Origin of the sequence: Rhizobium sp. CB3090, from assembly GCF_029714285.1 — a bacterium.
Classification (GTDB): domain Bacteria; phylum Pseudomonadota; class Alphaproteobacteria; order Rhizobiales; family Rhizobiaceae; genus Rhizobium.
In genome coordinates this window covers 1431312-1488982 of record NZ_CP121663.1, presented here as the reverse complement: position 1 = coordinate 1488982, position 57671 = coordinate 1431312, and the positions used below count along the sequence as shown (strand labels likewise).

The window sequence follows — 57671 nt, the reverse complement described above, 5'->3', positions numbered from 1 at the left end:
CTGCAAAGTAGGAATTCCGGCAAGCCGCGGCTATAGCCATGTGGAATTCAAAATTTTTCTCGATCATTCCGATGGAATCGCCTGATTTCATCGCATTGCTCAACTCCTGCTCGTAGCCCTTTTGAGCCTCGCGAATTTTAATCAAGTCCGCCGGTGTACGATGAAGCGCGGCAAACCGCGTAACGACCCGTTGCATGAGATCCAAAGCGTCCAGGAACTCTGGCATTTTGTCGAATTCCATCGGCGTCACAATGATGCTGCGGTTCGGCAAGATTTGCACCAGCCCCTCGCCGGAAAGCCGCACGAGCGCTTCCCGGATCGGAGAGCGCGAAAGCTTGAACCGTTGGCTAAGGCTGACTTCGTCAAGCGAAGTCCCGGGAGCGATGAGGACGCGAAGAATGTCGTCACGCAGCTTCTTATAGACGCGAGCGCTGCCGGTTTCTTTGAGGCCACTCACATTGTCAACTTTTCGCGGTGATGCCAAGATCATCTTCCTGGAAATCGATCATAGATTGGTAAGACGGGAACGGCGTATAGCCCTGATCGATAGCTGGTTTGCCGATTCTTTAAGATGCCATCATAATGTATGTTGTATGAACAATTGTCGACAACGAATTGGCGCATCTCCGCACGTATCAACGCAGGCGACCGCCTGCGATCGGAAATCAGGACATTGCTGGATCTGGCTTTGGTCACCTGTCGCTATATGCCGGTGGTTGTGACGGGCTGGTCATATCGCCGATTGCGCAACGTGGGCTCCCCTTTTGAATGTCCAATACCATGACGGTAACAAAGGCCGGAGAGGACCAATCGGCGGATTGACGTTCACGTTAATAAAACCAGGGATCAAGGTCGGCGCACCATTCGAGTCGAACGCATCTCACGCGCGCTTACGTCGATACTTATGCGACGCGGAAGGCGATTGAATGCGCTACGATTGACGCCATGTGCTGTATCCACTACGTCATCAGATTGAGCCAAAGACAGCCCAACGGAAAACGATGTCATGACTGCACTACGGCTTGAGAACAAAAGAGCGCTGATCTCTGGCGGTGCAAATGGGGCCGGTGCTGCTTCAACCAGGCTGTTCTGCAAAGAAGGCGCAGCCGTTGTGTTCGTTGACAAAGACGGCGTTGCAGGTTCCTTGCTTGAGCAGGAGCTGATCGCGGACGGCCATCGAGTGAAGTTCATCGAAGGCGACGTGTCGAAACCGGATGTCGTCGATGCGGTGGTTGCGTCGGCTGTCAATTTTTTAGGTCACATCGATATCCTGTTCAATCATGCGGGCATCATCATCGTGAAACCGTTCCTCGATTTCAGCCTCGCGGAATGGGACGAGATGATGGACAACAACGCAAAGTCCGCTTTTCTGATGAGCCGCGCCGTCCTGCCGTCCATGCTTGAGAGGGGCAAAGGTGTGCTCGTCTTCACATCCACGACCGGGGTGCGGGCGGCGACGCATCTCGAGTCACTCTACAGCGCGTCGAAGTCGGCAATGCACATGCTCTCAAGATCAATCGCCGTCGAATATCGGGACAAGGGAATCCGGTCGAATGCCCTCTGCCCCAGTTTCGTCCGCACTCGGCATGGCGAGCATGAGATAAAGCAATTGAGGAAGTTCGGCATTCTCGCCTCGGAGCAAGATGTCGCCATTATGCAGGGACGGATCTGCGAGCCGGAAGAAATTGCGGAGGTGGCGTTGTTTCTCGCGAGCGATGCGTCAAGTTTCGTCAATGGTGTCGAGCTCTTCGTCGACAATACCTTCACGGCGGTCTGATCATGCTTTGGGGCTTACGGCCGGTTCAGACGCAGGCCGCCTACAACTTGGCGGTGGACAAGCTTCGCAGACAAATACATCTCGGATTGCTTCTTCCGAACGAGCGGCTTCCCTCGGAGAGAGCGCTTGCCGAAGAAATCAACATCGCTCGCGTGACGTTGCGCGAGGCTTTGCGCGTCCTCGAGGGCAACAAGTATATCGTCATCAAGCGGGGCCAACATGGCGGTGCGTTCGTGGAAAAGCTCGAGGTGTTGGACCAGGTCGCTATGTTCCGCATTTCGTCGGATCGGGCGGGCATGATGCGGATACTTGAGTTTCGCGAGGCAAATGAGCAGGCGGCGATCCGCCTTGCGACCACACGAGCAACCTTGCCGGAACTCAAGCGCATGCGCGCGGCACTCGGTCAGATGCGTGATGCCAGGGAACCCGCGTCGCTGAAGCAGGCGGAGACCATGTTCACGCTCGCCATGGCGGATGCGGCCCACAATCCTCTCATTTCGCATGCGGTTGAGGATGGTCTCGACCAGATGTTTCTTCCGTATTTCGTCGCGGAGTTCGACCATTGGCGGTCGGTCAGCACGAACCTCTATTCGAAGCTCTTAGGTGCAATCGAGGCACAAAACGCCGATCAAGCCGCAGCAGTAGTTGGCGAAATCCTGGCACGTGATTGGGTTCGCGTGAAAGCGATCACCGTCTAGTCCTGCACTCTCCGGCCTTCGCGCATTTTGCGATCAAACGCTCGGCACTCCTTCCCAGAGTTGTCGGCCAAGCTGCCGGTGAAACCAATATCATTAAAATTTGGCCAACGAACATGCGTCGCTCTTGACATCTTGCCGCCTTGGTCCAATGGTCTAAGAAATATACCATTAAACAGGGGCGCGATGTGAATCTGAATATCTCAAACGATCTCAAAACCCAGCGCTTGGAAGGCAAGATCGCGGTGATCACGGGCGGAGCCGGGGGAATGGGCAAGGCGGCCTCCATTTTGTTCGCCAATGCAGGAGCCAAAGTCGCGATCCTCGATATTCAGGACAACGCGGGGATCGAGACCGTCAGGGAGATCAAAGCAAACGGTGGCACGGCGATGTTCCTGAAAACCGACGTTTCGAAATCGGCCGACGTAGAGGCGTCGCTGCAAAAAGTCGAAGATACTTTCGGGCCGATCAATGTTCTCTTCAACCACGCCGGCACGCTGATCGTAAAGCCGTTCCACGAGACGACGGAAGCCGACTACGACAGGATGATGGACATCAACGTCAGGTCTGCGTTCCTCGTTTGCAGAGCCGTTGTCCGTCGCATGCTTAAGACCGGTGGCGGTTCAATCGTCATCACCTCGTCCATTGGCGGTGAGAAGGGCTTTGCGCTGGAGTCGGTCTATTGCATGTCAAAGGGTGCGGTGCTGCAACTCGCGCGCACGATTGCGGTCGAATACCGCGACGCGGGTATTCGCTGCAACGCGATCTGCCCAGGATTCGTGAAAACCGCGCACGGCCTTGTCGAAATCGAGCAGCTTGACGGTCTCGGTCAGAAGTGGAGCGAGACCGATCTCAACGCCGTGCAAGGCCGTATTTGCGAGCCGGAGGAGGTTGCTCAGGCGGCGCTCTTCCTCGCAACCGATGAAGCCAGCTTCATCAATGGTGCGGCGCTCTACGTCGATAACGGCTGGTACGCCAAAGGCTAACTGTCTTAACAAAGAAGAGGGTGAACAATGAAAACGACACTGAAAATGCTGGGTCTCCTGGCTGGCCTGAACATCGGACTTGCTCCGGCCATGGCCTTCTCGCCGGAGTCGGACGAACCGATCAAGATCATGGTCGCAGACTGGACCTCGATGGCGATCAACACCGACATCGTCGCCCAGATTCTCGGCTCCTACGGATACAACGTCCAAAAGGTGGTTGCAGATGACTCTGCGCGCTACCCCGGCTTCGAATCTGGCGACCTGACGATCGCCGTCGAGACTTGGCAGACCACGCAGCAGACCGCGTTCGAGAAGTCGGTGGCGACCGGTAAGGTCGTCGACCTCGGCGAAACCGGAATGCATGCGAAGGAGGAATGGTGGTACCCGGAATATATGAAGGAACGCTGCCCGGGTCTTCCTGATTGGACCGCATTGAAAAAGTGCGCCGAGGCGTTCTCCACGGCTGACACCGCGCCGAAGGGCCGATATCTCTCCGGTCCAGTCGCCTGGGGCGGGCATGATGAAGAGCGTGTAGCGGCTCTCGGTCTGCCGTTCGAAGTCGTCCACGCCGGAACCGAAGCAGCACTGTTCGCGGAGCTGAAGTCGGCCTATGAGCGCAAGGCTCCGATCATGCTTTGGGTCTACGTGCCGCATTGGGTTCCCGCCGTCTTCAAGGGCGAGTTCGTCAATTTCCCCAAATATGAAGCAGCGTGCACCACGGACGCGGCCTGGGGTGTGAACAAGTCGGCGACCTATGACTGCGGTAAGCCCGAAGGCTGGATCAAGAAGATGGGCTGGGCCGAAGGCGAGAAGAAGTGGCCCTGCGCTTATCAGATCGTCAGGAACTTCACCATGGACAACGACACGATCAGCAAGTTGGTGCAGGAAGTCGATGTGAACGGTCGCTCCATCGAGGACGTTTCAACGGAGTGGCTGAAAGCCAACGAGCCGACGTGGCGCAAGTGGGCAGCCTGCGCACAGTGAACTCCAAGAGCGGAGCGCCTCGATCGGGGTGCTCCGTTTTCGCATCCGAACGTCTTGGAGCTATCCGTGAGAGCTGACACAACATCCGATCCGACCTTCGTCGGGACGAAAACCCATATATTCCTGGCCATCTTGATCGGCACCGCGATCTTCGAATTCGTCCTGCCTGCCGAGTATGGGGGTGTCCCATCCGGCTTGCTGCTTCCGATCGCCGCCTGGTTCGATCAGTTGCTCAACTTCATTGCGAACGGCGTCCACATTTTCGGTGTCACGATTCAGCAGATAACACGCGCTTGCGCCGTGGTGCTCGACATCCCGATCAAAGCCCTGACCACTGTCTTCGTCGACGGCATTCAAAAAGGCTATGGTTTCAATAAGGTTCAGATCGCTCCGCCTATGTCATGGCTCGGGGTTTCTGTCGCCGTCATTTGGGTCGCGCGGCGCGTCGGCGGCATCCAACTGCTCCTGCTTGCGTTGGTCACCGTCCTCTACATCCTGTTCCTCGGCCTGTACCAGGCGACGATGACCACGCTCGCAAGTGTGATGGGCAGCATCGTGCTCGCCACCGTCGCAGGCCTGTTCATCGGCGTTGCGAGCGCTCGCCATGCTGGCGTCTACACGGTCGTCCGCGCGGTCATGAACCTGACGCAGACGGTTCCGATTTTCTCGTATCTGCTTCCGACCTTGATGTTCCTTGGTTACGGACCGAGCGCCGCTGTGTTCGCGACTTTCGTTTATGCGCTGCCGCCCATGGTCCATGCGACGGTTCTGGCGCTGCAGAGCGTCGAACCTGAGATCGTGGAATATGCTTCGATGGCAGGTTGCACCAAACAGCAGAACCTCTGGCGCGTTCAAATCCCGGCCGCCTTGCCTAAGCTCGGCATCGGCTTGAACCAGGTCGTCATGATGTCCTTCAACATGGCAATTCTGACGTCAATGATCGGCGTCGGAGGGCTGGGTTATCTCGTTCTGCAAGCGTTGCGGCGGTTGGACATAGGTGCGGGCCTTGAAGCCGGAATGGGGATCGTCCTGCTTGGCATTCTGCTCGATCGGATCACGCAGGCGACGTCGAACAGGCAATCCGGCAGTCAGCCGCCCTTCAACAGGAAGGATTGGTTGCTCATCGGCGCCGCGCTCATCGTCACCACGCTCGCCTCGTACTTGCTTCCGGCCCTCGCGACATGGCCGAAGCAGCTAGTCTTCACATCGGCCTCCATTTGGAACGACATGGTGAGCTGGATCAACGTCCATCTGTTCGATGCCCTCGACGGTATCAGGACGTTCCTGATCCTCGATGTGTTCTATCCATACCGCGACTTCCTGTTGGGCCGTTCGTTTCTGGGGATCGTCGTCTTCTCGGTCCTCGGATCGGCTTTGATCGGCGGGCCTCGATTGGGCCTGCTGGTCGCCGCCCTCCTCGTGTTGATCGGCAGCACGGGCTTTTGGACGCAAGCTGTTTTGTCGTTCTACCTGGTCTCGATGTCCGTTGCCATTGCGATCCTCGCCGGCGTGCCGATCGGCGTCTTCGTCGCCCGCAACGACTGGGCGAGGCACGGCACGCTGTTCGTTCTGGACACACTACAGACGCTTCCCACACTCATCTATCTGCTTCCGGCCGTCATGTTGTTCCGCAACGGCGATGTGTCCGCGATCTTCGCCATCGTGTCCTATTCGATCGCTCCAGCGATCCGCTACGTCATGGAAGGCCTGCATCAGGTCCCAAGTCAACGTATCGAGGCCGGAAAGATGTCGGGCTGCAATAGCTGGCAGCTCTTCCGTCACATCGAGGTTCCAAGTGCATTTCCGACGCTACTGCTCGGCCTGAACCAGACGGTGATGATGGCGCTTTCGATGCTGATTATCGCGGCGATGGTGGGCACGAAAGATCTCGGTCAGGAAGTGTTCATGAGCCTGACCCGATCGGAGGTTGGCAAGGGCATCGCGGTCGGCATTTGCGTCGCCGCTTTGGCGCTTATTTCCGATGCGCTGCTCAAAACGGCATCCAGCAAGCAGTCGGCCTAGCAAGAGATTCCTTGAAATGAACACGGGAACTATGATGACGAACCAATCGATGCTGTCGTGCAGCAACCTGACCAAGGTCTTCGGCGCGAGGTCGATGCAATCGATCGACACCCTCGATCTGAGCGATTCCGAGGGACTGAAGGCGAGGGGCCTCTTCGCGGCAGTCAAAAATGTCACCTTCGATGTCAAGCGTGGCGAGACCTTCGTGGTGATGGGGCTGTCCGGCTCGGGGAAATCCACTTTGGTGCGGTGCCTCACGCGACTGATCGAGCCCAGTCGTGGCACGATCGCCGTCGACGGTCTGGATTTCACCACTGCCAGCGAGCGGACACTGATCGAAATCCGCCGCAAGAAAATGGGAATGGTGTTCCAGCATTTCGCATTGCTTCCCAATCGTTCGGTGCTGGAAAACATCATGTTCCCGCTGGAAATTCAGAAGGTCAGCCAGGCCGACGCCAGGAAACGCGCTGAGGAACTGATCGCGACCGTCGGACTTCAGGGACTCGAGAAGCGTTTCCCTCGAGAGATGTCGGGCGGACAACAACAGCGCGTGGGGATTGCGCGCTCTCTGGCCACTGATCCTCCGGTCTGGTTCCTCGACGAACCATTCTCGGCATTGGATCCCCTGATCCGCACCGATCTGCAGGACGAACTGCTGAGGCTGCAACGTGGATTTCACAAGACGACCGTCTTCATCACCCACGATCTGGATGAGGCGGTCAAAATTGCAGATCGGATAGCGATCATGCAGAATGGCTCGATGGTCCAGATCGGAACGCCCGAGGAACTGATCCTCAATCCAGCCAATGATTATGTGCGTCGGTTTGTGAGCAAGGTTCCCTTGGCGAAAGTCGTCCGCGTATCAAGTCTTATCGAGCCAGGTCTTGAGCCAGAGGGCACGCCTCCATGCGTAGCAGGCAGCGACACGGTCGAGACGGTCGCTGCCTCACTTCTCGATGGTCCGGAGGTTGTTGCGGTGAACGGTTCGGACGGCAAGCGGATCGGCTATATGCGAAGAAGCAAGGCCATCGCGGTGCTCGCAGGCGTCAGGGCTCAGATCATGAGCGGCTCAACTCAGCCCGCCGCGCATCCGCTCCCCTGCTGATGCCTACCATCGAGACATCCAGCGACATTCAGCCAGGGGAGAAGACGCTGCCGGGCGAAATTAAGTTGCCGAGCGACACGCACGGCCGTACGTCTCGAGAACATCGGAGACATAGAGCTTTACAATGGTCGGAACGTCATCGCCTGGACGAATCTTATCGGCAATGCGTCCAAGAAACTGACTTGCCAGCGTCTCCGGGATGGAGCGACCTTGCAAGGTGGCTTCCAATTCTCGGACTGCGTTCATGGCAGCAGGTAGACCCCAGTAGTATCGGATGCGGTCACTGTAGCTATAAAGCAGTTGCAAAGCGATTTCGGTGTTGCTGCCATGGTAGTGACCCTGCCAATCGCTCTTGTTCGCCAGCATGAGCCGCTCCATCGTGGAGGCGAGACGTCTTGAGTATCCGCGGTTCAATTCCGTGGCGATCAGATCGAGGGCAAATAGGCCCTCACGCAGCGCGAACGTAAGGCCCGGTCCGACCTTCAGAATCGGAAAGCCGTCCCGAACCAAAGCGGCCAACGACGCTTCGGTTTGATAGTCCGTCGAGTGGGCCTCGAAATTTAGACTGTCTTCCTTGTCGAGAACCTTGGTGAGCTCGCGCGCAAGTTCGGGCTTGTAGGGCACGACGTTTTCATTGCCGAATTCGACTCCAGGCTGGACGACAAATGCGATGCAACGATCGAATGCCTCAGAAAGGCCATTTCGAGTGAAAATCTCGCGGTGGGTGTCTATCGTTGCTTGCGCATCCGAAGCCGTTGTCGGTTCCACTATGTCTAGGGCGTGGTTCGCACCGCCCGGCACGGGGACTTCAGTTCCGAGAACGTAGAGCGGCCGTGTTCCGACCACCTTCGCAGCACGCTCGGCTACGGCGGCAAGTTTTGCTGCTCTCTCCGCTACTATGGCGTCACCGAGGACCTTAGGATCGTCGCCACATGGCATAGAGGCGTCGAGGTGTATTTTTGTAAAGCCAGCCTTCAAGTAGGCTGCGACCATTTCCTCGGCCTTCGCCATCGCGGCTGCAGAAGTCTCGTTGCGCCACGGGTTCGGACCGAGATGGTCGCCACCGAGGATGACGTCCGATGTCGGAACGCCTCTGGCTCTTGCGAGTTCAAGCACTTCTTTTGCGAAGTCAGCGGGAGTTTTGCCGGTGTATCCCCCATATTGGTTGACTTGATTGCAGGTGGCCTCGATGAGCACCGGCCCCGGGTTCTTGCGGGCCAAAGACATGGTTGCATCGAGTACCCACGGGTGAGCCGAACACACAGAGGTTATTCCAGCCGGCTGCCCTGCGCGTCGAGCATCGGCGAGGTTTCGAAGAAAAGCGCTCATTTTGTTCTCCGCGGAGTAGACGCTATGAATGCGTCGAGTTCGATAATGTTCGGGAGACCTGTCATTGGTCCTTGGAGGGTTACATTGCGGGCTCCAGCCGCCGCTGCCCGCTCAAGCGAGGCCTCTGGCCCAAGTCCCTGGCGCCGCGATGTGAGATAGGTTGCTCCGAAGGCGTCACCCGCCCCGGTAGGGTCAACTTCCTCGACGACAAAACCATGAAAATCATATCGTGCGCCTGCGGCGCCGAAGTAGGTCGCGCCGTCTTTGCCACGCTTGAGGACAATCTCGTCGATGCCGAGACCATGCAGGTGCGTTACCGCGGCGGCTTCGCCCTCAATACCGGCAGCAACAAAAAGTTCCTCTCCGGATGGTAGAAGCAGATCGGCATTCCGAAGCATGTATTCGAACTGTTGCCGAAGGTTGCCGCTTCCGAGAAGTTCCTTCCTGACATTCGGATCGAATGAGACCGATCCGCCTCGTTCATGCACCGCTTCGATAGCGGTTCGGATAGCAACCTCCGCTCCGGGTATTGCAAAAGCCGATCCCATGACGTGAACATGACCGGCTCGCGCGATAAGCGCTTTTGCCTGAGGGCTCAGTTCGATCGAGCCGGCGGCCGAATGCATGATGTTGAAGATGAAGTCTCGCGATCCGTCGTCTCGATAGCGGACGAAGGCGCTGCCTGTCGGACGATCCGTTGATATGGAAATTGCGGAAGTATCTACCCCGTCGTTTTGAAGCCGCTCGACGTTCAAGGCTCCGAAATCGTCATTGCCTACGCTTGCGATGATTCCCGCCGCGCCGCCCAGGCGGGCGACTTGGTCGATGAAGATCGCAGGCGCTCCACTCGGAAAGGGGCCATACAGGCTTTGCGCTTCTTTAAAACCAAAGCCTGTCGTGGTCGCCATGACTTCCACGAGGATTTCCCCGACGGTGATCGTCGGCCCCAGAGTTTCAGGGGCTAGTCTTCCCGCAGGCTTAGCCATGTGTGTTCTCCATAATATCAGGTCTGGTTACTCGGCGTAGGCGGTCATGTCGCCAAGGCTATCCTCTGCACCAACGACCGTATTGCATTCGGTGCAATCGCGGCGCCCCCAAATTGGGGCTGAAGGTCGGCCACGGGGCAACGCGGACATCAGAATAGCCGGTCACGACGATCATCCATTGTCGCGATACGCTTGTCCGCCGATAACGGCGGTCGCACAAAATGTCAGTGAGATCGGCGGATGCGCCGTGAACATGCTTCTTGCCATGCTAGGCGAGGCCGATTCGGAGAAGGAAAGCTTTAGCCCCACGAGTCGCTTCTTATTGTCTGGCGAATTAGGCGTCCTCAGCTGCAAGCGCGCGTCATCGCAACTGGATTTTTCCAACCACCGAACGTCGAATCTTCGCACCATGGCGGCGGGAGTTCTTAAATCCCAGATCCGTCGAGTTGCTCGGCGTCGTCACCCTCCCAGGGTGAGGGCATCGAGGTGCGATTGAGATTGGCCGAGGGCATCGGCATCCAGCACTTCAATTCCGGTTCGGCGTATTCGATAATGCGGCCGGGCGAGGAATCTGAGGCCCGCCATCCTTCTGCACCGAAATGATCGCCGTTCGACCAATAGGCGAGGTCAACTTCTGCCTGCCCCTGTTCGGACTGGCGGATCGTGACGAGGATCCGGCTACCATCTTTCGGTGCGCTTGCCATGTGGCGCCAGCGGTCTGGCTCGTCCATCTTTTTCCTCCTGCCTTGCTGCGGGTTACAAGTGTCGCCTCGCCATCGAAAACGGTCAACTGAAACTTTGCATCGGCGGAACGATGCCAGAGACCACGTTCCGCAGTCCCACCGAGGGGAGCGGGACGCAAACTGCCGCTTGAACGTGAAATGTCTTGACTGATTTCCTCAGCTATCTTTAATAAACTGATCTGCTGGACCAACCAGTGGACCGGAGGCTTGATGGGCGTCAATCCACTCTTGACCGAGGTACCGAATATCGCGCGGAGCCTCGCCCGCCGAACGGCTCGTGGCGTCATCGCCGAAAAGCTGATGGTCTTGATCGCCACGAATATGCTGCGGCCAGGCGACGAGCTGCCAGGCGAACGCGAGCTGGCCAATGTTCTCCATGTCAGCCGCGAAACGGTGCGCGGTGCCATCCAGACCTTGGCCGCACAGGGTATCATCGAGGTTTCGCACGGCAGCCGCAGTCGTGTCGGCAAAGTCGATCTCAGCCACATCACAGTTACGATCGCTTCTCCCAATGCGATCGACAGCTACGATCTGGAATCGGTCCACGCGGCACGTCTCCACATTGAGCTCAAGGTTGTCGGCGACGCCGCCGAACGGATCGACGATCCGACGTTAGCGAAACTGCAAGCCCTATTGGAAGCGCAGCGTCTCAGCAGTGGCGACGCGATGCGTTTCCTGATTTGTGACCGTGAGTTCCACATTGCGATATATCGCGCCTGCGGGAACCTGCTCCTCGCCGATTTTGTCACCGATCTATACACCTACATGATGAATCACCGGCGCAACGCCATGTCCCAGCCGGGCGCCATCGAAGCCAGTTACAGTGATCATGTATCGATCATCGAAGCGCTCGCGCGGCATGATCGAGATGCCGTCGTTGCGGCGTTCCAGCATCATCTGACACGTATTTACGAAACGACCAAGGCTCTGCTGACCGTAGGCAATCCGGTTTGAGCTGAACAGCGTCAGGAGATCTGCCTGACATGCATGTGAGGGAGGAAAAATCTGAGATGGGGCAATCCGAAACTGCATCGGGAACCCGAATCGCGCTCGTCACCGGCGGCGGTACGGGCATCGGCCGCTGCGTCGCCAAGGCGCTGTGCGAGGAGGGTTATGCCGTTGTCATTACCGGCCGCCGCAGCGATGTGCTGGAAAAAGCCGCGAGCGAACTTGCCGCCGAGACCGGCGGTACGATGCGGGCAATCGCCTGCGATATCGGCGCTGCAGAGCAGGTGGCTGACCTCTTCGGCAAGATCAAGGCAGAATTCGGCCGGCTCGATCTCCTCGTCAACAATGCCGGCAGCGGCGCTCCAGCGATCCCGCTCGAAGACATCACTTTCGATCAGTGGAGCAGCGTGGTCGCGGCCAACCTCACCGGTGCTTTTCTTTGCACGCAGCAGGCGTTCAGGCTAATGAAGTCACAGGAGCCCCGCGGCGGCCGCATCATCAACAATGGATCGATTTCGGCGACGACGCCGAGACCGAATTCCGCCCCTTATACTGCGACCAAGCATGCGATCACGGGTCTTACCAAATCAACCGCACTCGACGGGCGGCCATTCGATATCGCGTGCGGCCAGATCGATATCGGCAATGCCGCAACGGAAATGACTGCAAGGATGGGTTCCGGTGTGCTGCAGGCAAATGGAGAAATCGCCAGCGAACCGACGATTTCCGCCGAGCATGTCGCTCGTGCCGTCGTCTACATGGCAAGCCTTCCGTTGGAGGCAAACGTCCTGACCATGACGGTGATGGCGACAAAGATGCCGCTCGTCGGCAGGGGATAGGATGCCGAAAGCGAATTGGTGACGTTCTGGCTGTGATATCCCTGGAGGATGGGGTCACCGGCAGATCGAGGTCAAAAATGAGGACAAAGTTCTGGGAGGAGCTTTTATGGCAGGTGTCGAGTTTGTCGATGTCAGGAAATCATTCGGAGCGTTTCCGGTCATCAAGGGCGTGAACATCGAGATTGCGGACGGGGAGTTTGTGATCTTGGTCGGGCCGTCCGGATGTGGAAAGTCCACACTTCTCAGAATGCTTGCCGGGCTCGAGAACATTTCCGCCGGCGAGATCCGTATCGGCAATCGCGTCGTCAATGGCGTGGCGCCCGGCGACCGCGACATAGCGATGGTGTTTCAGAATTATGCGCTTTATCCGCATATGTCGGTGGCACAGAACATGGCTTTCTCGCTGATGCTCAAACGCTCGCCGAAAGCGGACATGGATCAGCGTGTCAAAAAGGCCGCGGATATTCTCGGTCTCACCAAATTGCTCGACCGCTATCCCCGCCAGCTTTCCGGTGGTCAGCGACAGCGTGTCGCCATGGGCCGGGCGATCGTGCGCGATCCACAGGTCTTCCTCTTCGACGAACCGCTTTCCAATCTCGATGCAAAGCTCCGGGTTGCCATGCGTGCGGAGATCAAGGGACTTCATCAGCGTCTTGGCACCACGACCGTCTACGTCACGCATGATCAGATCGAGGCGATGACGATGGCCGACAAGATCGTCGTCATGCATGACGGCGTCGTGGAGCAAGTGGGAAGGCCGCTGGATCTTTACGACAAGCCGGCCAATCTTTTCGTCGCAGGCTTCATCGGTTCGCCGGCGATGAACATGATCAAGGGCCGCCTCGATGTGGAGAGTGATGGCCGTTTCATCGCGTCGGACGGAACCGTGCTGCCGATCGCAAATCCGCCGGCCGGCGCGACGGGTCGCGACCTCATCTATGGGCTGCGTCCGGAATATATCACGCCCGACGACAACGGCCTGCCGGCAGAAATCATCGTGATCGAGCCGACCGGCTATGAAACGCAAATGACGGTTCGGTTTGGCGGCAGCGATGTCAACTGCGTCTTCCGGGAACGGATCGATGCCCAACCCGGCGATACGCTGCGCATTTCCATCGATGTGCCGCATGTCCATCTCTTCGACGCCGAAAGCGGTCAGAGATTGACTGTCTGAAGCCGCTTCAGGAGAGCGGGAAGAAGAGGAGTCTTCCCGTTCAACCATTGCGGCAGAAGCATCCGGCAGGTCGGATGCGATGGTCGGCGTTCACCCGGACGGGAAGGTGGGCGCCGGGGATTCGCTCCCGTTTTAAAAAGGAGGAGTATCATGACATTCAAGAGACGTGACTTTCTTGCCGCATCCGCGGCAGCGGCCGGTATCGCCGGCCTCTCGCCACTCGGTATACGCCCATCTTTCGCCCAAACCGAACCCAGCTACACGCCCGAAAAGGGCGCAAGCCTCCGGCTTCTTCGTTGGACGCCCTTCGTCAAGGGAGACGAGGATGCCTGGCTTGCCAATACCAAAAAGTTCACGGAGGCGACGGGCGTCGAAGTTCGCATCGACAAGGAAAGCTGGGAAGATATCCGACCGAAGGCTGCCGTCGCCGCCAATGTCGGTTCCGGTCCGGACATGGTGATGTGCTGGTTCGACGATGCTCACCAGTATCCTGACAAACTCGTCGACCTGACGGAGCTCGCCACCTATCTCGGCAACAAATATGGCGGCTGGTATGACGGCCTGCGCGGTTATGCAACCCGGGGCGACAAATTCATCGCCATGCCGCTGACGGCGATCGGCAATGCCGTCGTTTATCGGGACAGCCATGTAAAGGCCGCCGGTTTCAACGAATTCCCCAAGGATACGGCGGGATTCCTTGAGCTTTGCAAGGCCATGAAAGCCAAGGGCACGCCCGCTGGCTTTCCGCATGGCAAGGCCGTCGGTGACGGCAACAATTATGCCCATTGGCTGCTTTGGAGCCATGGCGGCAAGATGGTGGATGAAAACAGCAAGGTGACGATCAACAGCCCCGAAACGCTCGCGGCCATCCGCTATGCCATGGATCTTTATGCGACCTTCATTCCGGGCACCGAAAGCTGGCAAGACATCAACAACAACCGGGCCTTCCTTGCCGGACAAGTATCGCTGATCGCAAATGGCGTATCGGTCTACTATTCGGCGAAGAAAGATCCGAAGCTTGCCGAAATCGCGGCCGATATCAGAACCACAAACTTCCCGATCGGCCCGGTCGGCAAGAGTGTCGAGCTGCACCAGACGAGCTCGCTGGTTCTTTTCAGCCATACCAAATATCCGGAAGCCGCCAAGGCTTACATCAAGTTCATGATGGAAGGCGACCAGATGAACGCCTGGATCGAAGGATCGAGCGCCTATTGCTGCCAACCCTTGAAGGCCTTTGCCAATAACCCCGTTTGGACCGCCGATCCGGTCCACGCACCCTATGCCCGTGCCTCGGAAACGCTTCGCCCCAACGGATATGCCGGTCCCCTGGGCTATGCTTCGGCAGGCGTCATGGCCGACTACGTGCTCGTCGACATGTTCGCCGCCGCCGTGACGGGGCAGATGACGCCGGAGGATGCGATGAAAGAAGCTGAGCGCCGGGCAAACCGCTACTACAAGGTTTGATCCCGCGAAGATCTGCAGCATGCCGGGGCCGGCATGCTGCGACTGTCCATCAGGAGATAATGCCATGTCGACCGTGACATCCGGCGATACGACGCGCAGCCCGATCAGATCGCTCATGCAGAACAACAATATGCTCGGCTTCCTCTTCATGTTGCCGGCAGCCATCTTTCTGGTTTGTTTTCTCACCTACCCGCTGGGACTTGGGGTCTGGCTCGGCTTCACGGACACGCGGATCGGGCGCGCCGGCAGCTTTATCGGATTGGAGAATTATCAGTTCCTGGCCAATGACTCCGTCTTCTGGCTGTCCGTCTTCAATACGTTGCTCTACACCTTCGTTGCTTCAGTCCTGAAATTCGTGCTCGGCCTTTGGTTGGCGCTGCTGCTCAATCAGCATTTGCCATTCAAATCCTTCTTCCGGGCAATCGTGCTTCTGCCTTGGGTTGTTCCGACGGTGCTTTCGGGATTGGCATTCTGGTGGATCTACGATTCCCAATTTTCGATTATCTCATGGTCCCTGATGAAGATCGGCCTGATCCATGGGCCGATCAATTTCCTCGGCGATCCGACCAACGCGCGGATCTCGGTCATCATCGCCAATGTCTGGCGCGGCATTCCCTTCGTTGCGATTTCGCTCCTTGCCGGCCTGCAGACGATCCCTGCTTCGCTGCAGGAGACGGCATCCCTTGACGGTGCCACAAGTTGGCAGCGCTTCCGTTATGTAACGCTGCCGATGTTGACGCCGATCATCGCCGTGGTGATGACGTTTTCCGTGCTGTTCACCTTCACGGATTTCCAGTTGATCTATGTGCTGACCAAAGGCGGACCGGTCAACGCGACGCATCTGATGGCGACGCTTTCCTTTCAGCGTGGGATCCCCGGCGGTCAGCTCGGCGAGGGTGCGGCGATCGCGGTGGCGATGATCCCGTTCCTGCTCGGCGCCATCATGTTCAGCTTTTTCGGTCTGCAGCGCCGCAAATGGCAGCAGGGCGGACAGGACTGAGATCGGGAGAACGCCATGACCATCAAAACCGAGACTGCCAATCCCGTTCTTACCGACGACGTCCAGGGCATGGGCTATCTGAACCGCCTGCCTCGCCGTATCGTCATGCTCTATCTGCCGATGGCGGTCTTCGTCTTCGTGCTTCTGTTTCCCTTCTATTGGATGGCCATAACGGCCATCAAGCCGAACGCACAGTTGACCGACTACAATAATTACAGCCCCTTCTGGGTTGTGAGGCCGACGCTCGATCACATCAAGTACCTGTTCTTCGAAACCTCCTATCCAGGTTGGCTGTGGAATACGATACTAGTGGCGGTGGGATCGACGGCGCTGTCGCTGCTGGCGTCGATTTTTGGTGCCTATGCCATCGAGCGCGTGCGCTTTACGGGCTCGCGTCCGATCGGATTGCTGATTTTTCTGGCCTACCTCGTTCCGCCTTCGATCCTTTTCATCCCCTTGGCCTTCATTGTCTTCAAGCTTGGAATTTACGATTCCAGGCTAGCCCTCATCTTCACCTATCCAACCTTCCTCATCCCATTCTGCACATGGCTGTTGATGGGCTATTTCCGGTCGATACCCTTCGAGCTGGAAGAAAGCGCGCTGGTCGATGGCGCCAACCGCTGGCAGATACTGATGAAGATCATTCTGCCGCTAGCGGTGCCCGGGCTGATATCGGCCGGCATTTTCGCCTTCACGCTTTCCTGGAACGAGTTCATCTACGCGCTCACCTTCATTCAATCGTCGGAAAATAAAACCATTCCGGTAGGAGTTTTGACGGAGTTGGTGCGCGGCGATGTCTTCGAATGGGGATCGCTAATGGCGGGCGCCCTATTCGGTTCATTACCCGTCGTCATCCTCTACTCGTTCTTCGTCGACTACTATGTTTCGTCGATGACCGGTGCCGTGAAAGAGTGATGAATTCCTTGTCTTAGCGGCGTGAGCACATGAAGTTGGCTATGATGCCTTCCTTCTCGTGGAAGGTTCGGCTCTGCCTTGTGGGGCAAGACAGAGCCGGGAACCGAACAACGGCTCACTTAGCGCGCCCAAGTGTCGGGGAAAACTTGTCCGCTTTCTAATTTTATACTACCAAAGGCTGAATTTCTAGGTGCTAAATCACCTCGTTTGGCGCGGGCTTGCATACGGCCTGTTGCGGGCAAAACGAGACACTACAGGGACTGCAAAAACTCTGGGCTATTCGGCGACCTGCCTGAGGGAGAGATTCAGAAGGTTTGCCCCGTCGGGCGTAGCGCGGCGAGGCAAAACCACCAATCCGGAAGCCCAGAGCTCAATCGGGCCGCAACGTTTTGCCCGATGCCGCATCAAAAAGATGAAGCTTGCCTGGACGGGGGGCTATTGCGACGGCCTGTCCTGGCCCAAAATCGTGACGTTCCGAAAATACCGCGACGAGCTCGCCCGACCCATAGCGCAGGAACACCATCGTCTCATGGCCGGTGGGTTCGGTGACGTTGACGGTCGCCTGCAGGCCGCTTTCGGTGAGTGACACGTGTTCAGGCCGCACGCCCAGGAGCACAGACTGTCCGTCGGAGGCCTCCGGCGTGAAACCGAGCGCGATCTCGTCGCCGGTCTCCGTGACGAAGATTGCGCCGTCAGCCTTATACCGACCTTTCAGAAGATTCATTGACGGCGAGCCGATGAAGGTTGCCACGAACGTATTGCGGGGGCGGTCGTAAAGTTCCAGAGGCGTGCCGATCTGCTCGACATTACCGCCCTGCATCACCACGATCTTGTCGGCCATGGTCATGGCTTCGACCTGGTCATGGGTGACATAGATGGTCGTTGTCTTCAGCCGCTGGTGCAGCTCCTTGATCTCCTTGCGCATCTGTACGCGCAGCTTGGCATCAAGGTTCGACAGCGGTTCGTCGAACAGAAACACCTGCGGCGATCTGACGATAGCTCGGCCCATCGCCACGCGCTGCCGCTGGCCGCCCGAAAGCTGGCGCGGATAACGATCCAGATAAGGCACAAGGTCGAGTGTTTCGGCCGCGGCTTGCAGGCGCTGTTTGATGATGTCGGCCGGTTGCTTCTGCAGGCGCAGCGCAAAGACCATATTTTCGGCGACGGTCTTGTGCGGATAGAGCGCATAGCTCTGGAAGACCATCGCGATATCGCGATCTTTCGGCGGCAGATTGTTGACGATCTTTCCGCCGATCGAAATGGTGCCCCCCGTGATGCTTTCAAGCCCTGCGACCATGCGCAACAGGGTCGACTTGCCGCAACCGGACGGGCCGACGAGCACCACAAACTCGCCGTCGCGAATTTCTATATTTATGCCATGCAGGACATTCAGGCCACCGTAGGCCTTCCGCGCCCCTGAAATATTGACCTCAGCCATCTCGCTCCCACTTGCTTTCCGGCGACCCTTTTCTGCAGGAATAGTCGCGCAGTTTATGCATATCTTGCTGCGGATTTTTCGAGCATTCAGCCGCGCAAAACAGCCCAGCACCTTCGTTTCAAATGCACCCGGCAATCTCCTCCATGAAACGTTTCATTTCTTATTGACTTTTTACATTTGCCGTCTCATGCTCCAGGTGGAGACCGTGGAGGAGCGGTTTTCAAGCACGATATGAAACGTTTCATTTTCTTGCTTACCAGATAGTTCTGCACGAGGCCAGTGTTAAATGGGACTGGCGAAACCGGGGCCGCAAGACGGGCCGGCGGCAGCACAAACAAACGTGGAGGAGGATGACATGAAAGTCCAAATATACGACGCATTGATGCGCCGTCAGGCAAGTCGCCGCGATGTTTTGCGCGGTACGGCCAGCGCTGCGGCTCTGCTCGGCATGTCGAGCGCATTGAGCGGAATTCCCGGCATGGCTTTCGCCGCCGATGACGTGCGCGCCCAGATCCTGCAAATTCCGGGCGTAGGCAAGGGATCGCCGACGGACGCAGACTGGCAGAAGGTGGGCGAGCTCTGCCTCGGCCCGACCAAGGCCAATGTCAAGCAGGGCGAGTTCGCAGGTGTCGAGTTGACCTTTATGGGGCTCAACAACCAGAACCTCCACAACTTCCTGTTCCGCGGTTTCCTGAAGCCATGGGAAGCCTATACGGGCGCCAAGATCAACTGGATCGACCTTGCCCAGGCCGACTACAACGCCCGCCTTCAGCAATCGATCGCGACCGGCACGGTCGATTTCGACATCCTGGAAATGGGTGCGCCCTTCGAAGGCGACACCGCCGGACGCGGACTTCTGGACGAGATGCCCGGCTGGGTTGGAAAGCAGATCGAGTCCGACGACCTTGTGAGTTACCTGAAACCGCCTGTCGGCACCTGGAATGGCAAGACCTATCGAGTAACCATCGACGGCGATTGCCACACCTTCGCCTATCGCAAGGATTATTTCGGCGAAGGCTCGATCAGCGGCATGGCCAAGCCGCCGAAGACCTGGCAGGAAATCAACGAGGTTTCCAAAACGCTGATCGGCAAGAAAGACCCGCTCACCGGCCAGCCGGCTTACGGCTATCTCGACCCGCTCAAGGGTTGGGGCGGTTTCGGCTTCTATTTCATCGAGAACCGCGCGACGGCCTACACCAAATATCCGGGCGATCCGGCTTGGCTGTTCGATCCGGAAAATATGAAGCCACTGGTCAATAACCCCGGATGGGTCCAGGCGATCCAAGATGTCCTGGATCTGATCGCGGCCAAGGCCTATCCGGCCGACCAGATCAATGCGGATCCCGGCACCACGGCCTTCTCGCAGTTCCTCGCAGGCACCGGCTCGATGCTGATGTGGTGGGGCGATGTCGGCTCTAGCGCGCGCACTTCGGACACATCAGTCGTAGGGGATGTGGTCGGCTTCGGCATCAACCGCGGCTCGAACCGCGTCTACAACCGCAAGACCGGGAAGTGGGAAGACAAATATAACGAAGCGCCGAATATGGCCTATCTCGGCTGGGGCATCTATGTCACCAAGCGCGTGTCCAGCGACGAAAAGAAGCGCAAGGCGGCCTGGTCTGCTGCCGCCCATCTTGGCGGCAAGGATCTGTCCCTGTGGACTTCGGCTTATCCCTCCGGCTTCCAGCCCTACCGTCAGTCCAACTTCAACTATGACGAATGGGAAAAGGCAGGCTACGACCGCGCCTATATCCAGGACTATCTGGGTTCGAACGCCGACAGCTACAACCACCCGAACGCCGCCATCGAACCACGTATCCCCGGCATCTTCCAATATTACTCTGTTGCCGAGGACGAACTGGCAAAGGGCTATGCCGGACAGTACAAGTCGGCCCAGGAAACCGCGGATGCAATTGCCGCCGCCTGGGAAAAGATCACCGACCAGATCGGCCGCGATAGTCAGTTGAAACTCTATCGGACGAGCCTTGGGCTCTGACCGGTTGAAATAAACGCGCTGGCGAACCGGAAGCGATTTCGCCAGCGCCCATTCTGTCCGGGCGAGGAATATCATGTCGACAGTCGAAGGCGACCTGCTCCACACGGTCGAAGCCGGCTCCATCTCCGCGAGCCGTCGTTTCTGGGGCCGCACGGCTCTGTGGCTCAGCGCCATATGGTTCATAGCGTCGTTTGTATTGCAGGCTTTCCACGAATTGGGCTGGGTCAGTTGGGGATTCGAGAACTGGCGGCCGGTTCTTTATGCCTATTTTCTCTGGGCGGCAGTTCTTTGCATCACGCGCGTCGTCATTTACGGCGAGACAGGCAAGAAGGCGCTTTTTGTTTTGCCGGCCGCGCTTTTCGTCGTGTCGATGGTCGTGTTCCCGCTGCTTTTCGCGCTTTGGATCGGCTTTTCTGACTGGAACCTTGCCTCATCGACCGGGCGGCGCTTCAATGGGCTCGATAATGTGCGCCGGATGATCTCGGATCCGTTCTATGTCAACGCCCTGCTGAACATGATCCTTTATTGCCTGGCGATTGCGGTCGAATATGCGATCGCGTTCGGCCTGGCGCTGCTCCTCAATCAGGAAATCGTTGCCCGCAAGTTCTGGCGTGTAACCTTCCTCGTGCCGTTGATGCTGTCGCCGGTAGCGGTGAGCTGGATGGTCGGCAAGTCGATGCTGGAGACCCGTTTCGGCCCGGTCGCGCGTTTTGCCCGCTGGCTCGGCTGGGAAAATCCTTCCTTCTTCGGCGATCCGCTGACGGCGAGGCTTTCGATCATCATAATGGATGCCTGGACCTTCATTCCCTTCATGATGATCATGCTGCTCGCCGGATTGCAGGCCTTGTCCAGGGAAGTGCTGGAGGCGGCCGAAGTTGATGGCGCAACAAAGTGGCAACGCTTCTGGCAAGTCATTTTTCCGCTCATGCTGCCGGTTTCGGTGACGACGGTGATGATCCGCATAATCTTCAAGTTGAAGCTTGCCGATATCATCATCACGGTGACTGCCGGAGGTCCCGGCGGGGCGACGGATTCCGTCACCAGTTTCATTTATCGCGAATACCGCGACCGTTCGAATGTCGGATACGGCACCCTACTCGCGCTCGTCTACCTCGTGATCATTGTTTTCGGAATGACGGTGCTGATGAAGATTTCCGACCGTATCGTGAAGCGCATGACAGGAAGGCTCTGATGGGTTCGATCGATTTCGACAAATTCGCCCGCGGCCAGCGCATTCGCTGGTGGGCCATGCGTTTCGCCGTCTACGGCCTGCTCGTCATCTGGGCGTTCGTCTGCATCTTCCCGCTGTTCTGGACGGTTTCGACCTCGTTCAAGACCGCCGCAGATGTCATGAAGGGCAATCTCGTTCCCTGGTTCAATTTTTCCCCGAGCTGGCTCGGCTGGCGCTCGCTCGGGCTTTCCCCTGACACGATTTTCCAAATATCGACGGTGCGTGACGAGTTTATGCGCAGGCTGTGGAACAGCGTCATCATTTCGGTCACGGCATCCGCCCTTGCGGTCGTGCTCGGATCGCTGGCGGCCTATGGCCTCAGCCGTTTTTCCTACAAGTTCGGTTATATGCGCAACTCCGACATTTCCTTTTTCTTCCTGTCGCAGCTCATTATGCCACCGGTGGTCCTCGCCCTCCCATTCCTGGTTCTCTATAAGGAACTGGCGCTGCTTGATACCTATGCGGGCATGATCGCCGTCTATACGTTGATGGTTTTGCCGATCGTCGTCTGGATCATGCGCGACCAGTTCGCGACCGTGCCGGTCGAGCTCGAGGAGGCAGCACTCGTCGATGGCCTGTCGATCTGGGGCGCGTTTGGCCGCATCATCGTGCCGCTGGTCCTGCCCGGCATGGTGGCAGCGTTCCTCCTGGCGCTGATCCTGTGCTGGAACGAATACTTCTTCGCAGCACTGCTGACCTCCACCAATACCAATACGCTGCCGGTGATGATTGCCAGCCAGACAGGCAGTCAGGGCATCAACTGGTGGTCGATGGCCGCCCTTTCCACCGCCGGTATCCTTCCGCTGGTCTTTGTTGGCGTCGTGCTGGAAAAGCACATCATCGCCGGCATGACCGCGGGCGCGGTAAAGTAGCTGCGGGATATTTGAAAATGTCAAAGATGCCCACAGTCAAGGATGTGGCCGAATATGCGGGCGTGTCCGTGGGCACCGTTTCGCGCGTGCTGTCGGGCGAAGCCGCGGTCAAACCCGTGCTGCGCGAAAAGGTCAATGGCGCCATTTCTGCGCTCGGTTACCGCCCGAACGTGACGGCGAGAGCCCTGCGCACCAGTAGAACGGATGTCATCGGCCTGATCGTTCCCGACATCACCAACCCTTTCTTTGCGCAGCTTGCGGCAAGCGTCGAGCGTGCGGCCCTCGAATGCGGGCATAGCCTCATGCTGGCAAGCTCGCATGAGGATCGCGAGGCGGAGCGGAGCCACGTTTCTGCGTTTCTCGACCGGTCGGTGCGCGGCATTATCGTGGTGGCTTCGAGCGACAGTCCTGGCCTCCACCTGGAAGCATCGGTCCCCGTCATATCGCTGGATCGGCGCTTCGGCACCTTTCCCCTGGTGTCGACCAACCATGCGCAGGCGGCTGCGCTGATAGCGGACCATCTTTATCAGCTCGGGCATCGCCGCATCGCCTATATTGCCGGGCCGGCCGACACCGAGGCGGGGCGCATGCGCAAGGAGGGATTCGTCAGCCAGATCAACTGGTACGGCAAGACCGGCGAACCCGTCGAACTGGAAATTGCCCACGGCAAATTCGACTACGAATCCGGTGAAAGAATTGCCCGCGAGCTGCTTTCACGCCCGCCGCATGATCGGCCCACCGCGATTGCGGCGGCTAGCGACCAGCAGGCCATTGGCGCTCTGCGCGCTGCGCGCGATCTCAAGATCGATGTGCCGCGAAAGCTTTCGGTGACGGGTTTCGACGACATTTCCCTTGCCAATCTCGTCGTGCCGCGGCTGACAACCATACGCCAGCCGGCAGACATGCTGGCGCGGCGCGCGGTCAGCCTTCTCCTCGATGAGTCATTGGTCACGCGAGACGAGATGATTGACGCATCGCTGATTATCCGCAGTTCGACCGGCCCGTGCTTGCGCGCCAAGGCCAATATGGCCGGACATACAACCGAACATACGAATTGAAGCAAGGCCGGCGCTCTGGCCGCCAGAAAGGGATAGAAAGATCCATGCTCAAGGGTATCCGAGCCGAACTCAGCGGCGACATTCTTCAAGCGCTTTGCGATATGGGACACGGTGACTCTCTAGTCATTTCCGACAGAAACTTTCCATCGGATTCGATAGCTCGCCAGACCCGCCTGGGCAGGCTGCTGACCATGGAAAACATTCCCGCACCGCAGGCGATCGACGCAATTCTCTCCGTCTTCCCGCTGGACACGCCGATCCAGCCTTCGGCGGGTCGCATGGAAGTGATTGGCAAGCCGAATGAAATTCCGCCGATTCAACAGGAAGTCCAAGCCATTGTCGACCGCGCCGAAGGTAAGCCTTCGCCCATGTATTCGGTCGAAAGGATGGCCTTCTATGACATCGCCGCGAAGGCCTATTGTGTCATCGCAACGGGCGAACTGCGGTTCTATGGATGCTTCCTTCTGACCAAAGGTGTCATTCCGATGGAGGACGTCAGATGAGCGAGAAAAGCGGAATAGTCATTCTGGGCATTTTTGCCGCAGATACCGCCTATAAGGCCAAGCGCATGCCTCATATTGCCGAGACTTTGATGGGCTCGGGTTTCACGCTCGGGCCGGGAGGCAAGGGTTCCAACCAGGCGATCGCCGCGGCCAAGGCCGGCGGCAAGGTGACTTTCATCTCGCGGATTGGCAACGACCCGTTCGGCGAGATGGCCCTTGCGGCCTATGCGGCGGCAGGCGTCAAAGCCAATGTGATGAAGATGGAAGGCGTTTCCACAGGCGCCGCCTTCATCTTCGTCGACGAAGTGAGCGGCGACAACGCTATTATCGTTGCGCCGGGCGCGGCAGGCCTTATCGGCGTCGAAGATGTCGATGCGAACCGGGCGGAAATTGAAAGCGCCGCCATTTTCATGACCCAGCTCGAACAGCCGCTCGAGGCGGCCATACGCGGGCTATCGATAGCGAAAAATGCAGGGGCTACGACGATTTTCAACCCAGCGCCCGCCCACGCCATTCCAGACAGCGTCTACGGCTTGTGCGATTTCGTTGTGCCCAATGAGGTGGAAGCAGCCGAACTGGTGGGCCACGCGATCGAAACCGACGAACAGGCCCGCGCGGCGGGTATCATCCTGCTGAATAGAGGAGCCCGTGCGGCGATTATCACGCTCGGGGCACGCGGCGCGCTCTATCACACGGCCGGGCAGAGCGAATTCATATCGGCATTTTCGGCGGGCAATGTCGTTGACACAACCGGGGCCGGGGACGCCTTTCTGGGCGGCTTCGCCACGGCGATTTCCGAAGGATGTGCGCCCGTCGAGGCCATTCGTTTCGGCTGCGCGACCGCGGCTATTGCCGTGACGCGGCCAGGCACGGCCCCCGCCATGCCGTCGCGCGCCGAGATCGATGCCTTGCTGCGTTCCTCATGATTGAACAACGACTGGTCGTCGAGGACGTTCGCCGCCAGCATTGCACCTTCCAGTGTGGCGAGAACCCGAACGGCGACGCTCCCGTTGAGCCGACCCATCTTTGTTTGAATCCGTCCTCATTTGCGTCATCGTTAGAAACCGCGCGAAATCTCAGCTCGTCAAGCGAGGGCTTCTGATGATCTTGAGGAAGAGTGCATTCATGGCGTCGGTGATGCCTTGTGTAGGATTGACCTCGAAATACAGGCCAGGCGATGCGCAGCTTTGCAGGCGTGTCGGGATTTGCGATTGGAAGGGAGCGATCCAGGTATTGTACCAGTTGTTTGCCGGCAACGGCAGGTAGGTCGTGTAGAGAATGGCGATCTTGACGTTCTGATCCTTCAGCGGCTGGCAGAAGGAGGTGTCGATCGGCTCCTGGCATCGAGTGCCGGTCAAGGGTTTCGTGCAGGTGTATGGCTTTTTGCTGTCACCAACCCCATCCGTCACGAAGAAGAGAACCTTTTCGCGATCTGTGCTGCTGGTGCCGCCGCCACCCGTGCCCATGTTCGTCTTCATCTGGGTAAGCGCGTTGTCGAAACTCGTCGTCTGGTCGTTGTTGTAGCCTTGGTAGGGAATGGTCATGAGATCGACGGCGTCGGTATAACTCTTGACCTGCGTCATGTCGGACGACAGGCCGGATACCGTCGTTAGCTGTGCGCTCTCCGCCTGCGTGCCGAAGGTGTAGACGGCCATCCTATATTGATCGGGCGTCGAACGGCTGGTGGTCGCGGTCTCCGTCAGCTTCTGTGTCGCCTGGCGCACCACGTCGATGCGCATGCTCACTCCGAGTTTCTTCGCCAGATTATAATAGTTGTTGGTCGTATCCATGTTGTGGCAGGCGAAGGCGCACTTGTCGCTGGTATTCGCCTGCATCTTCGCGATGTCGGTCGATGTTGCTCCCACGCCCATGGAGGGTGTGTTGTCGAGCAGCATGTAGAAATCGATGAAGCTGGCGGTCTGGTATTGCGCAGAGGCCGATCCGGCGATCGGAATCGAAGAGTCGCCAAGGATCTGCAGAAACGACGTTGGAACAGTCGCGTGGAAAGTGATGTTTGACGTTACGACATTGGCAGTCTTCGTCACCGAGATATCGACATTGACAGGAACATTCTTCCAGTCGCTTGCGAGTTGACCGAAGAAGAGCTTCCGCGCCTCATCCTGCCCGATTGTCACCACGCCGTCTCCAGACATGGCCATGGCCGCCGCTACGCCGCTGGAGGATTCCGAGATCGCTCCGAGCGCCGCAGCATTGGCAGCTTCATAGAGCTGGCTGCGCAAGCTGAGCGCATTCGAAAAGTCGACCGCCAAGCCAGCCGCGCCGATCAAAGGCACGGCGAGGAGCGCGGTGATCATGCCGAAATTGCCGGATTTGCTCCGTACGAAGCGAAGAAGTGTGTGAAACATCTTATAAACCACCAGGGCTGGCGACGCAGTTCATTCGCGCTCGATCCGCCCTCATGGCAGTTTCCAGACTGTATATCGCTAAATTATAAAACCGTGTTTAAGGCGCACGATTAAGAAAGAATGAATCAACAACATCGCACGGCCAGACCGGCTCATCGACCAGTTGCTGAGAGGCACTATGCGCTTGCCGCCAATAAATCGGCAGTCACCGGTCTGCCCAGATGAAACCCTTGAACGCGGTCAATACTGAGGCTCTGGAGTACGGACATCTGGGCCTCCGTCTCCACACCTTCCACCAGAATGGTGTTTCCCCGGTTGCGGATGAGAGCGACCATGTCTTGCAACATGGTCAGTCCACGCTGGTCCGAACAATCATGCAGGAAGGTTCGGTCAACCTTGACGGTGTCGAACTCGATTGCCCGGAGCCACGACAATCCCGCGTAGCCAGAGCCGAAGTCATCCAACCAAATCTCGACGCCGAGCGCCTGGAGATCGGCGATGCACTGCAGCACCTCGGGTTGCATCTCCATGTCCAGACCTTCCGTGACCTCCAACGCAAGCCTGGACCCGGATACCCCCGTTTCTTCCAGGATGGCTGCAACGCTCATGGCGAAACCCGGAGATCTTAGCTGTACCGGCGACACATTCACGCTTACGGTGGTCATACGGTCTGATGCCAGAATGTCCTGACATGCCGTCTTGATCGCCCAGCGACCCAATTCGATAATGGACCCAGTCCGTTCGGCGATGGGAATGAAGACGCTCGGCGGCACGGAGCTTCCATCGGGCAGGCGCAGTCTCATCAAGGCCTCGACAGCTTTCATCTGGCCGTCTCTAAGATCGAATATCGGTTGATAGACCAGCGATACCAGTCCCCGATCGATGGCTGCCGCCAGCAGCGGCACCAATTTTCCGGCGTCCTCGTTCGGACGCCGCAATGTCGGATCAAATGTTCGAACGCAGTTGCGGCCAGAGGCCTTGGCACTGTAGAGCGCAAGGTCGGCCTCACGCACAAGCCATTCCACCTTTGCCCCCGATCGCGCGCTGACAAAAGCGAGACCGATACTCACCGTTACGAATTGTATGTCGTCCGGCCGCTCTTCATGGCGGATGGCGAGCGTCTCTACTTCGTGTCGAATTTTGCCCGCCATGTCGGTAGCCTCATCCTGCGTCTGCAGAGGCATGACAACGATGAACTCCTCGCCGCCATACCGGCCGATGATGCCTCCATGGCGCTCAACCAGTTTTTGAAGCGTCGCGGCAATAATGGTCAGGCATCGGTCGCCTTCCTGATGGCCGTACCGATCGTTGAAACGCTTGAAGAAGTCGACGTCGATCAGGGTAACAGAAAATTCACGGCCTTCATTTTTCCAGGCGCTCCAACATTCGTCCAGCCTCCGATCGATCGCGCGCCTGTTCTCGATGCCTGTCAGGTAATCGGTATGCGAAAGACGCAACAATGCCTTTCCGCGTTCCGTCGCCTCCCAATGCTGGTGGCGAGCTTCCACCGCATTCAGGAAAACATTGTAACGCTCGACATTCAGACGCCAGTTCACGAACGAGGTGAATACAAAGCACGAGACGTAGAATAGTCCAAAGGCGAGTTGGTAAGCCGGTGTCGATGGAAAAAAGCCGTACAGCGCCACAAAAAACACGACCAATACGGTGCCGGATGTCAGGACAGACAGGCGAAACGAGAAGCTGAAGAACAGGTTCGCGCCCATCATGAAAATCGCGCCGAAGATCATGTAGTAGGACATGCTCATCGCGTATTTTGTGGCGATAGCCGGATAAAGCCAACCGACATACCCAGAGATCAGCGCCAAAGCACAGGTAATGTCCAGCCAAACGGTCTTCGCCTTCGCCAACCTCAACATTTCAAAGGCGACAAGCACAATGGCGCCGACGGCGAATCGCATGACAATTGTCAGCGGCGCGACGTCGGGAATGAGCCAGCTATCAGGCGCGGCAAAGGCGAGGTAAACGGCGACGGCCATCCACAAGCCTTTACGCGCCCATTCCCGACGAACGGCATCATTTTCCGATGCGTAGTCTGCTTTCATCTCCAAAGCGGAGCCATGGTGATCTTCTGTCGCCACAACGCTGTCTGCATCCGGAAAAGTGGCCCTTGCGGGCGCTGCGGACGCGATCTGCTCTGAAGATGATTGGTCATAGAACATGCGGCGACGCCCCCCTCGAGCATTGCTGCCGATAAACGTGAGTTCACCGATTTCAAGATCTTGTCCGTGATGGCCACGAAATTTAGCTCGTACTGCTAGAAATACCCTCTTGACGTGCAAAATCCAATCGCGTTCTGTCGTCTACATATTTATGCTTAACATTGCGTGGACGGAGTTCATTTATGGCACAAGGCTTTAAGTTCGACGGTGAGAGTCTCATAGCACCGGGTCAAGCTTTTCAACCCACAGAACCAGACTATCTTCCATCCTCTGATCAGATGATAACCGCGAAGGCGGAGCTTGCTCTTACGCTCGATTTATCGCTTCGACAGTTTCGATCCGAAGTGAATCCCAATGTGATTATCAGCCGACTATCGCAAGCGTTGCATCTGATTCGCCGTCGATTTCACGCCAGCATATGGAATGAGATCGTCTTCCTTGCCCAGAACCATCCTGTCGCTCATTTTCTGTTTCAGGATCCGTTCACGCGATGGTCGTTCGATAAACCGCGCGGCTATTCGGGTGACGCACATTTGCTCGACTTCATTTACGGTCATGCCAATGTCGACGGAGAAATCACTGCATCCACTGACCTCGGTAAAAGCATATATGAATACACCAGAAATGCTTCTTCATCCGTTGCGGTGAGAGAGCGCCGCGATATCCTGGCTCGACGGGTGGATGAGTACGCCAAGGATCGACCCGGCTCGGTCGAGGTTCTGGCGGTGGCGTCGGGACATCTTCGCGAAGCCGCGTTGTCATCTGCGCTTAGGGACAGAAAAATCAAACGCTGGATTGCGCTCGATCAGGATCCCGCGAGTGTGGAGACCGTTGCGCGCGATTTTGCCGGAACATGTATCGAGGCGGTGGGCGGTTCGGTGAAGAGCTTGCTTTCCAACAAGCATGCTCTCGGGCAATTCGATTACATCTATGCTGCAGGTCTCTACGATTATCTAACGTTTCCGGTTGCCGTCAGACTGACGCGCAAATGCATTGAAATGCTGAAGCCCGGCGGCTCCTTCCTGTTTGCGAATTTCTCGCAGGAAATCGAGGTGGACGGCTACATGGAAACGTTCATGAATTGGCCTCTCCTCCTGCGTTCGGAAAACGACATGCAAATGATTGCCGACGCGAGCACCGCCAACCTGGAAGCAAAAGTATCCGTCTGGTTTGGCGAGAACCGCAATATTCTTTATTGCGAAATCGCGAAGGCGGAGTGACTCGCTGGTCCTCCGCGCCTTTCGCTACTCAATATGTCGGGTGTGCCATCCGAGAAATTACTGGTTTCCGTCAACGTTCCCCGATCGCTGTATGGCAATCTTCGGCACATCTTTCTGCAGGTCTGCCTCATCGGCAAGAATGGAGGCCGCCTCGTTCAGCAAGACGTCCTTGACGTTCTTGCGGGCATTTTCAATGGCAATATCAGCACTCAGGCTACGCTCGTCTGCCTGCAGGCCATCGTCGTTGCCAGCATTGACACCATCGTTGATTTGGTCGCCCGCCTTGTGACGACTTGCTTGAGCAGCCAGTTCATTGCGACGTTCGGTTTCATTGAGGGAGACAACCCGCTTCTCGCGCTGCGCCTTCAGTTCTGTAACGTCTTCTGCAAAGCGTTGGAAATCCTGATTGTTCTTCACTCGAGCATCGTGGCGGCTTTGTAGCTGCGGCAGGAGCGCCTTTATGTCCCCTGAAGGCTTGTAGTTCGCGGGCTTGACCTGGGTCCACGGCAAGGCATTGTCGTAGCTTGCCTCACCGAAGGTCGTCAGATCTGAAAGGCCCGGCAAGCTGATATCGGGCGTGACGCCCCGCAATTGCGTCGTGCCGCCATCGATACGGAAAAACTGGGCGACCGTCACTTTCAGCTCGCCGAATTTCGGTTTGAGATTATGAGCCACCTGATCGAGATTGACCACGGTTTGCACCGTGCCCTTGCCGAAGCTCGGCTCGCCGACGATCACGCCTCGGCCATAATCCTGTATCGCCGCGGCAAAGATCTCCGACGCCGACGCCGAGCCGCGATTGATCAGCACGCTAACCGGGCCGGTCCAGGCGGGCGTGGAGAGATCATCTTTCTCTACCTCGACTTCACCGTCAGCATTGCGCTGCTGGACGACCGGACCCTTGCCGACAAACAGGCCCGTCAGGTCGATCGCTTCGGACAATGACCCGCCGCCATTGTCACGCAGGTCGATCAGAACCCCGTCGACCTTGTCTTGCTTCAGTTCACCGAGGAGTTTGGCGACATCGCGGCTCGCGCTTTTGTAATCCTTGTCGCCTTTCCGCCGCGCTTCAAAGTCTTCATAGAAGGCGGGTAAGGTGATTACTCCAATCTTGCGCGTGGCATCGCCATCCTTTACCGGCAGGATCGTCTTTTTGGCGGCCTGTTTGTCTAGGCTGATCTTGTCTCGAACCAGGCTGATGACGTGGTGCTTGCCATCCGGCCCAGCATCCGCCGGCAAGATGTCCAGGCGCACAACGGAACCCTTTGCGCCGCGTATCATCTGCACGATTTCGTCGAGGCGTGTACCGACCACTTCCTTTATTGGGCCGTTCTCGCCTTGACCGACGCCGATAATGCGGTCCCCGACGGCAAGCTTGCCGGACAATTGTGCCGGGCCGCCGGCCACGAGCTCGCGGATCGCTGTGTAGTCATCTCTTTCCTGTAATACCGCACCGATACCAACCAGCGAAAGCTTCATTGAAATATCGAATTCAGCCGAAGCGGCCGCACCGAAATAGTCGGTATGGGGGTCGATCGAGCGAGTATAAGCGTCCATGAACGTCTGGAAGACGTCGTCGCTCTTGTACTTATAGGCACGCTGCAGTGAATTTTGATAACGCTTGTCGAGCGTGTCGCGAATGCCGGCATCGTCTTTACCGGCAAGCTTCAAACGCAGCCAATCGCTCTTGACGCGCTTGCGCCACAAGTCGTTGCTTTCCGCTTCGGATTGCGGCCAGGGCTCCTTGTCGCGGATGAGCGGATAGTCTTCCTGGACGCTGAAGTCGAATTTCTGGTTGAGCAGGCTGCGGGCATAGCTCATGCGGTCAACCACCCGCTGCTCATAAACGTTGAAAATCGAGAATGGGATCTGCAAGTCTTCATGATTGATGGCGTCGTCAATCTTGGCGCTGTCAGCCATGAACTTATCGATATCCGCCTGCAGGAAGAGGACACGATCCGGATCCAGAGATTTGATGAACCGGTCCATGATCTTGGCCGATAAGGCATCATCAAGCGGAACGGGCTTATAGTGGAAGCGCGTGAGAAATTCCGCGCTCAGATGAGCGGCCTGCGCTTGTTGCTGCAGCGGCGCCAAAACTGGTGGTGAACCGGTTTCCAGAGCATATGCCGACGGAGCAATTGCCAGGAATGCAAACAGGAAACCGCATTTTATACGCATTAAGCTTCGATCCAATTCTCAACGTTGAGTCTTTAATGTGTGATGTTCGTGGAACAATTATGGTTTTTTGGCAACAAAATGGATGCTCTGTGTCTGAAGGCTAATTTTCGCAAAAGATTTCAGTGAGTCGCAGATAGAATTGTTGGCGGATTCAGACGCGTCTCGGCGGTCTGAATATCTGATTTGCTTTTATCCGATCCACTGCAACTCATATCTCGTGCAGCACATGCGCCGCTTTCACCGCCGCCGAAGCGCGGTTTTCGACGCCAAGCTTCACGTAGATCTGTTCGAGATGCTTGTTCACGGTGCGGGCCGAGAGGCCGAGGATTTCGCCGATGTCGCGGTTGGCCTTGCCCTTGGCGATCCAGAGCAGTACTTCGGATTCGCGCTGGGTGAGTGAAAAATGCTGGCGCAAGATTTCGTCGTCGCTGCGCTTGTTCGACGCCGTTAGCCGAAAAAGGTGTTCGTCGGGACCGATCGTGCCGAGAAAGGCGAGCTGCAGTGCCGCCTGGCCATCCTGAGTGATCGTTAGCTGGTTGCCTTTTGCGGCGGCGGATTTCTCGCGCGCTTGCATGAAGGCGGCGATGTGCTTGACGACGATGTCGAGGCCGTCGTCGCTGCCTGTCGCGGCATTCACGAGGCGGGTCGCCTGTGGGGTCGACCACTGGATACTGCCGTTTCCCTTGACGGCAAGCAGGTGGCGACCGGCGGCATCCAGCGCGACGCGGGCGCTCTGGGCCGAACGGGCATTGCGCAGATGGACGCGGATACGCGCCCGCAGTTCATCGACATTGATGGGCTTGTTGAGATAATCGACGCCGCCGGATTCCAGCGCGTGGACCACATGTTCGGTCTCGGTCAGCCCCGTCATGAAGATGACAGGCACCTGGCTCACGGCTGCATTGGCCTTGATGCGGCGGCAGGTCTCGAAGCCGTCCATCGAGGGCATGACGGCGTCGAGCAGAATGAGGTCGGGTGTGATGCGCTCGACGATGTTCAGCGCTGCCTGGCCCGACGTGGCGATCAGAACCGAGAAGCCGGATTGTTCCAGCGCATCGGTCAGAAATCCCAGTGCATCCGGCGAGTCATCCACGAGAAGAACGATATCGCGGGGAAGGGCGGGCTCAGCCAATCGGTTCTACCTTTTCGTCGTCGAACTTGTTTAGGAAATCCAGGAAGCCGTCGAGATCGAAGGTCTGGACATAAGGGCGCAGCGCATTGGTAAAAGGCTGATTTTCCTCAAGCTTGGCGAGATCCGCAAGCTTGGCCTCTATGCCCCTGACATAGCCGATTTCGCCCAGGCGTATCAACTCCTGCACATGCGTCCAGCCCGGAGTTTTCAAAGGGAGCGCCGGTTTTGGCGGCGAAACGGGTTGGGCGTCGGCATAGGTCCACTTCAGGCCGAGATGGAGGGCGAGCTTGTCGCGGATCTGCCGGATGTCGACGGGCTTGGCGATGGCGTCGTTGTGGCTGTCGTCGCTTCCTTGCGCAGCCGCAGTGTCGCCGATATTGGCCGAGAGCATGAGGATGGGAGCCGTCTGGCCGTTTTCGCGCAGGCGCGACACTAGCTGCCAGCCACTCATGCCGGGCATCGAGATATCAACCAGGAAGAGATCGGGCTTGATGCCTTCGATGAGCGTCAGGCAATCCGGGCCGCTGACCGCCGTCAGGACGACGAAATCGAGCGGGGTCAGCACTTCGCGCATCAGCTCGCGATGGTCCTCGTTGTCGTCGACCACGACGATTGTGCGGCGCGGCCCGTCATAACCGGATATCTTCTGTTCCTGAGCGGGTGGCTTCGTCTGGCGCTGAACTGCGGAAAGCATAAGGCGTACGCGGAAGGTCGATCCCTTGTCCTTTTCACTGGCGACGGAGATCTCGCCGCCGAGTGTGTTGGCCAGGAGCCGGGTAATGGTCAGCCCGAGCCCGAGGCCGGGCATCGGCCTGACACTGTCGGCCTCGCCGCGCTGGAAGGGCTCGTAGATTCGGCCGAGATCTCTTTCCGCGATCCCGCGGCCAGTATCGGCAACCGTGAAGGTTGCGACCTGGCTGCGATAGGCGATATCGAAAGTGATCCTGCCCTGATCGGTGAATTTGATGGCATTCGACAGAAGGTTCACCAGGATCTGACGCAGCCGCTTTTCGTCGGTACGGACGAAGTCGGGCAGGCCGGCGGCACGCGTTTCCACGAATTCGAGACCCTTTGCCAGCGCCTGCGGGCGGAACATATCGACGATCTGGTCGAGGAAATCATGGATGTTGATCTCGTTCGAATAGACCTGCAGGCGGCCAGCCTCGATCTTGGAAATATCGAGCAGGCCATCGATCAGGCCCGACAGATGTTCGGCACTACGGCGAATGACTTTGATGGAGGATTGTCTCGGCGTCGGGATCGTCTCGTCGCGCTCGAGGATCTGCGCGTATCCCAGGACGGCATTGAGCGGCGTACGCAGTTCATGGCTCAGGCCGACGACATAGCGGCTCTTGGCGCGGTTGGCTGCCTCGGCGGCTTCCTTGGCACTCTGAAGGGCGGCGTCCGTCTTCTTGTGCGCAGCGATTTCCTTCAAGAGCAACGTATTCTGGCGTGAGGATTCCTCCTCCGCGACCACTCGGCTGTCATGAGCGAGAACGTAGAACCAGCAGACGACGCCCGAAATGACGGCGAAGACGAAGAAGACGATCAGGATAGTGCGGTCGACGACCTCCGCCGTTTCCGGCGAAGCGGAACCCACCTGATGGGCAATCATCGCAAGGATAGCGCCAACGGCAGTCAGCGCCAGTACGACGGCGATGCCGTAGCGGCCGAGGCGGGTCGCGAGCTTCTGGACGACGGTATCCGGCAGCAATGTCTTTGCGATGGTTCCGACCTGCGCGTTAAAGTGCGCGTTCGGCTTGCACATGTCATGGCAGCGGCTGTCGAGCGAACAGCAAAGTGAACAGATTGGTGCGGCGTAGGCCGGACACCAGGCCATGTCTTCCGGCTCGAAAGGATGTTCGCAGATCGAGCAGGTGATGCCGGTCTGGTTTTTCCAGCTCTGGCGGGGCTTGCGAGCAAGATAGAACTTGCCCCCGGTCGCCCAGGCGATCCCGGGCGAGGCCAGGAAAGCGATGATCAAGGTAACGTAGGGTGCAAGCGAAGCTGCGATGGTGCCGAAGGCGCCGAAATGGGCAATCAGCGAAATCGTGGCCGACAGCGCCATGGCGCCGAGTCCGACCGGATTGATGTCGTAGAGATGGGCGCGCTTGAATTCGATGCCTGGAGGCGCAAGGCCGAGCGGCTTGTTGATGAAGAGATCGGCAGAGATTGTGCAGAGCCAGGCTAGGGCCACGATCGAGAAGATGCCGAGCGTCTCTTCCAATAGGCGATAAATGCCGAGCTCCATTAGGAGAAGCGCGATCGCGACGTTGAAGACGAGCCAGATGACGCGGCCCGGATGGCTGTGCGTCAGCCGCGAGAAGAAATTCGACCATGCGAGCGATCCCGCATAGGCATTCATGACGTTGATCTTCAGTTGCGAGATCATGACGAAAGCGGCCATCAGCAGCAGCGCGGCATTGTGCCAGGGGATCATGTAGCCGAAAGCGGTCAGATACATCTGCGCCGGATCGGCGGCGCGGCCGGCCGGTACGCCTGATGTCAGCGTCAATACCACGAGGAAGGAGCCGGCGAGCAATTTCGGGGCGCCGATGATCACCCAGCCTGGGCCGGCGAGGAAGATCGCCAGCCGATGGCGCCACTTGCGATGGCCCTCCGGCGGCAGGAAGCGGAGGAAGTCGGCCTGCTCGCCGATCTGCGACATCAGGGCGAGGATGACGGCGGAGGCGGCACCGAATTCGACGAGATCGAATGGGGCGACTGTGCCGGCCGGCCCCGAAGCATGATGAATGCCGGCAAAAGCGCGCCAGAGATCGAACTTCTGCCAATCGGAAAAAGCAATGAAAATAAAGGGCAGAACATTCAGCACGATCCAGAAGGGCTGAGTCAGAAGCTGAAACCGGCTGATCAGTCTTACGCCGTGAGTGACGAGGGGAATGACCATGCAGGCGCTGATGATATAGCCGATCCAGAGCGGGATGCCGAGCGTCAGCTCCAATGCGCCGGACATGATCGAGGCTTCGATCGCAAACAGCATGAAGGTGAAGCTGGCATAGATCAGCGAGGTGATGGTCGAGCCGATATAGCCGAAGCTCGCGCCGCGCGTCAGGAGGTCGATGTCGACGCCGTGGCGGATGGCGTAACGGCTGATCGGCAGGCCGATCGCAAGCATCGCGATCGAGGCGACGAGGATCGCAAAGAAGGCGTTGGTCGTGCCGTAAGAAAGGGTAATCGCGCCCCCGATTGCTTCCAAGGCCAGGAAAGAGATGGCGCCGATCGCCGTCTGCGAAATGCGCTGCGAGGAAAATTGCCGGGCGCTCTTGGCGGTGAAGCGCAAGGCATAGTCTTCCAGCGTCTGGTTCGCCACCCAGCGATTATATTCGCGTCTGACTGGTATGATGCGTTGCCGCGCTGCCATGCCTGTCCCTTGGCTTCCAGGATCACGTGTCGTCGTCTTCAGTCGTAACACGGAACGAACCGGGCCTTAAAGCCAGCGAAGCGTGCTGCACTGCACATTTCGCCCCCGCGCCTACGTCATATTGCGTATGTGGAAACGGAAACGCCTGCCGGATAGTCCCCTCAAGCCGCGTTAACCTTCGTTAGCGTCGCTGCACGCAACTAGAAGAGGGGACCTATCAAATGAACTTCAAGTCATATGTCACAGGAGCAGTGCTCGGTGCCGCCATGTCCACGTCGGCCTTGTTCCACGGCGCTGCCTACGCTGCGGACGATACGATCAAGGTCGGCATTCTCCATTCGCTTTCGGGCACCATGGCCATCTCCGAGACGACGCTCAAGGACGCCATGCTCATGCTCATCGACGAGCAGAACAAGAAGGGCGGCCTTCTCGGCAAGAAGCTGGAAGCCGTCGTTGTCGACCCGGCTTCGGACTGGCCGCTGTTTGCGGAAAAGGCACGCGAGCTGATCCAGAAGGACCACGTCGCCGCCGTCTTCGGTTGCTGGACGTCATCTTCGCGCAAGTCGGTCCTTCCCGTGTTCGAAGAGCTGAACTCGCTCCTTTTCTACCCGGTTCAGTATGAAGGCGAAGAGTCTTCGCGCAATATCATCTATACCGGTGCAGCGCCGAACCAACAGGCTATTCCGGCCGTCGACTATCTGATGGAAAAGGAAGGCGTGAAGCGCTTCGTGCTCGAAGGCACCGACTACGTCTATCCGCGCACGACCAACAAGATCCTCGAGGCATACCTGATTTCCAAGGGTATTCCGAAGGAAGACATCATGGTCAACTATACGCCGTTCGGCTTCTCCGACTGGCAGACCGAAGTGTCGAAGATCAAGGATTTCGGTTCTACCGGCAAGAAGACGGCCGTCGTCTCGACGATCAACGGCGACGCCAACGTTCCGTTTTATAAGGAACTCGGCAATAAGGGCATCAAGGCAACCGACATTCCGGTCATCGCCTTTTCGGTCGGCGAAGAAGAACTTGCCGGTCTCGATACCAAGCCCCTGGTCGGCCATCTCGCCGCTTGGAACTACTTCGAATCCGTCGAAACGCCTGCCAACAAGGCCTTTATCAAGGAATGGCACGCCTATACCAAGAACGACAAGCGCGTGACGAACGACCCGATGGAAGCTGCCTATATCGGCTTCAACGCCTGGGTTAAGGCCGTTCAGGCTGCCGGCACGACCGACACCGACAAGGTACTCGACACCATCGTCGGCACGACAGTTCCGAACCTCTCCGGCGGCTATGCGACCGTGATGCCGAACCACCACATCACAAAGCCGGTACTGATCGGTGAAATCCAGGCCAACGGCCAGTTCGACATCGTCCAGCAGACGCCTGCCGTCGTCGGCGATGAATGGTCCGACTACCTGCCGGACTCCAAGGACCTGATCTCCGATTGGCGCAAGCCGATGTCCTGCGGCAACTTCAATGTCGTTACGGGCAAGTGCGGCGGCAAGGGCATGTAATGCCAGCCTGATCATCCGATCCCAAAATCAGTTCCGTCCGGACGCCGTTCCGGGCGGAAGCCCACCCTTTCGGAGGTTTGCCGCGAGGGTCCCTGACAACCGAGGCTAGAGGGCCGATGTTTCGCGCCATCAAGATTTTCCTGCTGATGTTTTGCCTGGTGATGCCGGCCCTGGCGACCGCGGTGAAAGCCGACGACAATATTCACACGCTGGTCAATGCGCTCGGCATCGGCGACTTCCCCGAAAGAGAAGTGGCGATCAAGGCGCTTGTCGCCTCCAAGGATCCCCATGTCGGCAAGATCCTGCAGCAGCTCAGCGATGGCCTGCTCTATGTGAGCCAGGATGGCGGGCCTGTGCTTCTCCAAGGCGGCACTGACGATACGCCCACCTATTCCGATCCAATCACCGGCGAGGCTGCGGCGGATATCGATCCCGACGGCATGACGAAGGTCAGGATCAACAATGCCCTTCGCGGCGTCATCAGCGCTTCCCTCAGCCAACTGACGCTTCTGAGCCCGGACCGATCCGCACGGCTTGCCGCAGCCGAGGACATGCTGAAGGATGCCGATCCTGCCAATCTCGAGCTCGTAAATTCCGCGCTTGCCGCCGAAAAGGACGGCGAGGTCAAAAAGGCGATGGAAGCCGCCCGCGCCGTCATACTTCTGAAGAGCGACGCCAGCACCGAGGATAAGAAGGCTGCCATCGACACGATCGCGGCCCGTGGCGATCGCGATTCTCTGGCAATCCTGACCGCTGCCATGCAGACCGCGCCCGAGCATCTGAAGCGTGCCATCCAGGCCGATATCGACAGCATCAATCGCACGCTCAGCCTGTGGGATGTGGCGCAAAATATCTGGTACGGCTTGTCCCTCAGTTCGGTGCTGATGCTCACGGCCATCGGGCTTTCCATCACCTTCGGCGTCATGGGCGTCGTCAATATGGCGCATGGCGAAATGGTGATGCTGGGCGCCTACACGACCTATGTGGTGCAGGAGGCGATCAGCTCATTCACCCCTGAACTCAGCGATTACTCCCTGGCTCTCGCAGTTCCCGCCGCCTTCCTCTTCACCGGCTTCGTCGGCTTCGTGATCGAGCGTCTGGTGATCCAGTTCCTCTACAAGCGGCCGTTGGAAACGCTGCTGGCGACCTGGGGAATCTCCCTGATCCTGCAGCAGGCCGTTCGCTCGATCTTTGGGCCAACCAATCGCGAAGTGCGCAATCCAACCTGGATGTCCGGCTCGTTTGGACTTGGCGGTCTCGATATCACCTTGAACCGGCTGTGGATCATCGTCTTTTCGCTGGTGGTCTTTTTTGCGCTGCTGCTACTCCTGAAGCGCTCGCCCTTCGGTCTGCAGATGCGCGCTGTCACACAGAACCGCCGCATGGCCTCTTCGATGGGTATCAGGACCGCATGGGTGGATGCCTTCACTTTTGCGCTCGGTTCCGGCGTCGCCGGTATCGCCGGCGTAGCGCTCAGCCAGATCGACAACGTCTCGCCCAATCTCGGCCAGGCCTACATCATCGACAGCTTCATGGTCGTCGTCTTCGGTGGGGTCGGCAATCTTTGGGGCACGCTGGTCGGCGCCATGTCGCTCGGAATCCTCAATAAGTTCATCGAGCCCTATGCCGGCGCAGTGCTGGGCAAGATCCTGGTGCTCGTCCTCATCATTCTCTTCATCCAGAAACGGCCACGTGGGCTCTTCGCGCTCAAAGGAAGGGCAGTTGAATCATGATTACAGCCTTTCTGCTCCGGTCTTTCGACCGCAAGGTCATCGTCGCCGTCCTGATCCTCATTGCGCTCGCGGTGCTGATCCCGGCCTCCAATCTCTTGACGGCACCGACGAGTCCCCTGCACATCCCGACCTACGTGATGTCGTTGTTCGGTAAATACCTGACCTATGCGCTGCTGGCGCTGGCGCTGGATCTGGTATGGGGGTTCTGCGGCATCCTCTCGCTCGGTCACGGCGCATTCTTTGCGCTCGGCGGCTATGCGATGGGAATGTATCTGATGCGCCAGATCGGCACCCGCGGCAGCTATGGCGATCCGATCCTGCCCGACTTCATGGTGTTCCTGAACTACAAGGCGCTGCCCTGGTTCTGGTACGGCTTCAACCAATTCTGGTTCGCGGCGATCATGGTCGTGCTGGTGCCGGGCCTTCTCGCCTTCGTCTTCGGCTGGTTCGCCTTCCGCTCCCGCGTCAACGGCGTCTATCTTTCGATCATCACCCAGGCGATGACCTACGCCTTGCTCCTCGCCTTCTTCCGCAACGACATGGGCTTCGGCGGCAATAACGGCCTGACCGACTTTAAGGATATCCTGGGCTTCAATATCCAGGCGGACGGGACGCGAGCCGTTCTCTTTGCATTAAGCGCCCTGTTCCTGGCGCTTGCGCTGCTGATCTCCTCCGGCATCGTCCGATCGAAATTCGGCAAGGTGCTGGTCGGTGTGCGCGATGCTGAAAGCCGCACGCGCTTCCTCGGATACCGCGTCGAAAACGTGAAACTTTTCACCTTCACCGTCTCGGCGATGATGGCGGGCATTGCCGGCGCTCTTTACGTGCCGCAGGTCGGCATCATCAATCCCGGGGAATTTGCGCCCGCCAACTCGATCGAAGTCGTCATTTGGACGGCGGTCGGCGGCCGCGCCACGCTGATCGGGCCGATCATCGGCGCAATCCTCGTCAATGGCGGCAAAACAATCTTCACCGGTCTGTTTCCGGAATTCTGGCTCTTTGCGCTCGGTGGCCTCTTCGTTGCAGTCACGCTTTTCCTGCCGCGAGGGGTCATCGGCACGATCGCGAAGTACGGCGCCGGCGCACGCCCGGCACGCAACGCTTCGGCGGATTCTGACGAAGACAGCGCGGAGAAGACCATTCAGGCGGCGGAGTGAAACCATGATCCCGGACGGCAAGCCCACAAGCATGCTTTACCTCAACAACGTCTCCGTATCCTTCGATGGGTTCAAGGCGCTGAATTCATTGTCGATCGTCATCGAGCCGGGAGAGCTTCGCGCCATCATCGGCCCGAATGGCGCCGGCAAGACGACGATGATGGATATCATCACCGGCAAGACGCGGCCGGATTCCGGCGAAGTCTTCTTCAACGGTCAGATCGACCTGACGAAGAAGGACGAAGCCGACATCGCCCAGCTCGGGATCGGCCGCAAATTCCAGAAACCGACCGTCTTCGAGAGCCACACCGTCTGGGACAATATCGAGCTTGCGCTGAACCGGTCGCGCGGCGTTTTTTCGACACTGTTCTATCGGCTGTCGAGTGCCGATCGCGACCGCATCTGCGAGATCCTCGAAACGGTCCGGATGCCTCATCGCAAGGATGAGTTGGCGGCGAACCTCTCGCACGGGCAGAAACAATGGCTGGAGATCGGCATGCTGCTCGCCCAGGAGCCGAAGCTGCTCTTGGTCGACGAACCTGTCGCGGGCATGACCGACGCCGAAACGGCCGAGACTGCCATTTTGCTCAAGGAAATCGCCAAGACCCGCTCGGTCGTCGTCGTCGAACATGACATGGGCTTCATCCGCGACCTCGGCGTCAAGGTGACCTGCCTCGCGGAAGGCTCGGTGCTGGCCGAGGGGTCGATCGATTTCGTCAGCAGCGACCCGAAGGTCATCGAGAACTATCTGGGGCGGTGATTGATGGACCGCCGTGGATGGCTTTGGGAAAAGGAAGAGAATTGAGATGCTGACGGTCGAGAACGCAAACCTGCATTACGGTGCCGCCCAGGCCCTTCGCGGCATTTCGCTGAAGGCGGAGATGGGCAAGATCACCTGCGTGCTCGGGCGCAACGGAGTTGGCAAGAGTTCGCTGCTGCGTGCCGTCACCGGCCAGCATCCGCTCTCGGCCGGAACGGTGACGTTCAACGACGTCAAGCTCAATGGCATGGCGCCGTTTGCCCGCGCCAAACATGGCATCGGTTATGTGCCGCAGGGCCGCGAGATATTTCCACTGCTGACAGTGAAGGAGAATCTGGAGACTGGCTTTGCTCCGCTTCCCCGCAAGGATCGCCACATTCCGGACGACATCTTCAGCCTGTTTCCGGTGCTAAACTCGATGCTGTCGCGTCGCGGCGGCGACCTGTCCGGCGGCCAGCAGCAGCAGTTGGCGATCGGCCGGGCGATGGTGACGCGGCCGAAGATCCTGGTTTTGGACGAACCGACCGAAGGCATCCAGCCGTCGATCATCAAGGACATCGGCCGGGCGATCCGTTATCTGCGCGACACCACCGGTATGGCGATCCTGCTGGTCGAGCAGTACCTGGATTTCTGCCGCGAGCTTGCCGACTACGTCTACATCATGGACCGCGGCGAGATCGTTCATGAGGGGCTGGCCGAAACGCTGGACACACCCGAGGCCAGGCGGCACCTGACGGTCTGATCATTGCCGCAGAATTCGCCTGCTGTTGAAAAAACAGCGCAAGCTTTACACAGAGCGGGCGTGGCGGGCAATCGAACCGCTCATTGATCTCAGGTCAAACAAACATCTCTCCCAAACCAGGCTCGGAACTTCTGGCGGGCCGACACGCTCGGAGCAGGGGAGTGTCTCGTGGGTCGGATGATCGAGATAATGATTGAGACGCAAGGAATAGGGCAGCTATCTCAAGCTGTGACGCCGGTCATCCGAACCATTGAGATTATGATGATTGACGAACTGTACCGAACAGAACCCAGACGCATTGTCTTGCCGTGAAGTTTATGGCACCCAAAGGCATTAATTCACGTGAGCGTCAGCTCAGACAAGCATCCTGAGTTCCAACAAATTGTGAAACAGTTGTGCGGGGTCAATCTATGCAACAACCGATACGCTCGAACTACAGCCCACTGCAACGCCTCCTTCACTGGACCATCGCGTTACTGATTTTCTTCAACCTTCTGTTCCCCGACGACATGAACGCCTGGCATCGCATCGTGCGAAATGGTGGGAAACCAACGCCAGATGATATTTCAGCCGCAAACATTCACGCCTATGTTGGAATTGTCATATTAGGACTTGCGCTGGTGCGCTTAGGCATTCGTTTCATGCAAGGCGTGCCGGAGGAGGCTACAAACGAACCCGCGCTGTTTCGGACCGCGGCCCGATTGACCCACGTGGCGCTGTATGTGTGGATCTTCGCAATGCCACTATCCGGCATTGCCGCCTATTACTTTGGTGTCGAGGCTATAGGCTCGATACATGCAGGTATCCTGAAGGCCTTGCTGTGGGCCTTGATAATTGCTCACGTCGCCGGTGCCCTGGTCCACCAGTTTTATTGGAAGACGGACGTGTTGCGGCGAATGACAATCGGCTAGAGACATAAAATCCCGAAGATTTGTAGTCAACGTTTTCGGCAAGTCTTGATTGGATTCCGCGTCGCCCGATCAGCGGCGGCGCAAAGAGCGCGAGTTTCGCCGCAGATATGAGCAGGTCAGCGGAGAGCAAACAGCAGACGCCGCGAACAAGGCTCCAGCGGTGGTATCGTCGCCTGCCTTTGTTCGAGCACTAAGGATATCTCCTACGCAAAAAAGCAGCAGTGGCGCGGGCAGCCCGTCGGTGTGCTTATGCTGCTCATGCAGGTCCTGGGATCAATGAACTTCTCACTCGGCCGCGGCACCGCTTCGACAGCCTGAACTGAACGTCATTCAATATATTCAAGCCGCCCGTTCTGTGGCCGCCTGACCCCCTCGAAATTATCGGCTCTTCGGTTCGGAGGGCCTCATAGGCCCTCCTGATAATTTCGAGATCGGCTCGCCTGTCAGCCCCACTTCATTTCGCCCTTGACGACCTTGGAGCCGATGTCGAGCGCCACGCCCATTCCAAGACCGGGGAAGCGGGCTTCCATGGCGGCCTTTAGCGCGGCTGCGTCGGCGGCCTTGTCAATTTCGGCCTCGAAAGCGAGCAGATATGCCTTGGTGTGCTCGACGCCCGAGATGTCAGTCGCCGCCTCGGCATTCATATGACCCGGAACCACTACCGAGGGCTTGCGGGCGAGAATCTTGTCGAGAGTGGCCACCCAAGCGACGCGCTGCTCCTTCGTCTGGGTGTCGGCTGTCCAAACGTGGACGCCGGAGAAGATCATGACGCCGCCGAAGACGGCGTTCAGCGACGGTACGAAAAGGTAGCGGCGATTGGGGAGACCCGCATCTGCCGCGACGATCTCGACCGTCTCGCCGTCGACCTTGAGGCTGGCATCGTCGAAGGCTTCCGGCATGATGATGTCGGCAAGGGTCTGCGGCCCGTTCTCCTTAAGCTGCGGCCCCCATACGGCAAGCTTCTTGTCGACATTGCCTTTGATGGCGGCAATCGTATCGGAGGCGGCGAGTACTTTGGTTCCGGGGAAAGCTTCGAGGACCGGCTTCAGGCTGAAATAATAATCGGGATCCGACTGGCTGACGTAAATGGCGCTCAGCGTCTTGCCGGTGGCCTTAATGGCTTCTGCCAGCGCGCGACCATCGGGATAGCTGAAGCCGCCGTCGATGAGCAGCGCTTCGTTCGGACCGGAAAGCAGAACCGGAGCGCGGAAAAATCCATTCTGACCCGCGGGGAAATGCTTCCAGGAAAGCTTCGATGCGGCGGCATTGCCGAGACCGGCAGGACCAAAAACTGCGGCAGCGCCGGCGGCGAGGGTGGTTTTCATAACATCTCTCCTTGAATACATGGCTATCTTTGTCCTTCGTGGTGTTATGCGGCCTTTAAATGCGCAATCAGGTTATCGTAGCTGCTGAAGAGGGCACTTGCGTCCAGAAGGCGCTGATGCCTGTTTCTTTCGATCACCAGGGCCGGAACTCCATTCGCACCATGGCGGCGGAATAGGCTCTGTCCCTCCGCGACAAGTTGCCGGCTGGCGTCGAGCAACTCGGTCGATTCCTCGGTTAGGAGGCGGGCAGCTTCGCCAAGTCCTTCGGAAGAGAGCAAATCGGCGAGAACAGCCACGTTAGTGATGTCCAGTCCCGCCACATATCGAGCATGCTGGATAAGGCGCAGCGCATCGAAGCGCTTACGATGATCCGCAAGGCCCGCCGCCGTGATGGCGAGCGTGGCGGCGCCCGAGTCGAACAGAGTACCGGGCCTGTTTAAAACTCTGGAGCGATAGTCCTCGGAAAACGGCTGACCGCTCAAGCGTTCGATGCGCTGGTCGTTCGACCAGGCATAGGCTGCGAACGACGCATCCATCTCGCGTGCGCCGGCTCCCGAGAACAGACCCGTCGGGAGGAGGCGGAGGTCGACGCCTGCCAAGCGCAGACGCTCGATCATTGGGCTTGCGCCATAGCACCAGCCGCATAATGGGTCGAAGAGATAGGTAGCTGACAATTCCTGCATGGCTCGTGTCCTCGGTTTGTAAGGACAGATAATCTCAGCTCTTGCCGCATAGAAAAATATCGATCAATCATACAGACTGTATGAACTGATCAGACAATGACATGAGCGAGCTCCTCAATCTCAACAGGTTGGTATTTTTTACATCCGTCGTGGAGACCGGATCGTTCACCGCCGCCGGCGAGCGGCTTGGTGTCGCCAAGGCCGTGGTCAGCCATCAGGTGGCCCGACTGGAGGAGGAGCTTGGCGTTTCATTGCTGATGCGGACGACGCGGCGGCTGCATGCGACGGAAGAGGGTCGGGTATTCTACGACCGATGCGTGATCATCCTGCGGGAAGCGGAAGCAGCCTATGGAGAAATGTCCCTTCACGCGAGCGAACCCGCCGGCACACTGACGCTGACCGCACCGTTGGACTATGGTGCGGCTGTTGTTGCGCCCGTGGTCGCTGCCTATCGGGAGCGGTTTCCGCAAATGCGCGTCGATCTCATATTCGATGACAGTGTCATCAATCTCGCCAACGGACAATTGGATCTGTCGATCAGGGTTGGTTGGCTGACCGATATGAGCAATAAGGCCCGACGCCTGGGCACATTCCAGCAGTACCTTGTGGCGACACCAAAGCTCGCGGCAAGCTTTCCCAGAGTTATGGAGCCGGCGGACGTTTCGGCGCTGCCCTGGATAGAGAACGCGGTCCTGCGCCAGCCTTTGCGCTGGGTATTTTCTCAAGAAGGCCGTCGATCCGAGATCGTTGAGATGCGCTCCTCGGTGCGGACGGACAAAACATCGTCAGCCTATGCCTGCGTAAAAGCCGGCATGGGTATTTCGGTCTTTCCAGACTATATGGTCGATGACGACATCGCGGCCGGGCGCCTGCAGCGATTGGTTCCCGAGTGGACACTTCCAGCCGGCGGTATTCATGCGGTGCTGCCGATAGCACGTTTCCGTCCTGCCAAGGTGAGGCGGTTTATTGAGATGATGCAGGCTGCCGAACGGCGTCGAGGAGCCGCTCCGAAGTAGGCCGGCGGTCGGGATATTTATGTTTGAGAGTGCTGCTTGGCTGCATGCAAACGTGCAATCCAGACGCCATGCGATCCCAAACTACGATATGAGACCATTGCCTTGCGCGGCATTATTCTCATGTTAATCGAATCACATCCGAATCTAAACCGAGCGTGCAAGATGCAAAAACAAATGTTCAGTGGTTTCAGAGAGCCATCAGAGGTTAGCACATCATCCGCAACGCCCAATCAACCGCCTCGGGAGCACCGCCGTTCTCTGGCTATAGGACTCCTGCGTGCTCGCGAGGCTGTGATGAGCCATTTTCGGCCTATTCTCGCTGCGCATGACGTAACCGAACAGCAGTGGCGGGTCATCCGCGTTCTCTGTGAGGCAGGCAAGCTCGATGCGACCGAGGTGGCAGATAAGGCTTCGATCCTGGCGCCGAGCTTGACGCGGATGATCCGCTCGCTCGAGGAGCGCGGTTTCATCACCAAGCACAAGGACGAAGCCGACGGCAGGCGGGTATTATTGCAGATTACGCCGGCTGGACAGGCGATCGTCGAGGAAGTCATGCCGGAAAGCCTGAAGGTGTATTCCGATATCGATAGCCGCTTTGGGGCGGAGCGGATGGAGCAGCTTCTCGATATGCTCGAAGAGTTGGCATCCCTGAAGCTTGAGGGTGGACCATACGCTGAGGATTGAGTTTCCCGCAGCGAACTAATTAATATGTTAAATATATTGATTGACGATCCAGCCGAACTATAGCAGTCTTCCTTTGTGCTAACGCTGTTGGGAGGCAGAGTTGGATCTCTTGCAGAATCGTAACCTCGTCGATCGAGCCTGGTCGCCGACACCTTACGATCAATGGGTGGATGAGCTTCAAAGCATCTGTGGGAATTTCAACCCGCATACGATGAAGCGCGGCGATAGCGTGGTCGGTACGGCCAGCCGCATCGATGTCTGCGGCATGGAGTTCGCCCATGTTTCCAATGATCTGGATTATGTTCACCGCGATTGGGACGATATTCGTCGGGATGCCAATGAGCACCTGTTCTTGATCCTGCAGCTTGAAGGCGTCTGCGGGGTGGAACATTCCGGGCAACAGAACATCCTCGATGTCGGCGAATGCATTCTGGTGGATTCCACGCGGCCGACCACGTTCTATTTCCGCGGACACTTCTCCAATCATCTGTCGCTGCATCTGCCGCGGCAATTGATGTATTCGGACCGCAAGGTCGATTTCGACGTCGCCCGCAAGCTTGTGGCGAGCGATCCGATGGCGATGATGCTGCGTGCGTTGATTGCCAAGATGATGACGACACCGGAAAGTGATCTAGCTTCTCCGCATCTGCGCCAGTTGATGTTCGATACGACCCGTCAGGCGTTCCTGTCGACCGGCATCCAGACCGCCAGCTTGAATTCACTCCATGATAGCGCCGGCAGACGCATGCAGATGGTCGACATTTTGATCGATAAGCACCTGACCGATACTGATCTCAACGCAAAATGGCTGGCAACACGATTGGGTGTGTCGATCCGCACCCTCCAGCAGGATTTCCAGGGCATGGGGATGACCTGCACGACTGTTATTCGCGACAAGCGGTTGCGTCTCGCGCGCGAAAAGATCGAGCAGTTGAAGGAGCAACGCAACCCGACCACCATTGCGGAAGTCGCTTATTCCGCGGGTTTCAACGACATTTCCTATTTCAATCGCAGCTTCAAGGAACTGTTCGATTGTGCGCCGAGCGAACTGCTTCGCTCCGCCGAGCCGGCACATAAATTGGACTGATGCGCACTCTGCGCTCCAGTCCAAGACGAAGCGCGTTTCTCCCCAAGACGGGTTCTGCTGCAATAGCCATAGTCCTCCCGGAAGTCACGGGAGGAGAATATCGTGAAGCAGTACACTCTGCTTATCGGCGGCGAACCTGTCGCCACGTCCCATCACGCACCGGTCGAAAATCCGTCTGATGGCAGCGTTGTCGGCTATATGCCGCTTGCTGGCGAAACCGACCTCGACCAGGCGGTTGCCGCTGCTGCGAAGGCCTTCAAGAGCTGGTCGCAAACATCGAGCGGAGAGCGCGCCAAGGCTTGCCGCGACATTGCGGAGAAGATCAACGAGCATGCCGAGGAACTCGCCCAGATCCTCACCCGCGAGCAGGGTAAGCCGCTCAACGGTCTCGGTTCGCGCTTCGAGATCGGTGCAGCGCTTGCCTGGACACGCCATACCGCCGAGCTCGATCTACCGGTCGAGATCCTGCAGAACGACAGTGAAGGACGCGTAGAGCTGCATCGTAAGCCGATCGGCGTCGTCGGTTCGATCACGCCCTGGAACTGGCCTGTGATGATTGCTTGCTGGCATATCGTCCCGGCGGTCCGGGCCGGCAACACGGTCGTCATCAAGCCGTCGCCTTTGACGCCGCTCTCGACCATTCGTCTGGTCGAAATCATGAATGCGGTTTTGCCGCCCGGCGTCGTCAATGTCATCACCGGCGAAAACAGCATTGGCGCGGCGCTCTCTGCACATCCCGGCATCGCCAAGATGACCTTCACCGGCTCGACGGAAACCGGCAAGAAGGTCATGGCCTCCGCGGTCGCGACCCTGAAACGGCTGACGCTGGAACTTGGCGGCAATGATGCCGGCATTGTCCTGCCCGATGCCGATCCGAAGGCCATCGTCGAAGGTCTTTTCTGGGGCGCCTTCATCAACAACGGTCAGACCTGTGCGGCGCTGAAGCGCCTCTATGTGCATGACAGCATCTATGAGGAGGTCTGCCGTGGCCTTGCAGATTATGCCGCCAAGATCATCGTCGGTGATGGCCTGGACGAGTCCAGCATCCTGGGGCCGGTGCAAAACGAGATGCAGTTCAACAAGGTACGCGAACTTGTCGATGATGCGCGTACCCATGGCGGCCGTATTCTGGCCGGCGGGGCGCCGATGGAGCGGCCCGGTTATTTCTACCCGATCACGCTTGTTGCCGATGTCGATCATGGCGTTCGCCTGGTGGACGAAGAGCAATTCGGTCCGGCCCTGCCGATCATCCGCTACAGCGACATTGACGAGGTAGTCGCCCGGGCCAATCAGAATCCCGCTGGCCTCGGCGGGTCCGTCTGGTCCTCCGACGCGGAGAAGGCGAAGCGCTATGCCATGCAGCTCGAATGCGGCTCGGTCTGGATCAACAAGCACGGTACGATCCAGCCCAATGCGCCCTTCGGCGGCGTGAAGCAGTCCGGTATCGGCGTCGAGTTCGGCACCGAAGGACTGAAGGAATTCACCACAATCCAGACCGTGTTGAGCTGAGCCATGGCGACCTACGACTACATCATCGTCGGTGGCGGTTCCTCGGGCTGCGTGCTGGCAAACCGGCTTTCGGAAAATCCGGCGCATAACGTGCTGCTGATCGAGTCAGGGCGCCGCGACGCAGATCCTTGGATCCATATTCCCGCGACCTTTTTCAAGGTGCTTGGCAAGGGCATCGACATTCATCCCTATGCCTCGAACCCCGACAAAGGACTGAATGGCCGGCCGAGCATTGTGCCGCAGGGCAATGTTCTCGGTGGCGGCAGCTCCGTGAATGCGATGATCTATGTTCGCGGTCATCGCAACGATTACGATACGTGGTTGCAAATGGGCTGTCAGGGCTGGTCCTATGAGGATGTGCTTCCAGCCTTCCGCTCGCTGGAAAACAATGAGCGGCTGAATGGCCAGTTCCACGGCAGAAAGGGATCACTGAGCGTTTCCGATCCCCGCCACCGTCATCCGTTGAGCGAAGCCTTCGTCAAGGCGGCAACCGAGATCGGCATTCCCCACAATGACGATTTCAACGGTGCCGATCAGGCCGGCGTCGGCTTCTATCAGAGCACCACCTATGGCGGCCGTCGCTGGAGTTCCGCCCAGGCCTTTCTCCGCGAAGCGGAAAAGCGGTCGAACCTGACCGTGCTGACGGAGCGCAGGGTCGCCCGCATTCTGTTCGAAGGGCTGACGGCCATCGGCGTCGAACTGCTCGACGGTACGATATTCAAGGCGTCGCGTGAGATTGCGCTGACGGCCGGCGCGATCGCAACGCCGAAGATCCTGCAACTGTCTGGTATCGGCGAGGGCGCGCATCTCTCCTCGCTCGGTATCAAGGTCGTCGCTGACCTGCCGGGGGTGGGTGCCAACTACCAAGATCATCTGGAAGTGCCGGTCCAGGGCGAGACGCGCGAGCCGATCTCGATCCTTGGCCACGACAAGGGGTTGCGGGCAGTCGGCCATATGCTGCGCTATTTGACGTCGCATCGCGGGCTATTGGCTTCCAACGTCGTCGAATGCGGCGGCTTCGTCGATACCGCCGGCACCGGGCAACCCGATGTCCAGTTCCACGTCCTGCCTGTGTTGATCGGCTTTGTCGATCGCGAACCGGAACCCGGTCATGGGCTCAGTATTGGGCCATGCTATCTGCGGCCGCGCTCCCGTGGCTGGATACGGTTGAAGAGCTCAAATCCGACCGAGCAGACGGATTTCAACGCCAATCTGCTTTCCGATCCGGCCGATATCGAGACCTTGGTGCGCGGTGTCGAAACGGCGATCCGCATCCTCGATGCGCCGGCGCTTGCCAAGCTGGTCAAGCGCCGCGTGCTGCCGAGACCGGGCGTCGAAAAAGATCCCGAGGCCCTGCGCGACTACATCCGCCAATCGGCAAAGACCGTGTTCCATCCGGCCGGGACGGCGCGCATGGGCCGCGCCGACGATCGTATGGCCGTCGTCGGGCCGGACCTGAAGGTACGCGGCATAGAGGGACTGCGCGTCTGCGATGCCTCGGTGATGCCGACGCTGGTGTCTGGCAACACCAACGCCCCGACAATGATGATCGCGGCAAGGGGCGCCGCCTTCATGACAGGAAAGACGATTTCCGGCTGAGCTGGAGTTCATCGAAGCACAGATCCCGTGGGGAGCGGGACCAACAAACTGGAGGAGACAATGCCTATCGATCTAAGAGGGCTGGCAATCGGCCTTTTCCTGACGCTGATTTCGGCGTTCAGCGCACATGCCGCAGCATCCTGCGGCGACAATACCGGCAAGCCGGCGACAGGCGAACCGATCGTCATCGGCGCCATCACAGGCAAGACCGGACCGGACGATTTTTCCAACTCCACCAAGGCGGCAAAGGCCTATTTCGATTGCCTGAACGCCAATGGCGGCATCAACGGGCGGCCGGTGAAATATCTGGTCGAGGACGACCAGTGGAATCCGGAGATCGCAGCGCAATTGGCCGCAAAGCTCGTCAACGACGAGAAGGCGGTGCTGATGGTCGGCAACTCGAGCTTTGTCGAATGCGGCGCCAATGCGGATTTTTATAAGAAGGCCGGCATTTTGGTGCTTGCCGGTGTCGGCGTTCCGCGCGAATGCTACTTTGCGGAAAATTACGCGCCGGCCAATGCCGGCCCCCGTGTCTCCATGCTCGGTGCCATGGGCTACGCGCTCGATAAGCTTAACGCCAAGTCCGTCGTCTGCATCGGCCCGAATATTCCGAATGTCGGTACGTGGTCCTGCGATGGCGTGATGCTTTTGGCCAAGGAAAAGGGATTTGCTGCTCAGACGATCCTAATGGATCCAGGCTCAGCGGACGCCACCTCGATCATTTTGCAGGCAGCGTCAAGCAAACCCGATGTCATTGTTCTTGGTTTGCCGAAGGGTGTGACCGTGCCGCTGCTGACGGCTGCCGAAGAGCAGGGCCTCAACCAGTCGATCACCTTCCTGAGCGCTGCCTCGGCCTATGATCTTTCCGTTCCGTCCACCATTGGCGCGGGATGGGCCGGCAAGTTCTATGTCAACATGGAATTCAACGATCTGAATGCCCAAACCCCGGACAATCAGAACTGGCTCGCCGTGATGGATCAGTACGGCCAGAAGTCCGATCCGCGCGATACTTTCGCCCAAGCTGGCTATCTGGCGGCACGTATCGCCGAGAAGGCGCTGATGACACTGGATCCCGCCAAGATCAACCGCGAGACGGTGTCTGCCGCCGTCCGCCAGATCAAGGACTTCAAGAGCGATATCTTCTGTGCTCCCTGGTATTTCGGCGATGGCCAGCCACGTCACAACGCCAATTCCACGACGCGCATGGCCGTCGCCGAAGGTGGAAAGTGGAAGGTCGTTTCCGATTGCGCGCCGTCGCCGGATCCGGAGCTGAAGGACATCCGCGCCTTCGAAAAGTCCGCCGGCATCAATTGAGCTCTGACACTTGCCCCTGACGTGCGCCCATGTGTTCCGCGGCAGGCAAGCCGCGGAACACGGCGACCCGAGAGGATCGATTATGAATATCCTGCCCTTCATCATATCCGGGCTTGGAATTGGCGCTGTCTACGCGTTGTCCGGCGTCGGCCTTGTTGTCCTGTTTCGAGCGACCGGCGTTCTCAATTTTGCATTCGGTGCCTTCGGCGCAATCGGTGCGCATTGCGCCTGGCAATTGCTGGAGTGGAAGGTGCCGCTCGCTGTCGCCATTCTTGCTGCTGTTGCCGTCTCGACCGCGAGCAGCTTTGCCTACGGTCGGATCTTCGCGCCGATGCTGTCTCATCGCGATACTGTCGTGCGGGCCGTGGGCACCTTGGCGCCCGCGTTGATCCTGATCGGGATCATGGGTGTCATCTGGGGCGAGCTGCCGCGCCGTCTGCAATTGCCGACCGATCAGATGTTCGTGTCTCTTTTCGCTGTCCGTCTGACCTTCACGCGCATCATTGCCATCATCCTCGCCGTCGCCATGGTCGTTGCAATCACGCTGCTCTTGAACCGCACGCGTCTTGGCCTCGATATGCGCGCCCTTGCCAATGATCGCGATCTCAGTGCGGTTCTAGGCGTGCGCATCCTCTATACGGAAACCGCTGCCTGGATCATCACCGGCATTTTTTCGGGCTTTGCCGGCCTGTTGCTTGCCGATCTCGTGCGGCTGCAGGGAACCTTTCTGACCTTGCTGGTCATACCCGCAATCGCCGCTGCGATCCTCGGCCAGTTGCAGTCGCTGTGGCAAACCGCCGCCGCCGGCATTCTGATCGGCATTGCCGAAGCCGCGCTGACGCCGATTGCCTGGATATCGCCCTATCGCGCGGCGTCACCCTTCATCATCGCGCTTGTCGCAGTCACAATTCTGGGAGGCACCGCGAAAGTCGCGTTGAAGGACCGATGACCGTTCAGGAGCAAACAATCGCCCCAAACGCCGAAGGCATATCGACGGTGCGCCTGCCCAAGCAGCTTCTTCATGTGCCCGTGACGATGCTGGTCTTTTCGATCGTCGTCGCCTGCCTTGCCAATTCCTTCTGGCTGTCCGCGGCCACCTCCGCCGTTGCACTTTCGCTGTCGGTTGCGGGGCTTGCCATCCTCTATGGCCAGCTTGGCCTGGTTTCCCTTTGCCAATTTGCGCTTGTCGGTGTCGGCGGCTGGGTGACGCTCCGCATCGGCCATGCCTTTCACCCGCCCCTCGAGGTCAGCCTGCTCGCCGGCGCTGTCGTCGCTTCGGTGGTGGGGCTGGCATTCGGCGTGCCGGCTTTGCGTCTGCGCGGTCTCTATCTCGCACTCGTGACGCTGATGCTCGCCGGCGGCTTCCAGATCGTCATCAGTGCCTGGGGTTTTCCCGACGGCGGTCCCGGCTTCTTGGGGCGGGCTGACGGCTCCGGCCGTGCCATGCTGGCAAGGCCCGCAATGGCCGACGGCGAAATCGCTTATTTCCTTTATGTCTGTGCGGTGGCGGCAATCGGCCTGCTGATCGCGCAGTGGCATAAGCTTGCCCGTCCCGGCCGGGCTTGGGCGCTGATCCGTAAGGGCGAAACCGTTGCGGTTGCAAGCGGCATCAATGTTCTGATCTACAAGGCCTGGGCATTCGCACTGAGCGGCTTTCTCGCCGGTCTCGCGGGCGGCCTGCTTGCGGGCAATGTCGGCCAGCTCGACGGACGCGCCTTCGGCGCTTTCGAAAGCCTCAATCTCTTTGCGCTTGCCATCGTCGGCGGTGTCTTCAACTGGTACGGCGCGCTGATCTCCGGTCTCTTGCTGCGCGCAGTACCGGCTTTGCTGACCGATCTTGGCATAGATGGCTATGTCACGATCGGCATTTTCGGCGTCGCCCTGTTCCATGCCCTGGCGACGGCGCCGACCGGCATCGCCGGCCAGATATCGGCGCTGATCTCCCGGTTGAGCATTGGCTTTTCTCGCGGGGGGACGCGATGATCAAGATCGACAATCTCATCGTTCAATTCGGTGGCGTCCGGCCGATCAATGAGCTCAGCGCCGTGTTGACGGCGCCGGTCGCCGGCCTTATCGGCCCGAACGGTGCAGGCAAGACCACTTTGCTCAATGTGCTCTCCGGTTTTGTGAAACCGATCCAAGGCTCGGTCTCGCTCGGCGAAAGGGCCTTGCTGCCGATGACGCCGCTGCAGCGTGTCCGGGCCGGCTTGCGTCGTTCGTTCCAGACCGAGCAGGTGGTGGAAGACCTGACGGTCGCCGTCAACATCGCCGCGATCGCCGATCATGTCGTCGGCACCGGGCATCGGTCCGGCGCTGTCGATCAGGCTCTTTCTTTCGTCGGTCTCACGGCAGTTGCCGATCGGCTCGGCCAATCCCTCAATCTCTTCCAGCGTCGTCTGGTCGAGCTGGCAAAATGCGTAGTCGGCGAGCCGAAACTCATTCTGCTCGATGAGCCCGCTGCGGGCCTGACCGAAGAGGAGGGCAAGGTCTTTCGCGAACTGGTGCTGCGCATTCCCGCTGAATTCCGCGCGCAGGTGCTGATCATCGACCACGATGTCGATCTCATCCGATCCATGTGCAGCGAAACCATGGTGCTCGACTACGGCAAGCTTCTGGCGCTCGGGGCAACGCATGCGGTTCTCGCCGATCCCAACGTGCGGCGTGCTTATCTGGGGGAGTTCTGACATGAACGTCACATCGGAAGTGAGCGTTGAGGACCTCGTTGTCGAGCGCGGCGGCAAGCGCGTCATTCATGGTGTTTCCTTTTCGGTCGCGGCCGGCAAGATCACGACATTGCTTGGCGCCAACGGAGCCGGGAAGTCGAGTACGGTGATGGCTATGGCGGGCGTCTTGCCGCGCGGCGGCTCGGTGCGTCTAGGCGATGCGGCGTTTGAAGGGTTCTCGCCTGACCGCATTCGCCGGGCCGGTCTTGCGCTCGTCCCCGAAGGACATCGCGTGCTCGGGCAGCTTTCTGTGGAGGATAATATTCTCGTGGCGGCGCTCGAGGGTTCGCCGGCAGCGCGCCGGCGAGGGCTGGAACATGCCTATGAAATTTTTCCCGAGCTTGCCGAACGGCGCCGTCAATCGGCGTCGGATCTTTCCGGCGGACAGAAGCAGATGGTGGCGATGGCGCAAGCCTTCGTCGCCAAGCCCCGTTTCATGATAGTCGACGAGCTGTCGCTCGGCCTGGCGCCTGCCGTCGTCAAGCGCCTAGCCGAGGCGCTGAAGATCGCGGCCGCCAGCGGCATCGGCGTCCTGCTGATCGAGCAGTTTGCCAACCTCGCGCTCGATCTTGCCGATCAGGCCCTTGTCCTGGAGCGTGGGTATCTGGTTTTTACAGGCTCTGCTGCAACCCTCAAAGCGCAGCCGGATATTCTCCATGGCGCCTACCTGGCGAGCTGAAGCGGAGGGTTTCACCTCTGGAGGACACCTAGCATGGCTGCAGCACTTCGAGGGTATGTCGAGAACGCCAATGGGCGAGCGTTTGCGGGACTGGCTCGCAACCTTTTTGGAAATGTTCGGCTCGACTTCAGCACTGCCGACGAGGAAAAAAGCCGGATGGTATCGGCCATGCTGGGCGCCTGCCGGCTGACGCGGCTGGAGGCGGATCGGCATGTCGTTTTCGGTGAGCATGTGACGGCCGGGCCAAATGATCCGGACGCGATCAAGCTGCTCGTGCAGACGGAAGGCAGCGCCTTGTTTGCCCAGGGCGGGCTGTATGCGCCGGTTTCGCAGAATGCGCTCGTGATCTACGATCCGCGCCGCCCTTATATGCTGACAAACAGTACGCCGGTTCGCCAATTGCTGTTGCAATTACCGCGTCACGCGCTGCCTCATGCGGCTGTGGAGCGACTGAAGAGACCCTTTATCACACATGCCGAGCATGACGGCATGTGCCGGATTCTGCTGTCGCTGATGGATTCGACCATGCACGAGATCGACCATCTCGATGAGGCACGGCGCTTGAGCGTTGGCCAGACCATGATCGATCTTGTCCGTGCCATGATGGGTGCGGGCCTGCCGCAAGCAAGGCCGGTCGTCAATCCGTTGGACCTGCTGCTGCAGCGGATCAAGGAATTCATCGACATCCATCTCGCACGACCGGACCTGAGCGTCGCCACGATCGCGCGCCGCATGGGCTGCTCGGTGCGCTACATCTATCGCGCATTCGAAGTCGAGGGCCTGACGCCCTCCGATTACATCTGGGATCTGCGCCTGCAAAGAGCGGCGGCGCAATTACAGGACGCCGGCGGCTATGCCGGCGAGATATCCGGGATCGCTTTTGCGCTCGGCTTTTCCTCCAGCGCGCATTTTTCGCGAGCCTTCCGCCACCGCTATGGCATTTCGCCATCGCAATGGCGCAAGGCCCGGATTTTCGTAGGTAGCGTGAGGTGACCCGACAGAGCGTCGGGCCACCTCGATTTTTCATCGCATGGATTCGTCGACTCTCAGCGTATCCGTGAACTGCTCGAAACGCCGGATCTTGTCGCCGGCCACGCCCCAGACATGCACGACGCGGGCTTTGAAGGCTTTGCCTGTCCCCTTATGCGTGCCGCTATAGTCTCCCACTCCGACCACCTCGTCGCCGGCGTCGATAAGACGTTCCAGCTTGAAGGTGTATCCGTCGAAAGCCTGGCCGAGCGCCTGAAAGACATTCTTAAAGACCTCCTGCGGACCGACATAGGTGCCCGCACAGGGAAAGCCGTCCATCTCCGTCCAGCGGCAGTCCGGAGCGATGTCGGCAAGCATGCCGTCCATGTCGCGGCGGTCGTTGGCGTCGTAATGTGCCTTTACGATATCGAAAGCTCTGCGCATCGCGTCCTCACACTGGTTCCTGGCCGGGCAGGTAATATGTCATCGATGCCTTACGGATGAAGGCACCTGCTGGGCTGTTTTGGATACGGCCGTCGCCGGTGATGCCGAGAAACTTGCCTGTCGACCGCATGTCTTTGAAATTGTAGAAGAATGTGGATGCAACTGCGATCTTGAATTCGCGGAAGGTGAATATGTAGAGGTTGTCATCGAACTTGTAGGTCGTCGTGAGATCGACGTCGCCATGGCCGCGTTGCACGCCGACGAGGCATTGCCAAGCATAGCGTTGCGACGAG

General features: G+C 58.5%; 50 protein-coding genes and 1 pseudogene (2 of these 51 cut by a window edge). 37 read left to right on the top strand and 14 right to left on the bottom strand.

The genetic code is table 11. The features are described 5' to 3' along the window. A protein-coding gene (locus tag QA646_RS25645; protein WP_283059543.1) for a GntR family transcriptional regulator crosses the window boundary here: on the bottom strand, positions 1 to 484 show its 5' portion. Its footprint begins 263 nt before the window's first position; 484 of the gene's 747 nt are visible here — the first part of the coding sequence; its start codon is at positions 482 to 484; its stop codon lies off the left edge, out of view. 522 nt (positions 485 to 1006) lie between these two features. On the opposite strand from QA646_RS25645, the gene QA646_RS25640 reads away from it, so the two are divergent. The 6 genes from QA646_RS25640 (at position 1007) to QA646_RS25615 (ending at position 7569) form a co-directional block, all read left to right on the top strand. Next, complete coding sequence (locus QA646_RS25640; RefSeq protein WP_283059542.1) at positions 1007 to 1777, top strand: SDR family oxidoreductase; 771 nt, start codon at positions 1007 to 1009, stop codon at positions 1775 to 1777. A gap of 2 nt (positions 1778 to 1779) precedes the next feature. Then, the gene (locus QA646_RS25635; protein ID WP_283059541.1) at positions 1780 to 2475 is read left to right on the top strand and encodes an FCD domain-containing protein; all 696 of its coding nucleotides are present in this window, start codon (positions 1780 to 1782) and stop codon (positions 2473 to 2475) included. A gap of 185 nt (positions 2476 to 2660) precedes the next feature. Continuing rightward, complete coding sequence (locus QA646_RS25630) at positions 2661 to 3458, top strand: SDR family oxidoreductase (RefSeq protein WP_283059540.1); 798 nt, start codon at positions 2661 to 2663, stop codon at positions 3456 to 3458. A gap of 27 nt (positions 3459 to 3485) precedes the next feature. Next, complete coding sequence (locus tag QA646_RS25625) at positions 3486 to 4442, top strand: ABC transporter substrate-binding protein (RefSeq protein WP_283059539.1); 957 nt, start codon at positions 3486 to 3488, stop codon at positions 4440 to 4442. A 66-nt stretch (positions 4443 to 4508) separates the two neighbouring features. Further along, on the top strand, positions 4509 to 6464 hold the full coding sequence (locus QA646_RS25620; RefSeq protein WP_283059538.1) for an ABC transporter permease subunit: 1956 nt from the start codon (positions 4509 to 4511) through the stop codon (positions 6462 to 6464). Further along, a complete protein-coding gene (locus QA646_RS25615) occupies positions 6370 to 7569 on the top strand; it encodes a glycine betaine/L-proline ABC transporter ATP-binding protein (RefSeq protein ID WP_283059537.1) in 1200 nt (399 codons plus the stop codon). The genes QA646_RS25620 and QA646_RS25615 overlap by 95 nt, the downstream gene beginning before the upstream one ends. A 60-nt stretch (positions 7570 to 7629) precedes the next feature. On the opposite strand, the gene QA646_RS25610 is transcribed toward QA646_RS25615, so the two are convergent. Both QA646_RS25610 and QA646_RS25605 read right to left on the bottom strand, forming a co-directional pair. After that, on the bottom strand, positions 7630 to 8898 hold the full coding sequence (locus QA646_RS25610; protein ID WP_283059536.1) for a class II D-tagatose-bisphosphate aldolase, non-catalytic subunit: 1269 nt from the start codon (positions 8896 to 8898) through the stop codon (positions 7630 to 7632). Continuing rightward, positions 8895 to 9884, bottom strand: a complete 990-nt coding sequence (locus QA646_RS25605) for a sugar kinase (protein WP_283059535.1) — start codon at positions 9882 to 9884, stop codon at positions 8895 to 8897. The genes QA646_RS25610 and QA646_RS25605 overlap by 4 nt, the downstream gene beginning before the upstream one ends. 46 nt (positions 9885 to 9930) lie before the next feature. Between QA646_RS25605 and QA646_RS25600 the strand changes: the two genes are divergently transcribed. Next, positions 9931 to 10380, top strand: a complete 450-nt coding sequence (locus tag QA646_RS25600; RefSeq protein ID WP_283059534.1) for a substrate-binding domain-containing protein — start codon at positions 9931 to 9933, stop codon at positions 10378 to 10380. Here the strand turns inward: QA646_RS25600 and QA646_RS25595 are convergent. Continuing rightward, positions 10310 to 10615, bottom strand: a complete 306-nt coding sequence (locus QA646_RS25595; RefSeq protein ID WP_283059533.1) for a hypothetical protein — start codon at positions 10613 to 10615, stop codon at positions 10310 to 10312. The two genes, QA646_RS25600 and QA646_RS25595, sit on opposite strands and share 71 nt — an antisense overlap. Positions 10616 to 10837: 222 nt before the next feature. Here QA646_RS25595 and QA646_RS25590 point away from each other — a divergent pair, with 222 nt between their 5' ends. From QA646_RS25590 to QA646_RS25565, 6 genes are all read left to right on the top strand, one after another. Continuing rightward, the gene (locus QA646_RS25590; RefSeq protein WP_283059532.1) at positions 10838 to 11581 is read left to right on the top strand and encodes a FadR/GntR family transcriptional regulator; all 744 of its coding nucleotides are present in this window, start codon (positions 10838 to 10840) and stop codon (positions 11579 to 11581) included. Between the two features lie 56 nt (positions 11582 to 11637). Then, positions 11638 to 12414, top strand: a complete 777-nt coding sequence (locus QA646_RS25585) for an SDR family oxidoreductase (RefSeq protein WP_283059531.1) — start codon at positions 11638 to 11640, stop codon at positions 12412 to 12414. Positions 12415 to 12520: 106 nt separating this feature from the next. Beyond that, positions 12521 to 13588, top strand: coding sequence for a sn-glycerol-3-phosphate ABC transporter ATP-binding protein UgpC (gene ugpC / locus QA646_RS25580; protein WP_283059530.1), 1068 nt, complete (start codon positions 12521 to 12523; stop codon positions 13586 to 13588). A gap of 150 nt (positions 13589 to 13738) precedes the next feature. Next, complete coding sequence (locus tag QA646_RS25575) at positions 13739 to 15052, top strand: ABC transporter substrate-binding protein (protein ID WP_283059529.1); 1314 nt, start codon at positions 13739 to 13741, stop codon at positions 15050 to 15052. A 64-nt stretch (positions 15053 to 15116) separates the two neighbouring features. Next, a complete protein-coding gene (locus QA646_RS25570) occupies positions 15117 to 16052 on the top strand; it encodes a sugar ABC transporter permease (protein ID WP_283059528.1) in 936 nt (311 codons plus the stop codon). A 15-nt stretch (positions 16053 to 16067) separates the two neighbouring features. Beyond that, positions 16068 to 16967 carry a carbohydrate ABC transporter permease gene (locus tag QA646_RS25565; RefSeq protein ID WP_283059527.1) on the top strand — a complete coding sequence of 300 codons (900 nt, stop codon included), beginning with the start codon at positions 16068 to 16070 and terminating at the stop codon, positions 16965 to 16967. A gap of 370 nt (positions 16968 to 17337) precedes the next feature. Here the strand turns inward: QA646_RS25565 and ugpC (QA646_RS25560) are convergent, their stop codons facing one another. Further along, a complete protein-coding gene (gene ugpC / locus QA646_RS25560) occupies positions 17338 to 18405 on the bottom strand; it encodes a sn-glycerol-3-phosphate ABC transporter ATP-binding protein UgpC (RefSeq protein WP_283059526.1) in 1068 nt (355 codons plus the stop codon). 355 nt (positions 18406 to 18760) lie between these two features. Here ugpC (QA646_RS25560) and QA646_RS25555 point away from each other — a divergent pair, with 355 nt between their 5' ends. The 6 genes from QA646_RS25555 to QA646_RS25530 all read left to right on the top strand — a co-directional run bounded on the left by QA646_RS25555 (position 18761) and on the right by QA646_RS25530 (position 24991). After that, positions 18761 to 20401: an extracellular solute-binding protein gene (locus QA646_RS25555; RefSeq protein ID WP_283059525.1), complete on the top strand. Its 1641-nt coding sequence runs from the start codon at positions 18761 to 18763 to the stop codon at positions 20399 to 20401. Between the two features lie 73 nt (positions 20402 to 20474). Continuing rightward, on the top strand, positions 20475 to 21593 hold the full coding sequence (locus QA646_RS25550) for a sugar ABC transporter permease (RefSeq protein WP_283059524.1): 1119 nt from the start codon (positions 20475 to 20477) through the stop codon (positions 21591 to 21593). Further along, entirely contained in the window at positions 21593 to 22504 is a 912-nt protein-coding gene (locus QA646_RS25545) for a carbohydrate ABC transporter permease (protein WP_283059523.1), read from the top strand. Before QA646_RS25550 ends, QA646_RS25545 begins: the two co-directional genes overlap by 1 nt. Before the next feature lie 17 nt (positions 22505 to 22521). Next, the gene (locus tag QA646_RS25540; protein WP_283059522.1) at positions 22522 to 23562 is read left to right on the top strand and encodes a LacI family DNA-binding transcriptional regulator; all 1041 of its coding nucleotides are present in this window, start codon (positions 22522 to 22524) and stop codon (positions 23560 to 23562) included. 44 nt (positions 23563 to 23606) lie between these two features. Continuing rightward, positions 23607 to 24065, top strand: coding sequence for an RbsD/FucU domain-containing protein (locus QA646_RS25535; RefSeq protein ID WP_283059521.1), 459 nt, complete (start codon positions 23607 to 23609; stop codon positions 24063 to 24065). Next, entirely contained in the window at positions 24062 to 24991 is a 930-nt protein-coding gene (locus tag QA646_RS25530) for a ribokinase (protein WP_283059520.1), read from the top strand. The genes QA646_RS25535 and QA646_RS25530 overlap by 4 nt, the downstream gene beginning before the upstream one ends. A gap of 150 nt (positions 24992 to 25141) precedes the next feature. Here QA646_RS25530 and QA646_RS25525 read toward each other — a convergent pair whose 3' ends face one another. Continuing rightward, entirely contained in the window at positions 25142 to 26431 is a 1290-nt protein-coding gene (locus QA646_RS25525; protein ID WP_283059519.1) for a pilus assembly protein TadG-related protein, read from the bottom strand. A 176-nt stretch (positions 26432 to 26607) separates the two neighbouring features. Then, positions 26608 to 28494 (bottom strand): GGDEF and EAL domain-containing protein, encoded by a 1887-nt coding sequence (locus QA646_RS25520; protein ID WP_283060562.1) that lies wholly within the window; start codon positions 28492 to 28494, stop codon positions 26608 to 26610. A 299-nt stretch (positions 28495 to 28793) separates the two neighbouring features. On the opposite strand from QA646_RS25520, the gene QA646_RS25515 reads away from it, so the two are divergent. After that, on the top strand, positions 28794 to 29831 hold the full coding sequence (locus tag QA646_RS25515) for a class I SAM-dependent methyltransferase (protein WP_283059518.1): 1038 nt from the start codon (positions 28794 to 28796) through the stop codon (positions 29829 to 29831). A 57-nt stretch (positions 29832 to 29888) separates the two neighbouring features. On the opposite strand, the gene QA646_RS25510 is transcribed toward QA646_RS25515, so the two are convergent. The 3 genes from QA646_RS25510 to QA646_RS25500 all read right to left on the bottom strand — a co-directional run bounded on the left by QA646_RS25510 (position 29889) and on the right by QA646_RS25500 (position 36526). After that, positions 29889 to 32012 (bottom strand): carboxy terminal-processing peptidase, encoded by a 2124-nt coding sequence (locus QA646_RS25510; RefSeq protein WP_283059517.1) that lies wholly within the window; start codon positions 32010 to 32012, stop codon positions 29889 to 29891. Positions 32013 to 32220: 208 nt separating this feature from the next. Beyond that, on the bottom strand, positions 32221 to 33144 hold the full coding sequence (locus tag QA646_RS25505) for a response regulator transcription factor (RefSeq protein ID WP_283059516.1): 924 nt from the start codon (positions 33142 to 33144) through the stop codon (positions 32221 to 32223). After that, positions 33137 to 36526 carry an ATP-binding protein gene (locus QA646_RS25500; protein WP_283059515.1) on the bottom strand — a complete coding sequence of 1130 codons (3390 nt, stop codon included), beginning with the start codon at positions 36524 to 36526 and terminating at the stop codon, positions 33137 to 33139. Before QA646_RS25500 ends, QA646_RS25505 begins: the two co-directional genes overlap by 8 nt. A gap of 221 nt (positions 36527 to 36747) precedes the next feature. Between QA646_RS25500 and urtA the strand changes: the two genes are divergently transcribed. The 6 genes and pseudogenes from urtA (at position 36748) to QA646_RS25470 (ending at position 43346) form a co-directional block, all read left to right on the top strand. Next, positions 36748 to 38043 (top strand): urea ABC transporter substrate-binding protein, encoded by a 1296-nt coding sequence (gene urtA, locus QA646_RS25495; RefSeq protein ID WP_283059514.1) that lies wholly within the window; start codon positions 36748 to 36750, stop codon positions 38041 to 38043. 116 nt (positions 38044 to 38159) lie between these two features. Next, entirely contained in the window at positions 38160 to 39776 is a 1617-nt protein-coding gene (urtB, locus tag QA646_RS25490; RefSeq protein ID WP_283059513.1) for an urea ABC transporter permease subunit UrtB, read from the top strand. Next, positions 39773 to 40843 (top strand): annotated as a pseudogene (urtC, locus tag QA646_RS25485) (urea ABC transporter permease subunit UrtC); the annotation flags it as partial. The gene urtB and the pseudogene urtC, both read left to right, overlap by 4 nt. A 94-nt stretch (positions 40844 to 40937) precedes the next feature. Beyond that, positions 40938 to 41693, top strand: coding sequence for an urea ABC transporter ATP-binding protein UrtD (gene urtD / locus QA646_RS25480; RefSeq protein WP_283059511.1), 756 nt, complete (start codon positions 40938 to 40940; stop codon positions 41691 to 41693). A 46-nt stretch (positions 41694 to 41739) separates the two neighbouring features. After that, entirely contained in the window at positions 41740 to 42435 is a 696-nt protein-coding gene (gene urtE, locus QA646_RS25475; protein WP_283059510.1) for an urea ABC transporter ATP-binding subunit UrtE, read from the top strand. 410 nt (positions 42436 to 42845) lie between these two features. Continuing rightward, on the top strand, positions 42846 to 43346 hold the full coding sequence (locus QA646_RS25470) for a cytochrome b (protein WP_283059509.1): 501 nt from the start codon (positions 42846 to 42848) through the stop codon (positions 43344 to 43346). Positions 43347 to 43789: 443 nt separating this feature from the next. Here QA646_RS25470 and QA646_RS25465 read toward each other — a convergent pair whose 3' ends face one another. Next, positions 43790 to 44692: a twin-arginine translocation signal domain-containing protein gene (locus QA646_RS25465; protein WP_283059508.1), complete on the bottom strand. Its 903-nt coding sequence runs from the start codon at positions 44690 to 44692 to the stop codon at positions 43790 to 43792. A 23-nt stretch (positions 44693 to 44715) separates the two neighbouring features. Next, positions 44716 to 45354, bottom strand: coding sequence for a DsbA family protein (locus QA646_RS25460; protein ID WP_283059507.1), 639 nt, complete (start codon positions 45352 to 45354; stop codon positions 44716 to 44718). 101 nt (positions 45355 to 45455) lie between these two features. Between QA646_RS25460 and QA646_RS25455 the strand changes: the two genes are divergently transcribed. The 11 genes from QA646_RS25455 (at position 45456) to QA646_RS25405 (ending at position 56958) form a co-directional block, all read left to right on the top strand. Beyond that, the gene (locus tag QA646_RS25455) at positions 45456 to 46370 is read left to right on the top strand and encodes a LysR family transcriptional regulator (protein WP_283059506.1); all 915 of its coding nucleotides are present in this window, start codon (positions 45456 to 45458) and stop codon (positions 46368 to 46370) included. A gap of 120 nt (positions 46371 to 46490) precedes the next feature. After that, on the top strand, positions 46491 to 47054 hold the full coding sequence (hpaR, locus tag QA646_RS25450; protein WP_283060561.1) for a homoprotocatechuate degradation operon regulator HpaR: 564 nt from the start codon (positions 46491 to 46493) through the stop codon (positions 47052 to 47054). A gap of 100 nt (positions 47055 to 47154) precedes the next feature. Continuing rightward, positions 47155 to 48141, top strand: coding sequence for a helix-turn-helix domain-containing protein (locus QA646_RS25445; RefSeq protein WP_283059505.1), 987 nt, complete (start codon positions 47155 to 47157; stop codon positions 48139 to 48141). Positions 48142 to 48243: 102 nt separating this feature from the next. Further along, complete coding sequence (locus QA646_RS25440) at positions 48244 to 49650, top strand: aldehyde dehydrogenase family protein (protein ID WP_283059504.1); 1407 nt, start codon at positions 48244 to 48246, stop codon at positions 49648 to 49650. A gap of 3 nt (positions 49651 to 49653) precedes the next feature. Beyond that, positions 49654 to 51249 carry a GMC family oxidoreductase N-terminal domain-containing protein gene (locus QA646_RS25435; protein ID WP_283059503.1) on the top strand — a complete coding sequence of 532 codons (1596 nt, stop codon included), beginning with the start codon at positions 49654 to 49656 and terminating at the stop codon, positions 51247 to 51249. Positions 51250 to 51309: 60 nt separating this feature from the next. Further along, entirely contained in the window at positions 51310 to 52563 is a 1254-nt protein-coding gene (locus QA646_RS25430; protein ID WP_283059502.1) for an ABC transporter substrate-binding protein, read from the top strand. A gap of 82 nt (positions 52564 to 52645) precedes the next feature. After that, positions 52646 to 53512: a branched-chain amino acid ABC transporter permease gene (locus QA646_RS25425; RefSeq protein WP_283059501.1), complete on the top strand. Its 867-nt coding sequence runs from the start codon at positions 52646 to 52648 to the stop codon at positions 53510 to 53512. Beyond that, positions 53509 to 54546 (top strand): branched-chain amino acid ABC transporter permease, encoded by a 1038-nt coding sequence (locus QA646_RS25420; RefSeq protein WP_283059500.1) that lies wholly within the window; start codon positions 53509 to 53511, stop codon positions 54544 to 54546. Before QA646_RS25425 ends, QA646_RS25420 begins: the two co-directional genes overlap by 4 nt. Continuing rightward, entirely contained in the window at positions 54543 to 55247 is a 705-nt protein-coding gene (locus tag QA646_RS25415; protein WP_283059499.1) for an ATP-binding cassette domain-containing protein, read from the top strand. The genes QA646_RS25420 and QA646_RS25415 overlap by 4 nt, the downstream gene beginning before the upstream one ends. A 1-nt stretch (position 55248) precedes the next feature. Then, positions 55249 to 55965 carry an ABC transporter ATP-binding protein gene (locus QA646_RS25410; RefSeq protein WP_283059498.1) on the top strand — a complete coding sequence of 239 codons (717 nt, stop codon included), beginning with the start codon at positions 55249 to 55251 and terminating at the stop codon, positions 55963 to 55965. Between the two features lie 33 nt (positions 55966 to 55998). Further along, positions 55999 to 56958, top strand: a complete 960-nt coding sequence (locus QA646_RS25405; protein ID WP_283059497.1) for a helix-turn-helix domain-containing protein — start codon at positions 55999 to 56001, stop codon at positions 56956 to 56958. Positions 56959 to 56988: 30 nt separating this feature from the next. Here QA646_RS25405 and QA646_RS25400 read toward each other — a convergent pair whose 3' ends face one another. Further along, positions 56989 to 57378 (bottom strand): nuclear transport factor 2 family protein, encoded by a 390-nt coding sequence (locus QA646_RS25400; RefSeq protein ID WP_283059496.1) that lies wholly within the window; start codon positions 57376 to 57378, stop codon positions 56989 to 56991. A gap of 7 nt (positions 57379 to 57385) precedes the next feature. Continuing rightward, positions 57386 to 57671, bottom strand: the 3' portion of a protein-coding gene (locus QA646_RS25395) for a MoaF C-terminal domain-containing protein (RefSeq protein WP_283059495.1). Its footprint extends 494 nt past the window's final position; the window shows 286 of its 780 coding nt (coding positions 495-780); its start codon lies beyond the right edge, outside the window; the stop codon is at positions 57386 to 57388.

Bases quoted from the DNA above. Each gene is read 5' to 3' on its own strand.
- QA646_RS25555 (WP_283059525.1), top strand. From the start codon at position 18,761: ATGAAAGTCCAAATATACGACGCATTGATGCGCCGTCAGGCAAGTCGC.
- QA646_RS25575 (WP_283059529.1), top strand. From the start codon at position 13,739: ATGACATTCAAGAGACGTGACTTTCTTGCCGCATCCGCGGCAGCGGCC.
- ugpC (WP_283059530.1), top strand. From the start codon at position 12,521: ATGGCAGGTGTCGAGTTTGTCGATGTCAGGAAATCATTCGGAGCGTTT.
- QA646_RS25455 (WP_283059506.1), top strand. From the start codon at position 45,456: ATGAGCGAGCTCCTCAATCTCAACAGGTTGGTATTTTTTACATCCGTC.
- QA646_RS25600 (WP_283059534.1), top strand. From the start codon at position 9,931: ATGTCGCCAAGGCTATCCTCTGCACCAACGACCGTATTGCATTCGGTG.
- urtB (WP_283059513.1), top strand. From the start codon at position 38,160: ATGTTTCGCGCCATCAAGATTTTCCTGCTGATGTTTTGCCTGGTGATG.
- QA646_RS25540 (WP_283059522.1), top strand. From the start codon at position 22,522: ATGTCAAAGATGCCCACAGTCAAGGATGTGGCCGAATATGCGGGCGTG.
- hpaR (WP_283060561.1), top strand. From the start codon at position 46,491: ATGTTAATCGAATCACATCCGAATCTAAACCGAGCGTGCAAGATGCAA.
- QA646_RS25410 (WP_283059498.1), top strand. From the start codon at position 55,249: ATGAACGTCACATCGGAAGTGAGCGTTGAGGACCTCGTTGTCGAGCGC.
- QA646_RS25465 (WP_283059508.1), bottom strand. From the start codon at position 44,692: ATGTATTCAAGGAGAGATGTTATGAAAACCACCCTCGCCGCCGGCGCT.
- QA646_RS25460 (WP_283059507.1), bottom strand. From the start codon at position 45,354: ATGCAGGAATTGTCAGCTACCTATCTCTTCGACCCATTATGCGGCTGG.
- QA646_RS25435 (WP_283059503.1), top strand. From the start codon at position 49,654: ATGGCGACCTACGACTACATCATCGTCGGTGGCGGTTCCTCGGGCTGC.
- QA646_RS25535 (WP_283059521.1), top strand. From the start codon at position 23,607: ATGCTCAAGGGTATCCGAGCCGAACTCAGCGGCGACATTCTTCAAGCG.
- QA646_RS25525 (WP_283059519.1), bottom strand. From the start codon at position 26,431: ATGTTTCACACACTTCTTCGCTTCGTACGGAGCAAATCCGGCAATTTC.
- QA646_RS25550 (WP_283059524.1), top strand. From the start codon at position 20,475: ATGTCGACAGTCGAAGGCGACCTGCTCCACACGGTCGAAGCCGGCTCC.
- QA646_RS25405 (WP_283059497.1), top strand. From the start codon at position 55,999: ATGGCTGCAGCACTTCGAGGGTATGTCGAGAACGCCAATGGGCGAGCG.
- QA646_RS25530 (WP_283059520.1), top strand. From the start codon at position 24,062: ATGAGCGAGAAAAGCGGAATAGTCATTCTGGGCATTTTTGCCGCAGAT.
- QA646_RS25585 (WP_283059531.1), top strand. From the start codon at position 11,638: ATGGGGCAATCCGAAACTGCATCGGGAACCCGAATCGCGCTCGTCACC.
- QA646_RS25400 (WP_283059496.1), bottom strand. From the start codon at position 57,378: ATGCGCAGAGCTTTCGATATCGTAAAGGCACATTACGACGCCAACGAC.
- QA646_RS25605 (WP_283059535.1), bottom strand. From the start codon at position 9,884: ATGGCTAAGCCTGCGGGAAGACTAGCCCCTGAAACTCTGGGGCCGACG.
- QA646_RS25425 (WP_283059501.1), top strand. From the start codon at position 52,646: ATGAATATCCTGCCCTTCATCATATCCGGGCTTGGAATTGGCGCTGTC.
- ugpC (WP_283059526.1), bottom strand. From the start codon at position 18,405: ATGGCTGAGGTCAATATTTCAGGGGCGCGGAAGGCCTACGGTGGCCTG.
- urtE (WP_283059510.1), top strand. From the start codon at position 41,740: ATGCTGACGGTCGAGAACGCAAACCTGCATTACGGTGCCGCCCAGGCC.
- QA646_RS25430 (WP_283059502.1), top strand. From the start codon at position 51,310: ATGCCTATCGATCTAAGAGGGCTGGCAATCGGCCTTTTCCTGACGCTG.
- QA646_RS25420 (WP_283059500.1), top strand. From the start codon at position 53,509: ATGACCGTTCAGGAGCAAACAATCGCCCCAAACGCCGAAGGCATATCG.
- QA646_RS25610 (WP_283059536.1), bottom strand. From the start codon at position 8,898: ATGAGCGCTTTTCTTCGAAACCTCGCCGATGCTCGACGCGCAGGGCAG.
- QA646_RS25510 (WP_283059517.1), bottom strand. From the start codon at position 32,012: ATGCGTATAAAATGCGGTTTCCTGTTTGCATTCCTGGCAATTGCTCCG.
- urtD (WP_283059511.1), top strand. From the start codon at position 40,938: ATGATCCCGGACGGCAAGCCCACAAGCATGCTTTACCTCAACAACGTC.
- QA646_RS25590 (WP_283059532.1), top strand. From the start codon at position 10,838: ATGGGCGTCAATCCACTCTTGACCGAGGTACCGAATATCGCGCGGAGC.
- QA646_RS25515 (WP_283059518.1), top strand. From the start codon at position 28,794: ATGGCACAAGGCTTTAAGTTCGACGGTGAGAGTCTCATAGCACCGGGT.
- QA646_RS25470 (WP_283059509.1), top strand. From the start codon at position 42,846: ATGCAACAACCGATACGCTCGAACTACAGCCCACTGCAACGCCTCCTT.
- QA646_RS25635 (WP_283059541.1), top strand. From the start codon at position 1,780: ATGCTTTGGGGCTTACGGCCGGTTCAGACGCAGGCCGCCTACAACTTG.
- QA646_RS25595 (WP_283059533.1), bottom strand. From the start codon at position 10,615: ATGGACGAGCCAGACCGCTGGCGCCACATGGCAAGCGCACCGAAAGAT.
- QA646_RS25545 (WP_283059523.1), top strand. From the start codon at position 21,593: ATGGGTTCGATCGATTTCGACAAATTCGCCCGCGGCCAGCGCATTCGC.
- QA646_RS25520 (WP_283060562.1), bottom strand. From the start codon at position 28,494: ATGAAAGCAGACTACGCATCGGAAAATGATGCCGTTCGTCGGGAATGG.
- urtA (WP_283059514.1), top strand. From the start codon at position 36,748: ATGAACTTCAAGTCATATGTCACAGGAGCAGTGCTCGGTGCCGCCATG.
- QA646_RS25570 (WP_283059528.1), top strand. From the start codon at position 15,117: ATGTCGACCGTGACATCCGGCGATACGACGCGCAGCCCGATCAGATCG.
- QA646_RS25415 (WP_283059499.1), top strand. From the start codon at position 54,543: ATGATCAAGATCGACAATCTCATCGTTCAATTCGGTGGCGTCCGGCCG.
- QA646_RS25640 (WP_283059542.1), top strand. From the start codon at position 1,007: ATGACTGCACTACGGCTTGAGAACAAAAGAGCGCTGATCTCTGGCGGT.
- QA646_RS25625 (WP_283059539.1), top strand. From the start codon at position 3,486: ATGAAAACGACACTGAAAATGCTGGGTCTCCTGGCTGGCCTGAACATC.
- QA646_RS25500 (WP_283059515.1), bottom strand. From the start codon at position 36,526: ATGGCAGCGCGGCAACGCATCATACCAGTCAGACGCGAATATAATCGC.
- QA646_RS25565 (WP_283059527.1), top strand. From the start codon at position 16,068: ATGACCATCAAAACCGAGACTGCCAATCCCGTTCTTACCGACGACGTC.